Below are 57,671 nucleotides of genomic sequence, written 5' to 3' on the forward strand. Positions count from 1 at the left end.
TATGTAAAGAAAAAACCGTTTTTAATCTGATTTACAGAGTTTAAAAACGGTTTCTCTTATTTAAAATAAAACTATTTGTTTTTTTCTTCTTTTTTTGTTGTATCGAACATAATTGGTGTTGCCACAAATAATGATGAATAAGTACCTACAGCTACCCCAACAATTAAGGCAAACATAAATCCTTTAATAGAATCACCACCAAATAAGAAAATAGCTAACATTACTAATAAGGTTGTTAACGATGTATTTATGGTTCTTCCTAAAGTAGAACTTAAGGCTTTGTTTACAACTTCACTATATTTCCAGTTGGTATGTATGCCTGCAAATTCTCTAATTCTATCAAAAATAACCACGGTATCATTTAGTGAATAACCAACTACAGTAAGCAGAGCTGCAATAAATGATTGGCCAATTTCCATATCAAAAGGCATAAAACTGTACGTTATAGAGAATACACCTAATACAATTAAAACATCGTGGAAAACTGCTAATACAGCACCAATAGAGAAAGATACTTTTCTAAAACGTAATAAGATGTATAAGAATACAACTAATAAAGATCCGAAGACTGCATATAATGCTGATGTTTTAATATCATCTGCAATTGTTGGTTCTACTTTCATAGAGCTCATTACACCTGCACCTGCTTTCTCGAAACCTGGTTTAAAGTTTTCGTAAGATAAATCACCTAAATACGGTTTTAAAGCTGTGTATAATGCTGTTTGTACTTCTTCGTCTACTTCTTGACCTTCTTCATCAATTTTATAAACTGTTGTAATTTTTAATTGATTCGATTGTCCGTAAGTTTTTACTTCTGGAGCTGTACCAAAAGCATTTTTTAAAGTACCAGCAACTTCTGTAGCATTCATATCTTGGTCAAATCGTACTGTGTATGTACGACCTCCTTTAAAATCTACACCTTGTTTTAAACCAATAGAGAATATAGAAATTAAACCACCAACAATTATGGCCCCAGAAATGATGTAAGCAATTTTACGTTTCTTTAAGAATTCTACATTGATATTTTGGAACCATCCTTTAGATATTGATGTGTTGAAGGTTAAAATAGAACCTTTATTTACGGCGCCGTCAATTAAAATTCGCGTAATAAAAACAGCTGTAAAAAATGATGTTAAAATACCAATCATTAACGTTAAAGCAAAACCTTTAATTGGTCCTGTACCAAATACATATAAAATAATACCTGTTAAAAATGTTGTAATATTTGCATCTATAATTGCAGATAAGGCTCCCTGAAAACTAAAACCTTCTTCAACAGATTGTTTTAATCCTTTCTTTTTGAATAATCCTTCTTTAATTCTTTCAAATATAATTACGTTGGCATCTACAGACATACCAATAGTTAATATGATACCTGCTATACCTGGTAAAGTTAATACAGCTCCAAAAGATGCTAAGATTCCGAAAATGAATAAGATGTTTACAATTAAAGCGATATCTGAATATAAACCTGCTTTACCATAGTATAAAATCATCCAAAGTAAAACCAATACAATGGCTAAACCGAAAGAAATAAAACTGGCATCAATAGCTTCTTGTCCTAATGATGGTCCAACAACTTGCGCTTGAATTATTCTTGCTGCTGCTGGTAATTTACCTGCTTTTAATACAGTAGCAATATCTTCTGCTTCTGCAACTGTCATACTTCCACCAGAAATAGAAGTTCTACCACCAGTAATTGCTTGGTTTACAGAAGGTGCTGTATATACATAATTATCTAAAACTACAGCTACAAAATTGCCTACATTGTCAGCAGTCATTTTTGCCCATTGTTTTGTACCAGAACTATTCATAGTCATGCTTACTTCTGGCTTGTTTAATTGATCAAATACTTGAGCAGCATCTAAAATAACATCACCTTCAATAGTTGCTTGATCTTTTCTGTTTCCTTTTATGGCATATAAACCGATGTAAGGCTCTGCGTTTTCGTCTGCAGCATTCGTATCGAAAGGCTTATAGTCCCATAAGAATTTTGCGTATTTAATTTCAGATGATAATAAAGCTCTAACTTCTTTTTTAGCTAATAAATCATTAACCATTGCAGTATCTGACACTTTAGCAGAAGCCACTAATGAACTTAATTGTTGTTGGCTTTGTGCAATATTTGGACTTAAGTAGGTAAATAAATTTTTCTGAACCTTAGTAGAATCAGCTTCTTCGCCTAATAAATCGTCAATTTCATCTTTTTGAACAGTATCTTTTTCTTGTTCTATAGCAGAATCGTCTTTTAGCATTTCTGCTACTTTTGTGTTTGCAGCAAAGAAAAAGTTTTGCACTTCTGCATTGGTATGCACTTCCCAAAATTGTAATTCAGCTTTACTGGTAATTAACTTTGTAACACGATCTATATCTTTTGCACCTGGCAATTCAATTTGTATTCTACCAGAGTTTCCAATTCTTTGAATTTTTGGAGATGATACTCCAAACTTATCAATTCTACTTCTTAAAACTTCTAGAGTAGTAACAATAGAGCCGTTAATTTCTTCTTGTAATGTTTCTTTTACGGTTGCATTGGCTTCATCAAAAGTAATTTTTTCACTTAAAGCTTTTGTACCAAAAATAGAAGGATCGCTTAATTTTGTAGTGCCTGCAATTTTTTCGAATTCTTCGAAAAATAAATCTAAATAATTCGCATTACTTTCTTTTAATCTTACATCAGCAGCCGCTAAAGCATTATTAAACGCTTCGTTTTTAGAATCGTTAGATAAACTTTTTAGAACCTCCTTTACAGATACTTGTAAAATAGCATTTATACCCCCTTTTAAGTCAAGACCAAGATTCATTTCTTTGTCTTTTACATCATTATAGCTGTACTGAGCAATACCTAAATCTATAATGTCTTTATTGGCTACACTATCTAAATATTTTCTTTCGTAGCTAGCAACTTGCCTTGCATCATCGTTTTCTGTAGCTCTGTTTTTAGAATAAGCTTCAGCATCATCTTCTACTTTATTGGCTAAAAAAGTAAATGATAATTGGTATAAACTCACTAAACCGAAAAGAATAGCAAATACCTTAATAAGTCCTTTATTTTGCATTTTGTTTGTGTTTTGTTGTCAAATTTTATTAAAAAACGAGCAAATATATAGTTTCTAAGATAACTTGACAATTATTTTTTGTATTGATTTGTTTTAATTATGAGCGTGTTTCTCAGTAATTTAAGTTAGTTTAAAATATATGTAAACTATAACATTTTAGCTATTAAAGAAATATGGGCCTGCTCTAACTTCGGGTTCTTTGTTAGAAGTTCTATCTTTTGTAAAAGGATTACTTCTATAAGCTTTGTATGCTTGTTTAAAAAGTTGGTTTGCTTCTTGATTTTCTAAATTTCTAAAAGAAGCATAGTGTGTTGTAGAAGTTGATCTTTCTGAAATGTATTTAATTTCAAAAATGTATTTGTCGTTTAAATCGGTACTTTCTATTGTATTGGTTAACTCATAAATATCAATATTGTAAGTTGATTGCTGATGGTTTTTTTTACCGTGTTTTGAACTTTGGTTTGATGCAAATTGATTAACTAAATTAAGGGCTTGCTTAATATTATCAACAGGTACTGTAGCGTAGTAAGAAATTTTAAGTGTACCGTTTTCAATGTCTTTAATAACAATATGCGAAGCGCCAAAATCTACAAGTTTTTCTTTTACATTCTTTATGGTGTTTCTAATATCCTCGTTGTTATTTTTACCGTCTACAAATTCTAAAACAATTTCTTGATTAGGATGTACAACTTGCTCTTGGAATGCACCAAAACAAATACATAAAATTAAGAATAGCGTACTAAAGTACCATTTAGAGTTCATTGATAAAAAATATAAAAGACTGCTTATTTGCTTACTTTGTTAATTGTTATGAGCTTAATAATTTTTTATTTGAATAATCGAAAAATATCGTTACCATTTGCAAAAAGCAGTAGTGTAACTAACAGAACAAAACCAACTATTTGTGCGTATTCTAAAAATTTATCACCAGGTTTTTTACCTGTAATCATTTCCCAAAGTGTAAACACTACATGGCCACCATCTAAAGCAGGTATTGGTAATAAGTTCATAAATCCTAACATTATCGATAAAAATGCGGTAATTTCCCAAAAAGCTTGCCAGCTCCATGTTGATGGGAAAATTTTTCCTATAGAAATAAATCCACCTAAGCCTTTATAGGCTCCAGTTTTAGGGTTAAAAATCTTTTTTAATTGTTTAATGTAGTCTGTTAGTTTCTTTACAGATTTGTTCCATCCAGCAGGTATGGCTTCACTAAAAGTATATTCTATATCAGCTAAATTGTAATAACCAAGTTTTTCTAAGTCATCCATTTTAAAATTGTTGCCAAAAACACCTAGTTTACCTTTATCAGATATTTGAACAGCTACCTCTTTTAAGATTTCATCTCTTTTAACGGTAATAGAAATATCTTGACCCTTAAATTTTTTAAAAGCATCTTCAACTTCATCATAATATTTTGTATCTATACCATTTACATTAACAATAATATCTTTAGGTTTTAAATCTGCTTTTTTGTTTTGAGAATCTTTAGGGACTTCAGCAATCATAAAAGGTATTCTAGTAGATAATATAGGCCCTTCATCATTTTTACGTCTATCCATTAATTTAGAAATGAAATCTACAGGTAATTTCTTTTCAATAATTTCTCCATTTCTATCTATAGTTACATTTTCACCATTAATAAAGGCAAGAGTAATTCCTCTAAATTCCCTTACTTTTTCGCCATCAACAGCTAATATTTTATCACCATTTTTAAAACCGATACTCATTGCAAGTGAGTCTTGTACCCAAACACCATCTTTGGCATTAACACTATCATTAGGTAAAAATTGTTCGCCATAAGCATACATTAGCATAATGTATATAAAAATACCCAAAACAAAGTTTACAAACACACCACCCAGCATTATAATTAAACGTTGCCAAGCGGGTTTTGAGCGAAACTCCCAAGGTTGTGCAGGTTGTTTCATTTGCTCAGTATCCATACTTTCATCTATCATACCCGCTATTTTTACATAACCTCCTAAAGGAATCCAGCCAATACCATAAACTGTTTCACCAATCTTTTTCTTAACAAGAGAAAATTTATAATCGAAGAATAAGTAGAATTTTTCTACTTTAGTTTTAAACAATTTTGCAGGGATAAAATGCCCCAATTCGTGCAACACAATTAATAAAGATAAGCTTAAAATAAATTGAGATGCTTTAATTAGTATTTCCATTCAGTGTTAAATCAGATTTAAAAAACGCACAAATGTACGTTTTTATAAAGAGTTTAAAAAGAACTATTGAAACTTGATTTTTTATTTTAACAAAGATTTTATAGAAATCAACTTTTTTGCCATTTTTTTAAGCCCTAAATTTGCAAAAATATCTGTTATAATGGATTTAAAATTCTTTAAAAAAAGCAAAGCTACTGTACTTTTTCTAATTGTTTTTTCGGCAGTATCTCTGCCTGTTTTTTATCATTTGGTAAAGGTTGATAAAAAATTAAAGGTATATAATCCAGTAGATGTAAATCCAAGTTTGGTACACAAATCTATAAAACACATTACCAAAGACCATGCTATAGCCGATTTTGAATTAATAAACCAAAATGGAGAAATAATCACTCAAAATAATTACAAGAATAAAATTTATATAGCTGATTTTTTCTTTACACGTTGTACAAATATATGTGTGGCAATGGCATATAATATGAGTGAACTGCAAGAGTTTTATAAAGATGATGATGATATTATGTTTTTATCTCATTCTGTAACACCTGTTATTGATAGTGTTTCGGTTTTAAAAGAGTACGCCATTAAGAAAGGTGTTATTGATAAAAAATGGAATGTAACTACAGGCTCTAAAAAACATATTTATGATTTGGCTAGAAAAAGTTATATGGCCGTTATTGAAGAAGGTGATGGAGGTGAAGATGATTTTATACACACAGAACAGTTTATTTTGGTTGATAAACAAAAACGAATTAGAGGTTTTTATGATGGTACAGATAAAGAAGATATGGCAAAATTAAAAGACGATGTAGCTTTACTAAAAGAAGAATATAGTAAAAAATAACTTGTTTAGAATCATTCTAAATTCGTATCTTTGTTTCAAATTTAATTCCTGCTTTTTGCAGGAATCTTTTTATACATAAACAAATTGAGCACAATTGCATCTTTACTTAAAGGAGAAATAGGATATATTTCTGAAGAATCTTTAGATTTTATTCCACTAAAATTATTAGAAATGGGTTGTTTGCCTGGGGCAGAAGTAAAACTTGTACAAATTGCACCTTTAAAAGACCCACTATATATCTGTGTTAACGGAAGTCATTTAGCAATTAGAAAAGAAACAGCATCACTAATTCAAATTCTTAAAGCAAATATTAATGTCTAAAAACGATATAAAAATTGCTTTAATTGGAAACCCGAATACCGGAAAAACATCGTTGTTCAATCAACTCACTGGTTTAAATCAAAAAGTTGGGAACTACCCTGGAATTACTGTAGACAAAAAAGAAGGAACCAGTAAACTCTCTGCCAAACAAAATGGGGTTGTTACAGATTTGCCTGGTACCTATTCTATAAACCCCACTTCTTTAGATGAAAGTATTGTTTTAAAAACCCTACTAAATAAAGACATTAAAACCTCACCAGATGTAATTTTGGTTGTGGCTGATGTTGAAAATCTAAAGCGAAATCTTTTATTGTTTTCACAAATTAAAGATTTAGAAATTCCTACAGTTTTGGCAATCAATATGGTAGACCAAATGGATAAAAAAGGAATTACCATTGATTTAAATTTATTAAAAAAAGAATTAAATACCGAAGTTGTTTTAATTAGCGCCAGAAAAAACGAAGGAATAAAAGAGGTTAAACAGGCCATTATTCGTTGTCACGTTGCCGCAAAAGCGTCTCCTTTATGTGGCATCAATTCTAAAATAGATCCTCATTATTTTGATGCATTAAAAGCAATAAGTCCTAATTATTCTTTGTATGAATTATGGTTGATGGTAACACAGAATAATTTTCCAGATGCTATTTCATCCGAAGAAAAAGAAAAATTAATAGCTTTTCAAAAAGACGTTTCTAAGGTAAAAAAATATCAACATAAAGAAACCATATATCGCTACCAAGAAATTAATAAAATTTTAAAGAAAGCCTATGTCATAGATCAATCTAAAGCTTCTGGTTTGCGTGGTAAATTAGATCGTGTTTTTACCCATAAAATTTGGGGTTATGTGATGTTTAGTTTAATTTTATTACTGATTTTTCAGTCTATTTTTGAGTGGGCATCATTGCCAATGGATTTTATAGACGAAACTTTTGCCCAATTTGCAGATTTTGCAAAAAGTAATTTGCCCGTAGGTATTTTAACAGACTTAATAACAGAGGGAATTATTCCAGGAATTGGCGGAGTTGTAATCTTTATTCCGCAAATAGCCATCTTGTTTTTATTCATAGCTATTTTAGAAGAAACGGGGTATATGAGCCGAGTTGTATTTTTAATGGATAAAATTATGCGTCGTTTCGGAATGAATGGTAAAAGTATAATACCGTTAATTTCTGGTACAGCCTGTGCAATACCTGCAATCATGGCAACAAGAACCATTTCTAGCTGGAAAGAACGATTAATTACCATTTTGGTAACCCCGTTTACAACCTGTTCTGCACGTTTACCAGTTTATGCCATATTAATAGCTTTAATTATTCCTCAAAAAAAAATCTTTGGCTTTTTAAATTTACAAGGGTTGGTTTTATTGCTCTTGTATGCTTTAGGTTTTGTGTCAGCCATTTTAGCTGCGTACATATTACACAAAACTTTAAAGATTAAATCGAAATCTTTTTTTGTTATTGAAATGCCAGATTATAAAGTACCTTCTTTTAAAAATGTTTTTTTTGAAGTAGTTGAAAAAACAAAAGCTTTTGTTTTAGGCGCCGGAAAAATAATTTTAGCTTTATCTATAGTACTTTGGTTTTTAGCTTCTAATGGAGGCTCAGCATTTAAAAATGCAGAGAAATCTGTTGTTGAAAGTACAGCCAATATAAACCTAAATAAGGCAGAAATGCAACAAAAAATAGCCTCTGCAAAATTAGAAAACTCCTATATAGGAATGTTAGGTAAAACCATAGAACCAGCCATAAAACCTTTAGGTTACGACTGGAAAATAGGTATTGCCTTAATTACTTCTTTTGCTGCAAGAGAGGTGTTTGTAGGTACTTTAGCAACTATTTATAGTGTAGAAGCAAGTGATGATGATAGTAGCACCATAAAACAAAAAATGGCTTCTGAAATAAATCCGGATACAGGTAAAAAACGCTTTAATTTTCCTGTAGGTATGTCTTTAATGGTATTTTATGCTTTTGCAATGCAATGTATGGCAACTTTAGCAATTGTTAAACGAGAAACTAAAAGTTGGAAATGGCCTTTAATTCAGTTGTTTGGAATGGGGGTATTGGCATATCTATCTTCTTTAATAACCTATCAAATATTAAGTTAATGCAAAAAGTTATCGTATATCTTTTAGTGATTTTAGCCATTGTTTTTTTAGTAAAAACTTACCTTTTACCTACAAAAAACAAGAAGAATTGTAGTAGCGATTGCAATTGTCATTAAAAACTTAACAGAACATTAAGATTTTTGAATGTTAGGTTTTTTAATTTTGATGACTTACAAATTATACAATTCATTAAATATATAAATATGAAAAAAGCCATTTTATCAATCGCAATTTTTACCATTGCTTTAATTTCATCAACAGAAACTTTTGCACAAAAATTTCCAAAAATGGACGTTAGTCCTATGGATGCTGCTTCTTACCCCACCAATTGGAGAAATGCAGATAAATTGGTAAAAGTTATATATAGTAGACCACAATTAAAGGGCAGAAAGTTAGACAAACTAGCACCAAAAGGTAAGGTTTGGAGAACGGGTGCCAACGAAGCTGCAGAAATTACATTTTATAAAAATGTAACTTTTGGAGGTAAAAAAGTAAATGCTGGTACCTATACGTTGTTTTCAATTCCTACTGATGGAGATTGGACAATTATTTTAAGTAAGCAAAAAAACGTTTGGGGTTCTTACTTTTATGATGAAGCTGAAGATGTGGTAAGGGTTGATGGTAAAATATCGCAATTAGATGAACCTGTTGAAGCATTTTCAATTGCTTTTGAAGGAGAAGGAGACAATGCAACGATGTTTATGGCTTGGGCAAAAACAGTTATCTCAGTTCCTGTAAAAGGATAATGTATAAATACCTACATAAAATACTTAAAACTATTTAGTTTTTAAAAGTACTTATAGGCTTTTATTAATAAGTTTTTTTTAAATAACTCGAAAAGCACAATAAAATTTTAATTTTATTGTGCTTTTTTTATTGCATTTAGAAACCTCTAAATCTGAATTATTTAATAAGGTTAAGATTATGGAGTACAAAATTTTTCTATTTTAAAATAATACGGACTTACGTTAAGATGGGCCTTATTTAACAACCGCTGATTATTAGTGGATTGTAATTTTTATTCTTTAAAGTAAATGATATTTCGACTAAAATCAAGAAATTTAAATTTGAGATTTCTTAGCTCTACTATTTGCCTCGCAAGCCAGCTTAGGTACAGATTCACTTAAAAATAAAACTCTTTTTATAATTCATCTAATTCTGTTTTAATATTGTCATATAATCAAGCTAACATACATAATTAAAAAAAAAATGCATTCGGTTTATCTCTTTTATGAGTAAAAAAACAATTTAAATTCAATAAAAAACCTACTAGACCCTACTAGTTTGTTTTTTATGATTAAAAATCAAGAATCTTTAAATTATATATGTATATTTGGTACTCAAAAATTAACTAAAAAATAACAATAACAATTATGACAGCAGGTTTTGATATGTGGGACTATATAGTCTTTGTAGCTTACGCCATTCTAATTTTAGGGGTAGGTTTATGGGTTTCGCGTGATAAAGACGGACATCAAAAGAATGCAGAAGATTACTTTTTAGCAAGTAAATCTTTGCCTTGGTGGGCCATTGGTACATCTTTGATTGCAGCAAATATTTCTGCAGAACAATTTATAGGGATGTCTGGTTCTGGTTTTGCATTGGGCTTAGCAATTGCTTCTTATGAATGGATGGCAGCGTTAACCCTAATTATTGTAGGAAAATACTTCCTGCCAATTTTCATAGAAAAAGGATTGTATACCATTCCTGAATTTGTGGAGAAACGTTTTTCAACCAATTTAAAAACTATTTTAGCTATCTTTTGGTTGTTCTTATACGTTTTTATTAATTTAACTTCTGTATTGTTTTTAGGTGGTTTAGCCATTGAAACAATCATGGGTGTTGATATGATTTATGCCATTATTGGTTTAGCATTATTTGCAGCAGCATATTCACTTTATGGAGGATTATCTGCTGTGGCTTGGACAGATGTTATTCAGGTAGTGTTTTTAGTTTTAGGAGGGTTAATTACTACCTATTTAGCATTAAATACCGTTTCTGGAGGAGAAGGAGTTATGGCCGGGTTTTCTAAAGTTTGGGAGGCAGCACCAGATAAGTTTCATATGGTTTTAGAGGAGTTTAATTCTGATGGAAGTCCGAATTCTAATTATTTAGATTTACCTGGAGTTTGGGTTTTAGTAGGTGGTTTATGGGTTGCAAATATTTATTATTGGGGCTTTAATCAATATATTATTCAAAGAACATTAGCAGCAAAATCTTTAAAAGAATCTCAAAAAGGTATTTTATTGGCAGCATTTTTAAAGTTAGTAATTCCTTTAATTGTTGTTGTTCCTGGAATAGCAGCCTATGTGATGGTAAACGATCCAGAAATTATGGCAAGTTTAGGAGAAGTTGGTATGTTAAATACACCAACTGCAGAACAAGCAGACAAGGCATACCCATGGTTATTACAGTTTTTACCAACAGGTTTAAAAGGTGTGGCTTTTGCGGCATTAGCAGCAGCTATTGTATCATCTTTAGCATCGATGTTAAATTCTACATCAACCATTTTTACTATGGATATTTACAAACAATACATCAATAAAAATGCGGATGATAAGAAAACGGTTAACGTAGGAAGATTAACAGGAGCAGTAGCTTTAGTAATTGCAGTACTTGTTGCGCCATTATTGAATGGAATGGATCAAGTTTTTCAATACATTCAAGAATATACAGGTTTAGTTAGTCCAGGTATTTTAGCGGTATTCTTATTAGGTTTATTTTGGAAAAAAACAACCAACAACGCTGCAATTTGGGGTGCAGTATTGTCTGTGCCAATTGCCTTAGCGTTAAAGTTTTTACCAATTCCTGCTTTAGCACCATGGATGCATCAAATGGGTTTAGCAACAGTGCTATCTATTGTTGTAATAATGGTTTTAAGCTATATGGAGACTAAAGGAAAAGATGATCCTAAAGGAATTGAAATAACAAAAGATTTGTTTAAAACAACACCTTTATTTAATATTGGTTCTTTTGTGGTTTGCCTTTTATTAGCAGTATTGTATTCGATTTTTTGGTAGTATCAATTACCCTTGTTCTTTTAATTAACGTGAGTTCGACGTAAGAAAGTTTATTGTTATACAATAAAAAAAGCAGAAATTCATTATGTTTAAGTGTCTAACATTTAAATGTTTAATTGAATTTCTGCTTATGATTTTTAATCTAAAAACAGTTTAAAAAAGCTCATCTTGTTTTGAATAATATTTGAAAACAGAAAAAAATTGCGCACATAATACAGACATAAAAGACATCATTAATTTCAAGAAAATCATCAGAAAAGCATACGTCAATGATTGGATAAGCAAAGATATTTTTTATAAGATGGAAGGAACTTTAAAGACAGTGGAAAGAGAATTTTTGGATGTGAAGAAATCCAAAGATAAAATCAAATTCGAAATAGGTTTCGACAACCAATTGTTTGCTTTTGCAGGATTATATGCAAACAATACCTATACTATTGTAACAACAGAGGCTAAAGGAGTAATGCGCGACATTCACGACACCAAACTAAGAATGCCTTTTAGTTTAAAGTCAGCATCCGATTTTAAAGGTTGGTTAAATAATAAAGAAGTAGCACCCCAATATAATTTCACAACAACCCAATTAGATTTTACACAACCAACCTTATTCTAAGAAACCCTAATAAAAGAGTAAGTAGTTCTTATAAACTCCCCACAACACAAAATCCAGTATATTTTAAAAACGCGTTTATTATTTTCAGCAGTATTTTTAAATGAAGCCTCTGTCTTATATGTTATTTTCCTTGTCAACAATAATTTAACCTTTTATTATCTTAAGGTACATTTATTCTTATATAATAATTAAACTTAGTTCAAAAATTTTAACTTTACACTAAATCAATAGAAATGTTTATGTTTGTTTTTTGTTTTCTTTAAAATGAATTTAAACTCGAAATCCATAGCAGTTTTACCTTTTGTCAATATGAGCAATGATAGTGACAACGTCTATTTCTGTGATGGTATTACTGAAGAAATTATAAATGCATTAACAAAGGTTAATGGTTTAAAAGTAATTGCAAGAACCTCATCTTTCGCCTTTAAAGGAAAAGATATTGATATTAGAGAAATTGGTAAACAATTAAGTGTCAATACAATTCTTGAAGGTAGTATAAAAAAGTCTCAAGATAATATTAGAATAACAGCGCAGTTAATCGACGTCAAAGATGGCATACATTATTGGTCAAAAAAATACGACAGAAAACTAGTAAATATCTTCGATTTAGAAGATGAGATTAGCTTAGCCATTGCAGACGAAGTTCGAAATAATTTTGGGCACTTCGAAGTACAGGACCATTTAATAAAACAGCCAACTGATAATATTGATGCTTATCAATTATTTCTAAAAGGACGCTCCTTTCAATTAAAATGGACACCTGAGAGCATCAATCAAGCTATTTCATTTTATAATCAAGCCATTGCCCTAGATAAACAATATGCCAAAGCCTACTATGCCAATCTACAATGTTATGGCTTACTAGCAATGTGGGGTTATATGCCTTATCAAGAAGCTATGGAATTAGCAACCAGCAACCTTTTAATAGCAAAAGAAATAGATACCTCATTACCTGAGTATCCTTTATCTTTTGTAGGTAAATTTTTCTGGGAAGAATGGGATTTCAAAAACGCTTACACACACATTAATAAGGTTTTAGAAATAAATCCAAACCATATAGATGGATTAGAAGCTATGGCAGAGTTGTGTATTGCTCTTGGTTTTTTCAATAAAGCCAAAGTCTTTGCCAACAAGTTGTTAGAAGTAGATCCGCTCTCAGCAAACAATCACTATACTTTAGGACACATTTACTATTATCAACGTAAATTTCGTAAAGCTCTAGAAAGCATTGACTACGCCCTAACACTTAATCCTCATTTAGAATTAGCGCATCACCTAAAATGTTTCTGTCTAATATGGCTTAATGAGGCTGAGCAGTTTAAAGCATTTATTCAGAATACATCATTACAAGAAGAAAAAAACATGCTGTTTAATCTTGTTAATAAAAAGGATACAGTAATAACAAATGAAGCCACCTCAAAATGGTGTAAAGGAGGTAATGAAGCTACAATGCTAGTGCCATATGACGTGTTTATTCTTAGCAACTCGAATCATAAAGAACTTGGATTTTCGAGATTAAAAGAAATGGTTAGTCAAAGACGTGGACAAATTATTAACTACAGACAAGAACCTTTTTTACACCCTTTACATAGCATAAATGGGTTCTCAGAATTACACCAGTCTAACTTGTTTATTGACGATATTGAAGTTCCTCAAAAAGAGGAAGAAAAACTAACTTCAAACATTTTAGATAGTCACCAGATACAAATTCTAAAAAAAGAATTGCTTAACTACTTTGATGAGGAAGAACCTTATTTAAACCCACAGCTGAGTTTAAAATTTGTTGCTGATGTTTTAGGTTTAAACACCAATAAAATGTCGTATTTAATTAACCAGGCGTTCGATACAAATTTTAATGACTTTATTAATCAATATCGTCTCAACCATTTTAAAACTATAGCTTTAGACCCTAAAAACTCACATTTAACCATTCTCGGTTTAGCTTATGATAGCGGTTTTAATTCCAAAAGTGTGTTTAATACGTACTTTAAAAAAACAGAAGGCATTACCCCAAGTAAATGGGTGAAATCTAATAGTAACTAGTAGTTTAATAGCAGTTTATTTCCTTCATTCAATTTTATGCTGAATTACATTTCAGTAGGATTGTTGTATCAATAATTTTGAAGTTTCAAAAAAAAATATCGAAAAATTCTCATTTTTTTTAGGCCAAAAGAACTAACGTAAAACACTTCATTTTTAAACAAAAATCACAACCATTTTTTGGATAAGTGCAGATGAATCGTGTCAAAAAATGAAATAATAAAGAGGATAATTCCGAACGTTCTAATTTATAATTTAAGACGATTCGAGACCTCTTATGCCGCAAATTTGCACTATCAAAATCATTATAAATCAATTAAAAATGAACAATTATGAAATCATTAAATCAAACACTTAAAAAAAACAAACCGATTATTGTTAAAAGAGCAGGAAACCATTTTATGATAGCCATTTTACTATCTATAACAACCTTATTATCATCATGTTCAAAAGATGACGACAATAACGAACCAATAGACAACTACACAACCATTGAAAATTTATTGAATGAAGTTGATTTTCAAGGGTATGCCATTGTAACTAAAAATGGTAATGATTTAGTGCGTCAGGGTTTTGGATTAGCAAATGAAAGTACTGCATTACCACAAGATGATGAACTTGGCTATCGTATTGGTTCAGTAACTAAAACCTTAACAGCTGCTGCTATTGTACAACTAAAACGCGATGGTTTAATCAGTAATTTTAATCAAACTTTAGATGAATTCGACACAGAGTTTCCAAACGGAAATCAAATTACCATTGCACAGTTATTATCACATCAATCAGGTATTCCAGATTATCAATTTGTAGTGGAAGACGCCTACGAACAAGGCGAAACCTTGGATGAAGAAGATATTTATGAAGTTATTACTGAAATGATTTCTGAAAATGGTCTTAATTTTACACCAGGTTCTGGAAAACAGTATAGCAATTCAAACTTTCTTATCGCAGCTTTATTAATTCAAGAAGTATCTCAAATGTCTTATCACGAATATATTCAGCAAAAAGTATTGACACCTTTGCAAATGATTGATACTTATAAAGGCACTAATGTTATTGATATAAATACACATGCTGAGGGTTATAAAAATGATAACGCAAACAGTACGTACCCAATGGCTATTGCATTTGGCGTTGGAGATTTCAGTAGCACGCCAAAAGATATGGAAATTTGGACAAATGCAGTAAAAACAAACTGGTTTACGGCTACCGAAAAAGGCGAAATATTTGCAGACGATGTACCAAGTGGCTTTGTAGATTTTGGCCTGGGTTGGTTTACCACACAAGAAAGCAATACCACAATGTTTTGGCATGGAGGTGATATTAATGGCTTTTGGAGTATGATTGGGTTTATACCAGAATACGATGCAACAATTGTACTGTTAAGTAATCAACAAGATGATTCTGGCGAACAACGAAATACCATTATAGAACAACTTTTAACCAACGAATTTAATTAAGAATTACCCAAAAAAAATAAACAATCAAGATATGAGAAATATAATATTAGTAGTCACATTCCTTATGCTAACTACAACAAATGTTTTTAGTCAAGAAACATCAAAACAAGCATTTGAAATTAAAGTTATTACAAGTGTAGAATCGATAATCCCAAGTGGCTTAGGTAGATCAAGATTAATTTCATCAAATAATAAAAGAGATTATAAACAATTTACCTCAAACCAATCAGAAGAAAACAATTCCAGAAATAAATCTAAAAGAAAAAATATTAGAATAAAAAACTTTGAAGAAACTAAATTATTGAACTTTTATAATTTGGGTGGTATACGTTTTCAAAATATAGCTGCCAATGATGCTTTGATTTCCTCAAAATTAACAGCTATGCTTTCTGAAGGTTGGGATTTGATGTTTGTTACAAGTGCAGTAGAAAGCGATGCAGGAAAAAATGATGACAATGGTATTTTTATTACACGTTTTATTTTTAAAAGGAAGTTGAACCAATTAAATAACCAATAATTTTTTTAATAATGAAACATACCAATGTATTATTAGCAGGTGCTACCGGTTATTTAGGGAGGTATTTGTTAAAAGCATTAATCGATAAAGAAAATCAGATTATTGCAATTGTTCGTAACCCTAATAAGCTGCAAAATAGTAACGAAAATTATTTAGAAATAAAGCAAGCTGAAATAACAAAACCTGATACCCTAAGTGATATTTGCAAAGGTATAGATACAGTAATATCTACGGTAGGTATAACAAGGCAAAAAGAAGGTTTAACCTATATGGATGTAGATTATCAAGCCAATATAAATTTGTTGGAAGAAGCTAAAAAGGCTGGTGTAAAACACTTTGTATATGTGTCTGCTATTAACGGAGATAAATACAGAAATTTAAAAATTTTTGAAGCTAAGGAAAAATTTGTAGATGCTTTAAAGTCTTCTGGGTTAAACTATACCGTTGTTAGACCTAATGGTTTTTTCTCAGATATGAAAGATTTTTTACAAATGGCTAAATCTGGTCGTGTCTATTTGTTTGGATCTGGTCATCAAAAATTCAACCCCATTCACGGAGAAGATTTAGCGAAAGCTATTGTAAATTCTTTAGACGATAACAACAAAGAATTAACCATTGGAGGCCCAGATATTTTAAGTTTGAATGATATTAGTAAACTAGCTCTAAGCGCTTTAAATAAACCTATTAAAATTATTCATTTACCAGATAGTTTAAGAAAATTAACACTTTGGAGTTTAAGAACTTTTGCAAGTGTTAAAACCTATGGCCCAATTGAGTTTTTCCTCACCTTAATGGCAGAAGACAATATTGCACCAACATCTGGTAAACATCATCTAAAGGATTTTTTTATAGATGAAACAAAAAAAGGTTTGGAATTATAATACAGGACGATGTGCCTTGTCTTCTGGCATTTCTTTGTACCATCAAATGAGATAATAATCACAAAACAAATATTAAAAACAAATAATTAAAAACAAATTAAAATGAAAAAACTATTAATCATTACCTTAACCTTATGTGCATTGAATGTTTTTGCACAACGTAATCATGAACTATCAAAGAATAATGATACAGATTTTAAATATAGAGCGAGCTTTCCAGCAATTATCTTGGGTAATATTGGCAAAGGAGGTGAAAGAACTAACACGCAACACATTGAATTTCATATTAAGCGTGATTTAGATTCAAAAAACATCATTGGTGTAAAATTTGCCACTTGGCGTTTATTTCAACCAATGGGCATTCAATGGTGGGATGGACTTTTAGATAAAATAGATTCTAAAACTGAATTTTATCCAGGTTATTTGCATGAAACGGGTGTTGGTATATCTTATCAGCGTATGCTTTGGAAAGGCTTATTTGCTTCTGTAGAAGTATTACCACTTTATAAAACGTACAAAGATTTAGACAACAAGAAAATCGCCAATGGTTTTAAACTCTACAACTCATACCATGTAGGTTATCACATTGCTTTTGGTAAAAAGAAACAATTTTTTATTGAGCCACAGGTTCATTGTAATGTATGGCATTTTGACACAAAAACACCGCAAGCATTTAAACAACTAGATAATAAATGGAAAAATCATTTCCTTTTTGAGCCAAACCTGTATATCGGCTTTAAATTTTAAGGAAGATCTACAACCTTTAATCATCAACGTATAAAACAATTAAAAAAAACGAATATATGAAAACAATTGAAACACAAATCCGATTAAAAATGACATTTTTGGTTTTAATACTCATGTCATCACTAACGTTTGCACAAAACAATTCAACTATTGAAGAAACTTCAAAACGAGAAGGTTTTATCTTTGAATTTAGTCTAGGTGGAGGAGTTATTAGTGTTGAAGATAGTGAAGGCATTCAAACCTTTGATACAGCGCAGGGAGCTATAAGTTTCCCTGAATTAAAATTTGGTTATATCTTAAATAATAAGTTGACATTGACTTTATCTATGCCAGGAAATATATACGAATTTCAGGAGTATGACAGACATTTCGGAGGTTTTATTCCCTCAGTACAATATTGGGTAAAAGACCGTTGGTGGATTCACGGTGGTATAGGTTTAGCTATAGATTCACCCGCACTTTACGACATTAAAGATAATGTTAATGACGATTGGAATTTTGGATGTGCAGTTATGGCAAGTACAGGATATGATTTTTACAAAAAGAAAAACTTTGCATTGAATGTACAGTCCAAATTGGTGATGGGAAGAGCATTTTTAGAAGGAGATGCACATAGAGATGCAGTAACTTTTAACATAGGTTTAGGGTTTAGTTGGTTTTAAAAATAAAACTAATTTTACAGTAATTTTTAATGGTATAATAATGAACTAATTATGAAACAAAGTACAATACTAACACTATTAATTTTTATGTCTATAGGTGCTTTTGGTCAGCAAGAAATCAAGAAGGACATTGCGCTATTATTAAATGCCGAACTACAAAACGAGAACATAAAAAGTGGTATTCTGCATGTGTATTCTGAAACTCGAGGAATCGATATACAATTGGTTGAAAACAAAGAAGATGCTATTTCTATACAGAGTCCATTTTACACAGCCAGTGTTACCAAAATGCTTACAGCTACAGCAATTGGTATTTTAAAGGATCAAAATAAATTAAATTTAGATGATAAAATCGCTAAATATTTGCCAGATTCATTGATGAATAATCTTATTGTTGTGGATGGAAAAGACTATTCAAAAGATGTAACCATTGCACATTTGTTGCAACATACCTCTGGTTTGCCTGATTATTTTACGGACCAAACTAACGATGAAAGTCCAAACATTATCAATCAAATATTGACAAACCCTAACAAAACATGGACAGCTGAAGAAATGATTCAGTTTTCAAAAGACAAGATGACACCACATTTTATTCCTGGTGATGGTTATCATTATACAGATACAGAATATGTGCTGTTAGCATTGATTATTGAAAATCTGAGTGGATTATCATTAGACGTGTTCTTTCAGCAATATATTTTTCAACCTTTAAAGATGAATAGTTCCTACATCAACTTAAAATCTACAGCAATAGATAATAATCTTCCTATCGTTAAATTCTATGCAAGTCAATATGAATTATCATCTCTCAAAAGCCTAAGTGCAGATTGGGGTGGAGGTGGACTGGTGTCTACCACCCAAGATTTGATACGCTTTTTAAAAGCGTTTAATGAAGGTTTAATTGTAAAAAAAGAAACCCGTTTGGCAATGCAACATTGGGTTTATGAAACAGTGGGTATGGAATACGGTTTTGGAATACGAAAGGTGGCTTTTAAAGACCTGATGAATATAGATACGGACTTACAACTTATTGGACACTCAGGTAGTACTGCTTCTTTTTTGTGGTATTGTCCTCAATTAGATACTTATATTTCTGGATCTTTAAATCAACTAGAGGCTTCTAAGAGTGCAATGATTTTGGTTTATGATGTACTCAAAAGAATCGAAAATAAATAGAGCGATGAACACATTTATAAAAGTTATAATTATTTATTTTATTGCACTATTATTATCAATTAACGGTTTGTTTGCACAGACATCAAACAAAATGAATTGGAAAGATGATCTTAAAATCTATAAATCGTCTTTGTAGCAAAAACATATAGACCTTTATCATACAGTACCTAAAGAAGAGTTTTTCAATGAATGGAATAAAATGTATAACAACGTTGATTCATTAACTTGGTCCAGCTTTGGAATATGGTTCCAAAAAAAATATAAAATAAAGACGAGTTGTTCTATATTTTGGAAGGGTCATTAGTTATGGAATTAGAGCATAAAGAACCTTTTATCATGCAATAAGGAGATGTGTTTGTGGTACCCAAAAAGAGTTAATCATAATGTATCATCAAAAAATGAATGTGTCATACTATTAATCGAAAGCAAAATAATTTTGCATATAGATAACATACAAACTGCAATCCCAAATTCAATCATAGACCAAAAAAAATGAAAAAAGTAAACCGAAATCAAATTAAAACTGCAGTTGTTATAGTTGCTTTATTTATAATAGGCACGCTTCTAAACATACCCTTTAGCAGAGAATTAAAAAGAATAAAAATTAAGGCTGGTGATACCAGTGTTAATCTATTAGATTCAATTTCTGAAGAAATAATACAAACAAGTATTTATGGCTTAATTGTAGGTGCAATTTTGGTGTTTGTTGGTTTGTTTCTTTCAAAAAAAGCAGAATTGGGTGCACCTCTTATAGAAAGTATATTTTCTAAGGAAAAAATAAAAGAGTTTTCTTTAAGCCAAAAAAATAGTTTATTATCCATCGTATTTAGTGTAATCTTAGCAGTTGTAATTCTTATTCTTCATAAGCTAGTAAGAGATTTATATCCAGTTACAAGCATTATAGATAGACCCTCTAAAATATATTATGTAATCGTATCTTTTTCAGCAGGAATCACAGAAGAAATAATGTTTCGATTAGGGTTAATGTCTCTAATAATAACCGTAATTCAACTATTTAAAAAGAAGGTGAAACCCTCTAACAGTGTAGTTTGGGTAAGTATAATTATTACGGCAATATTCTTTGGTTTAATTCACCTACCATTATCACAAAACTTTTCAAAGCTAAGTACAGTTACCGTAAGTGCAACAATGATTGGAAATTTAATTACAGGATCTTTCTTTGGATATGTGTATTGGAAACGTGGTTTACTTGTAGCAATTACGTCACATATTATATGGGATTTAGTTTTTCATGTTGTAGGTTCACCGTATTTGTAAAAACTTATTTCGTTTAAAAAATATGGAAATTTAACAAATCAATAAGGCATCAATAAAAAAACAGTAAAAACTAAAAAATATAACAGTTTATGAACGGACCAAACAAAAACATAAAATTCCCACTTGAAAATTACGACAGACTTTGTTTTTTGAAAAACATAATTAAAAGTCCAAATATTATTGTTGGAGACTATACCTACTATGATGATTTTGAAAATGTAGAAAACTTTGAGAAAAATGTGAAGTATCATTTTGACTTTACTGGCGATAAATTAATCATTGGAAAATTCTGTATGATTGCTTCTGATGTAAAATTCATAATGAATGGTGCAAATCATTTAACTGATGCAATGTCAACGTATCCCTTTGCGGTTTTTGGAAATGGCTGGGAACATGCAATGGAAGGAAAAACGTATCCACAAAAAGGAAACATAACTATTGGTAATGATGTATGGATTGGCTATAACGCAACAATTATGGCTGGTGTAACTATTGGGGATGGAGCCATTATCGCCACAAACGCAACCGTAATTAAAGATGTTGCCCCTTATTCTATTGTTGGTGGTAATCCTGCAAAGGAAATCAGAAAACGATTTTCAGAAGGTGTCATTACTAAATTATTAGAGCTAAAATGGTGGAATTGGGATATTGAAAAAATCACAAAGAATGTACAGCATTTAACGCATAATAAAATTGAGAAATTCATAGAATAATTGAATTGGTTCTGTTTTGCAAATACGAACTTTTAACAGCCTTATTTGTATCAACTTTGTAGTAAAATATTTTAATTATGAGAGCAATAGAATGTCTAAAGTATGGCGATGCAGAAAACTTGGTACTTAGTACTGTTAAAAAACCAGCACCAAAAGCAAATGAAGTACTTATAAAAATATGTGCTACCTCAGTTACTACAAGTGATGTTCTTATTCGAAGGATGAATGAACCTATGATTCCCAAATTTATACTCCAACTTATCTTTGGTTTTGGTCGGCCAAGAAATCCTGTATTGGGAATGGTATCAGTTGGCATTGTGGAGCGTAAAGGTAAAGAGGTGACATTGTTTGAAACTGGTGATGAGGTTTTTGGGTATGGTTCAATGTCGCCTACCAAACGTCGTTTTGGTGCTTATGCAGAATATATTTGTTTACCCGAAGATTGGAATCTTGCACTAAAACCTGTAAATCTTAGTTTTGAGGAAGCTGCAGCAATTCCTTATGGTGGTTTATTGGCTTCTCATCTATTAAAAAAGACGCATATAAAAAAGGGTGACAACGTTTTAATCTATGGTGCATCTGGCAGTATAGGTACAATGGCGATACAATTGGCGAAACATAGGGGTGCGCATGTTACAAGTGTTTGTAGTGCTAGAAACTTCGATTTAGTAAAATCTTTAGGAAGTGATAAGATGATTGATTACACTTTAGAAAATGCTGAAACACAATTAGAAGCATATAAATATGTGATTGATGCTGTAGGCAATTCGAAATCATCGACACTTAAAGAAAAGAGCAAAAATGCATTGACTTCGAATGGTAAATACATATCCATAGATCATGGGGTTCCATTAACACCAAAAGAAGCTTTTTTGAATTTAAAAAGCTTAGCAGAACAAGAGAAAATTATTCCTGTTATTGATAGTATCTATCCTTTAGAAAAAATAGCTGAAGCGCATAAGTACGTTGAAATGGGACATAAAAGAGGAAATGTGATTATTACTGTTTAGTTGATTTATAGACATAGACTATTTCAATTTATAAATTAGTTGTAAAAAAAACAATTATGTTTTTGTGAATTGTCGAAAATTGAAAAGAGAGACTTTGGATTCTTTTAATGACAAAAAAAAATCTTAATAGCTACTGTTCTTAGATATTTGGAAAATTTAATTGTTGAAAAATAAACTACTTGTAAAAAAGTATGTCGAATCATAAAAATTAAAATAAGATACCCTATAAAGACCTATTTGCATCATAATTTATAGATCTGCGTCATAATTTTCAATACATCAGCAAACTTTATACATAAGGCTACATAAGGGTTGTAGGCTAACTCCGTTCTTGTTGCACCTTTGTAGAAATAAAAACAAGGTAATTAAATATTAGAAATTTAAACAATCAAAAAACGAACAATTATGAAATTAATTAAAAGTAAAAAAGGAATTAGACTTGCTATGGGCATAGTTTCAGGAGTAGTATTAGGCCTATTGACATCAAACATTGCTTTGTGGCTTTCCATTGGAATTGCCATTGGTGCAGCCTTAGAATACTCAAAAAATTCTTGATGTATTAACCAAGAATACAAAATAAATCATCAATCAAAAAAGAATAATTATAAATCAATTAAAATGAAAACAATTAAAAAACAAATTTTATTAAAAATGGCTTATATAGCTTTTGCATTAGTATCTAGTATAACAGTTGCGCAAAACACAAATACAAAAACAACAAACCAAAGAGAAGGATTCATGTTTGAATTTACTGTAGGTGGAGGCCTCATCAGTATAGAGGATAGTGCAGGTATCCAAACCTTCAATGAATCTCAAGGAACATTTGTTTTTCCAGATCTAAAGTTGGGTTATATGTTAAATGAAAAATTGGCTATTACTGTCTCAATGCCAGGAAATATTTACAAATTTCAGGATAATGATAGAAATTTTGGAGGACTTATTCCATCTGTGCAATATTGGGTAAAAGAGAAATGGTGGATTCATGGAGGAGTTGGTTTAGCCATAGATTCGCCAGCCCTATATGATATTAAAGATGATGTAAATGACGATTGGAATTTTGGTACAGCTGTAATGGTAAGTTCTGGTTACGAAATGTATAAAAAGAAAAACTTTGTACTTAATGTGCAGTCTAAATTAGTTTTAGGTCATGCTTCTTTAGATGGAGATGCACAAAGAGATGCCTTAATCTTTAATGTAGGGTTAGGATTTAGCTGGTTTTAAGTTTATTGTAGAGGATAAATATTAATTATAAACATATTCAATTACATGAAAAACATAATTTTAATTATTTGTATTCTAATGGGCGGGATAACTTCAGGTACTTACGCACAAAAAACAGAAGCTATAAACACGAATTGGGGTATAGGGTTTCATATCAAACAAAATCAACGTGACTTCGGGTTAGGTATAAATTTGACAAGTCCATATTTTGCTAAAAAGCAAGTCGCCCTGCGTGTAAGAGCAAACTTATTGTTCAACGAACATTTGAAAAACACCAATACTACTACTTGGACTCCATATTCGAGCATGTCAATAGGGGTTCTTGGAGTTGGAGGTAAGATTGGTGAATTCATTCGGCTGTATGGTGAAGGAGGAACAACATTGTTACTTCCCTCTAGTAAGTTTTCTTCAGAAAGTACAGTTTTCGGAGGTTATGGATTATTCGGATTTGAATTTTTTATGGATAAATCTTCGAATTACTTTATTGAAATAGGAGGTGTTGGTTCAGGTGCAACAGCTGATAAAGTCGTTGGAAACCCAATTTATGCTAATGGTTTAATGATAAATGTAGGGTATAGATATGTCTTCAAATAGCTACACAAAAGAAATACGCTCAACATTGTAATCATTTGTTAGTATGGCTCATAGGTATAATGTTGGTTTTAAAAATTTATCTATGGCCATATATTCTATTGTTAACAAACATATAAAGCAAACTATGAAAAATTTGACATTTGTAATTTTATATATTCTTCTTTCAGGACTTCAAACCACATTTGGACAGAATGAAAAAGATATTATAGTAGGAAGTAAGTTCGTTTTTAAATCTAATATTTTAGATGAAGAAAGAACCTGTTTAATAAGTCTTCCTGATTCATACAATAATTCATCTGAAGTTGATAAAAAATATCCAGTTATCATATTATTGGATGGATATACTCATTTTAAAACAGTATCTGGAATAGTACATTTTATGAGTTCTAATAGGAATCGAAACAATTTAATGCCTGAAAGTATTATTATAGCCATAGAAAATGTAGACCGTGAACGAGATTTTACAGTTACAAAAATTAAGACCAAACGACCGAATACTATGGGAGGTGGAAGGATTTTTTTAAATTTCATTGAGAAAGAACTAGTCCCTTATATTGATAAAAAGTATAAGACAGAACCGTTTAGAACTCTAATTGGGCACTCTTTAGGAGGACTACTTACACTAAATTCCTATATGGATGAAAATAGCGTATTCAATGCTTACATTTCTATAGACCCAAGTATTTGGTGGAATGAGGAGATGATGAAAAACAAAGTTGATTCTACTTCCTCAATAGCATTAGATAAAAAATTGTATATCGCTACTGCTAATCAAGGAGAGGCGAATTACGAAAGGAATAAACAAAGACACGACGCTCTCTATACTTTAATAACAAAGAAATCGGATAAACCTCTAAATATCGAAATAGAATATTTTGAAAAAGAAAACCATCGCTCTGTACCATTAGTAGCTTTATACGAAGGGTTAAAATATATTAATCAAGAGGAATGATTTCGAAGCTAGTAATATCAACAAATACGTTTGGTAACACCTTATAAAATTAATTGCTGGTTTTAGCCTATTTACGAAAGCCTTCGCGAACTTTCTTGGTCGGTAATTAGTTGCTTAAAACACGCAATAAACCATATTCAAACATGTTGTGTGCCATTAGGGCAAAACTGTAACAATTTCTCTTTTACAGAGTCAGAATTAGTATAAAATAAAAAAATAAATCATCTATGATTGCAAATACAGAACAGAAAAATTTAATTAAGACCGCTAGAATAACTGGCTTATGGTATTTAATGATGGCTATTACAGGAATTCTAGGGTTTATGGTCTTTCATTCTCAAATATTTGTGTCTGGTAATCCTGAACAAACGCTAACAAATTTAGTGGAATTAGAATCTACAGCAAGAATTCGATTGCTATTAGAATTTGGTATCGTAATTTCTCAGGCACTTACCGCAGTTTGGTTTTTCAAATTATTTAAAGATAATTATGAATGGGAAGCTTGGACGTTAGGTATATGGGGAATGGTAAATGCTTTAGCTATTATGATAAGTGCAATTTCAATTGCCTCTGCTATAAGTGTTGCCAATTCTGATATAGGTGCTATGGAAGACAAGGTTTTATTAATTCAGGTTTTTCAACAAATAATTTCTAATGCCTGGGGTATTGGTGGTCTTTTCTTTGGGCTTTGGCTGTTTCCTATGGGATACATAGTTATCAAATCTAAAAGGTTACCTGTCTGGTTAGGAAGAATAATTATTTTAGGTGGTATAGGCTATCTAATTTCTACAGTTATACACTACGCAGGAATTGATTTTAGCTTCAATAGTTATCTTACTTTACCTGCTACTATTGGTGAATTTTGGATGATTGGTTATTTATTAATTTTTGGAATTAGACAAAACAGTCAAGTAAAATCTAATTAAAACAGCCTTCTTATAACACTTACACTAAAGAAAACCTTATGAAAGAAAAATTATTTCGTCACTATTATGTATTGATGAGATTCCTTAGGTGAGCCTTACTTGAAATACATACAAAAGGATAAGGCCATACAGTATTATACAAAGGTGGTTGAATTAGGGGGTCAAAGTTCGGAGAAGGCGTTAAACAAATAATTAAATGAAGGTAAAAAATACATTTTATATGGTAAATATAAGTGATCAAGTTAAAAAATCACAATCCAATTATACAACAAGAAGACATCATAGATTAAAAACGAAACATCAGTTTATGTTACTATTGATAATCCTATTGTTTAGTTGTAAAAATAAACCTAACGTAACCACTAGCAATATTAATAAAATTAAAGAAGGTCAAATAAAACATCAACCTTTAATAGATTCTTTAATGAAAGTATCTTACAAGCGAGGGGTTTTTAATGGTAATATTCTTGTTGCTAAGTCTAATAAAATAATATACCAAAATGAATTGGGTTTTACAGATGCTTCAAAAGAAAAACATTTAAATAGAAACTCAATATTTAACATTGGATCTATAGGGAAAGAGTTCAATGCAGTTGCTATTATGATCTTGAAAGAAAGAGGATTACTTCATCTTGAAGATAAGCTATCAAAGTTTGATTTACAGCTACCAAATTGGTCCAACAAAGTAACAATAAAACATCTATTACAATATTCTAGTGGGTTACCAAAAGTAAAATGGAATAGTGTGAAAAATGATAAAGATATATATACTGATATAAAGAATATCGACAATTTAATATTTGAGCCAGGGTCTGATTATCTCTATAGTAACAATAATGTTTTTCTACAAAGAAGAATTGTGGAGAAGATATCTGGGATGTCTTTCAATGATTTTATCCAAGAAAACATTCTAATTCCTAGTAAAATGTCAGATGCTATTATAGATGCAACTTCCAAAAACACTCAGCTAGTAACTTCATTTAATAATGATTTAATGAATGATAGCTCTAGTGATATTGAATTTTCAGGTTGGGTGTTTCCCAGTATAAATGACTTGTTCAATTGGGTTAACAGCTTACATTCAGGTAAGATAATTTCAAAGGAATCCCTAATACAATTATTCGATTCCTTTTCAAAAAGCAGTGAGTCTGCTTTAGGGAAAGGTGTTTTTAAGAATAATGAGTTAATGATATACCAACATCAAGGTTCTTCCTTTAATTACGAGTCTTTAATACATTATAACCTAAAAGAAGATGTAATGGTCATATTAATGACTAATAATAAAAATTTAAAACTTAGGTATATTGCAGAGGCCATAGAAAACATTACAAAAGGAAACTCTTTTAAAATTCCCAAAAAATCAGTTTATCTCTCAATAAGACAAAAATGCTATAATAATGTAGATGATGGTATTGAATATTATAAACAATTAAAGAAAAATTATCCTGACACTTATAATTTTTCTGATGAGAGTGAATTAAATAGATTAGGATATAAACTAATTGAGAAAAACCAAATTGAAGATGCAGTTAAGATATTTGCTTTACTCGTTTCTGAGTTTCCTAATTCAGCAAATGTATTTGATAGTTTGGCAGAAGGTTATTTTTTAAATAACCAATTAGACCTATCTAAAATAAACTATCAAAAATCTTTAAACCTCAATCCCAAAAACAAGAATGCCGAAAGCATGATAATCAAAATTGAAAAAGAAATGAAAAAAGGTAGTTAAACTCTTTTCCTATTATTTTTCAAAAAAAAGCGAATGAAGTCTTAATTACCAATTGTATTCTCTAATGTTTTTGATATCATGTTAAATGTAAAAAATCAAGTTAAAAAATTACAAACCTATTTATAGAAATCTTGTTTCTATTTACACGAGTACATGTATGAACTCATTAGATCATCAATCAAAACAGAAAAAATATATGTTTTACAAATCAAAAGAAGGAAAAGAAAAAATCTTAGCGCTTTACAATCAGAAGCTAGATGAACTGAATATCGAATATTCAGAAAAATTGATAGAAACTACTTTCGGAGTTACAAATATCATTATTACTGGCAATACTAAAAATCCGCCTTTACTGCTGATTCATGGTACAGGAGGTTGTGCTCCATTAATTTTAGAATCATTTCCGAATTTATCTTCAAAATATTGTGTCTATACAGTTGATGTATTAGCACAACCGAATAAAAGTGCAGAAAATCGATTGGATATGAAGTCTCTAGATTATGGAAAATGGATTACAGAACTTTTAGAAACTTTAAGGCTTACAGAAGTTACTTTAGTTGGGTTTTCTTTTGGGGGTTTTATTTCTTTAAAGACATTGGAGTTCAAAGAAACCTATATTAAAAAAGCATATTTAATTGCACCAGTTTACATTGTAAATGGTAACCCTTTTAAAGGGTTGTTCAAAATGTTTATTCCTTTGAAGAAGTTTATAAAAACAAACAATGACAACTATCTAAAAAAAGTAATAAACGTTCTTTTTAGTGAGGCCGATGATTTTGCCCTCCAATTTATGGGGACAACTTTTCAAAACTGTAATATGGATTTTTCTCCTTTACCAATCATCTCTAAACAATCAGCAAAAAATATAACAACACCATTGACGATTATAGCAGCTGAAAAAGACATTATGTTTCCGGGTAGAAAAATGATAAAAAGAGCCAAACGAATTTTCTCATCACTTAATGAAATAGTTTTACTAGAAGGTTCAAAACATGTTCCAAGCAACAAAAATTTTAAACTAATTGAAGACTTGGTGTTAAAGCAATAAACTTATTAGATAAAAAATGAAAACAAAGATATTTTATATAGCAATTGCAATGATGGCAATTGGTTCTTGCTCTAAACAAAATGATGATTTAGACCCTATGTTAGAATTTGTAACCATAACAGATGTAAATTTTGAAGAATTGTTAATTTCAGAAGGTATAGATTCTGATGGAATTATAAACCAGCAAATGTTAAAAAGTGATGCTGAAAAAGTGACAAAATTATTTCTAAATGGAGCAAATATAAATACATTAGATGGTATTGAAGCATTTGTTAATTTAAAGAGACTTGAAGCAGATGCAAATAATTTAAAAACATTAGATGTAAGTAACAACATTTTATTAGATACAATTAGTTTAACTTCTAATAGATTAACAAAAGTTGAAGGCTTAGAAAAAGCCAAAAATTTAACATGGTTAAGTTTATCTTGGAACTATTTTACAGAATTTACATTGGATAATGATAATGTGAAAAATTTTCTCATCGATCATAACGATTTAACATCTTTAGAAATAGCAAATGCTCCAAAATTAGAAAGTGCAGTTCTAAACTTAAATCAAATAGCAGACTTAGATTTTAGTGATAGTCCATTACTTAAAGTGTTGGTTTTTTCTGCTAACAAAGTACAAACCATAAACTTAGACAATAACGTAAACTTAGAGTATATCTATGGTTCAAGTAATTTATTGACACAATTTGATATCAGTAATTTACCAAATCTTATTGATGTTAGAGTAGATAGAAACCCAACATTAACTTGTATTAAAATTGCAAATGGGCAAGAGATTCCAAATTTAAAATTGTCAACATATCAAACAGCAAATGTAGATTGCAATTAAAGTAGGACAAGAAAAATAAACCGACTACACAATTTTTATATTATTAATTGGCCCACTAGATTTCAATATTCGTTTATACATCAAGTTCTTAAAATATACACGTTAATCACTTCATATTTACGTTCATGTATTTATTTTTCCTATTTTAAGGCAAATTACGTTGCTTTGTAATCTATTATGAGTTTGCATCTAAATAAAAATTTATCAAAAATACACTTATACTGGAAATGCCAATTCATAGGTTGGAGTCTAGTATCAATTTATTGGGCGTACACAGTTTATACAAGAGATAATTATGGTTTTTTTTACACATTGTTAAATTATGTATTAGATATCGCCATTGGAGTATTTCTCACGCATATGTATAGAGTCTATGCTTTGAGAGCTGAATGGAGTAAATTACCAATAAAACAATTAATAGTAAGAGTAATTCCTAGCATACTTTTACTAGCAATTTTATATGTACTCATAAACAATTTAAAATGGATTGTTTTCAGAACCTTTTTTGTGATAAAGAATGTTGATTTTTTAGAGTCAATTATGTATTGGGATCCGATTTTACTCACGGGACTTCGTTTAATGTCAATTTGGGTATTAGCCTATCACTTGTATCATTATTATCAAAAAGAAGTGGTTACTGCTAAAGAAAATGCGCAATTATCTTTAATCGCTAAACAAGCACAATTAGATAACTTATCAGCGCAATTGAATCCTCATTTTTTGTTTAATTCATTAAACTCAATAAAATCTTTAGTCATTGAAAACCCAGATACAGCTAGAAGATCTATTGATTTGTTGTCAGATTTATTACGTTCATCCCTATATGAAAAAGATAAAGGTTTAATTACCATTAAGGAGGAGTTGTCTTTAGTGAAAGATTATATCGAATTAGAGAAAATGCGTTTTGAAGAACGATTGCATTTAGAAATTTCTGTAGATAAAATAGTACACAATTTTAAAATACCTACTTTAAGTATTCAGTTATTGGTCGAAAACGCAATTAAACATGGAATTGATTTAATCGTTAAAGGAGGAACTATAAGCCTTGTTATAAAAAAGAAACACGATTCCATTGAAATCATAGTTAAAAACCCAGGAAGTATTGATGATACAAAAAGGGCAGGTTTGGGCTTAAAAAATTTGCAAAAGAGATTAACAATTCAATATAAAAACAAAGCTACTTTTAGTTTAACTCAAACAAATAAAGAAGAAGTTGAAGCAAAAATAACAATACCTTTTATAGCTGATGAAAATATTTAAAACCATAATTATTGATGATGAACGTTTGGCTAGAGAAGAAGTAAAACGTGCACTACACAAACATAAAGAATTTGAAATTATTGGGGAAGCAAGTCATGCAGATGAAGCCATAGAATTAATTGAAGACTTACAACCAGATATTTTGTTCTTAGATATTCATATGCCAGGTAAATCTGGGTTTGACTTGTTAGAGGAATTAACAAACGTACCAGATGTTGTTTTTACTACAGCTTATGACCAATATGCTGTAAAAGCTTTTGAGATGAATGCGTTAGATTATTTAGTGAAACCTTTAAGAGACGAACGTTTTTCTAAAACTATAGAAAAAGTAAAAGTAGAATTGTCTAAAAGAGTACAATTAGAGTCTACAATTTTACCCATGCATCAAAAAATCTTTATCAAAGATGGCGAAAAATGTCATTTCATCCCCTTAACAGAGGTCCATTTTATTGAGTCTTTAGAAAACTATGCACGTTTGTATTTTGGTTCAGATAAAGCTATGATTAAACGCTCATTAAATTTATTAGCAGAGAAATTAGATCCTAAAGTCTTTTTTAGGGTGAATAGAAGTCAAATGATTAACATACATTACATTAAAGAGATTCATCCCTACTTTAATAATAAACTCCAAATTATATTAACTACTGGAGAAAAAGTAGAAGTATCTAGCAGGCAATCTGTTAAGTTTAAAAACTGGAATAGTTTATAAAAAATATCATTTATTTTAACGTTCATTTACATTTATTTACGCTCCTGTACTTTCTCTTTAATATTGGTTACAAACATCTTTACTTTGTATTGTAATTAATTAAAAAACACATCATGAATTACCTTAGAAAAAAACAAATCATACTTAAATTTTTATACTTAATCGTATTTATTGGATTATTTGCTTGTGATAAAGAGTCAGCAGTTGAAGCAAAACAACCAACCTTAAAAGACTACACAGTTGGAGAAAAATGGGTTTGGAAATATAAGGGAGTGACAGACAAAGGAGAGGTACGTTCAGATGGTAAAGATGTAAGAAAAACAGTTAATATGCCTTATGGTTTAGGTATGACAGTTGGAAATGATACAATTCCAGTTTCAGATATGGTAAAGCCTGATGAAAGTGAAACTCCAAGATACAAATGGCCTTTAAAAGTTGGTAAAAAGTGGAAATACGAGAAGAACTGGACAAGTCAAGATGGAACAACAGGAAAACAAAGTCAAGAAGTAGAAGTTTTATCTTACAAAGAAGAAAAAGTAGGAGCAGGAACATTTATGGCATATACCATTGAGTATAAAGGAACAATATCCAATTCCAGAGGATATAGTGCAAGAACAGATGAAGTATGGTTATATGCACCAGAAGTGAAAAACTTTATCAAGTTAACACAAACTCAAGATGATTTTGTGTATAATGAAGAGTTAATTGAATATACAAACACGAATAAGAAACAATAAGATTTGTTCTCATTTTTAAACAAAATATAATGAAAAAATCAGTTCTAATATTATTTCTTATAGCAAATAGTATTACTTCATTTGGTCAAGAAATATCATTTAATAAAATTGCTTTATCAGATTCAGTTGCTATTGCGGAACAAATGAAGCAAATAGCAGAATTTTGTGATACAGAAAACCTGTCTGAATTAGATGTATTTAAGTTTCAATTAATAAGAGGTAATTATAAAGAGGCATTAATTACCATCAAAAACAGAATTCAAAAAACACCTGCAGATCAAAGACAGTATTTAGATGTATATAGGCATTATGTAGAAGCAAAGCTAAAGCTGTCTAAAAACTTTAAAGAAGAGTTTAAAAAATCTTATAGAAATTATGTAAAAAAATCTGATGACATTCAAGTGATTAATTTAGATAAGGCCTTAATCATTAGAGATCCTACTGATTATTATGTGAGCAATTTTAAAAATACGTATAACAATATTAAATCAGAAAAAATATCACATGAAACAGCTAAAGATTTAGTAAAAAAATATTTTTTAAGTACCGTATTTTCATCAACGAGAGCAATTTATTTTGAAGAAATAAAACAAGATCATAAACGTAGATATGCCATAAATGATCGTATTGTAATTCCTTTGAAAGATGGTGCAGAGGTATCAATGGTGGTTGTAAAACGAAAAGGAAAATCGTCAAGTAAAAAATCGGCAATATTAGTTTCATCCATATATGCAGGAACCAATGAGGTGAGTGCTATGTTATCAGCATCTAAAGGTTATGTAGGTGTGATTGCCAATACAAGAGGAAAAAGATTGAGTAAGAGCGAAATAAAACCTTTGGAATATGAACATACAGATGTGTATGAAGTGATTAATTGGATTAGTAAACAATCGTGGTCTAATCAAAAAGTAGCCATGTTTGGTGGGAGTTATAATGGCTTTACACAATGGGCTTCTATGAAACATAAAGTGCATCCTGCTTTAAAAACAATAGTTCCTATGGTGGCTATTGCTCCAGGATTCGATTACCCAATGGAAAATAATGTGTTGCACAATTATTCGTATTCTTGGAATTTTTATGTAACCAATAACAAATTTTTAGATGTTGAAGCTTCTAATGATTTTAATCGTTGGAATTCCTTAAAAAACACCTGGTACAAAACAGGAGTCGCATTTAACAAATTAGATAGTTTAGATGGTCAAGCAAACAAATTATGGAATACGTATATGCAACACCCAAGTTATGATGATTTTTGGAAAAAAATGATTCCGTACAAACAAGAATTTGCTAAAATTGACATCCCTATTTTAACCATTACTGGGTATTATGATGACTCACAAAGAGGAGCCATCTATTATTTTAATGAACATCACAAATACGTTAAAAATCCAAATCATTATTTGTTAGTTGGTCCTTATGATCATTGGACTGCCCAAACTAAGCCAGAAGAAAGTCTAAGAAATTACAAACTAGACAAAGTTGCTTTACTGAATATTGAAGAAGGTCTTCTTTATCAATGGTTTGATTATGTTTTAAACGGAAAAGCAAAGCCCAGAATTTTAAAAGATAAAGTAAACTTTCAAGTAATGGGCACCAATACTTGGATGCATAAACCTAGTTTAAGTGCCATGTCAAATGACACTTTGCAGTTTCATTTAAGTTCTGATAAAACCAATGATTTTTATGCTTTAAAACCAAAAGTAAATAATTCAAAGATTTCTATGTCTGTTGATTTTAAAGACAGAAAAACGATGAATAATACAGACTATTATCCTTGGCCTCTAAAACGTGATCAAATCAATGTAAATGATGGGTTGATTTTTAAATCTGAAACTTTAAAAGAAGATGTTATCATCAATGGTTCATTTTTAGGGAATCTTGAATTTTCCATAAATAAAAAAGATGTGGATTATTCTGTAATTCTTTATCAATTAACACCAGAAGGCAACTACTTTCATTTAAGCTATTATATTGGTAGAGCGAGTTATGCTAAAAATAGAGAACAAAGAAATTTACTGGTTCCTAATCAAAAGAATCAAGTATCATTCAGTAATTCGAAACTCATCAGTAAAAAATTAGAGAAAGGAAGTCGCATTGTAGTTGTGGTTAATGTCAATAAAAACAACAATGCACAAATAAATTATGGTACTGGAAAGGATGTGAATATTGAAAGTATGAAAGATGCTGAAATTCCTTTGAACATCACTTTTACAGGAAATAGTTCTATTTCTTTACCTATTTGGAATTCCAAGACTAAATAACGAATTATTCCTGGAATTAAAACAGAAGATATAATTTAAAAAAAGGTTTAGGTGTAACATTTTTTAATTCTTGACTACTAATATAGTAAACAACTTAAGTTATGACTGATTTAAATTTGATAGATAAATACCTGCTACTAGCATTAGATGATGAAAAAGGAAAATTTAATTCAGGGCCTTTTGCATTAACCTATGGACTTTCTGGAGCAATATTTTTAGAACTTTCATTAAGAGAGTGTATCTCTATAGTTGACAAAAAAGTAGTTGTAAATAACGCTAAAAGAATTGATGATGCTTTTTTAAATACCTATTTAGATATTTTAAAAAATACAAATAAAGAACGCTCTCTAAAATATTGGATTCAAAAATTTGGAAACAAAGAGAGAGAAATTAGAAAAGATGCTCTGGATAAGTTAATAACTAAAGGGATATTATCAAAAAGAGAACAGAAATTTTTATGGGTATTTAACAATGATAAATTCCCAACCGTAAATGCAAAACCAGAAAATACTTTACGAAAAAGATTATATGAAATTGTAGAGCTTCATAAAAAACCTATTCTAGAGGAACTAATGCTAGTAAGTCTAATTAATACTTGCAATATGGATAGAATTGTTTATGGAAAAGAACGTTACAAGAAGTGCAAAAAGAATATTAAAGCTATTATTTCTGATACTGAAAACAATATGTTAAGTACTACTATTAAAGAAATTCATACACAAATTACAGCGATGATTGTTGTTATGATGTCAGCATCAATAGCAGCAACCACAGCTGCTAGCAGTTAATGTTTAAATGATATGTAAGCTAAAAGAATTTTAATTCAAAATCTTATGAAGATTGGCTTTATATAGTTTACCAATGGGAATGATATGATCTTGAATATGTATTCTATTTCCATCAATCTTATTGATATATTGTGTAGCAACAGCAAAAGATTTATGTACTTGTATAAAATCATTTGTTGGTAATGATTCTAAAATATCAGATATTTTATCTCTAATTGTAATGGTTTCAGTTTTTGTTATGATTTTTGTATAATTCCCAGAAGCTTCTACATACAAAATTGCATAAAGTTCTATTTGAATATGAGATTTATTCTGACGAAGAAAAATACGTTTTGTAGGAGTTTCACTTGCTTCAGGAATTGATTTTTTTACTTTGGTATTCGAAGCAACAACTTTGTTTACGGCTTTTAAAAACCGCTCAAAACGAAATGGTTTTAATAAATAATCGACAATATTTAATTCGTAACCATCGATGGCAAACTCACTATAAGCAGTAGTTACAATAACTTTTGGAGGATTTGTCAACGTCTTTAAAAAATCAAATCCTTTTAGTTTAGGCATATTTAAATCTAAAAAGATTAAGTCAACTTGATGCGTGTTTAGATACTCCAAAGCTTCTAAAGCGTTATAACAATTTTTCTGTAATTGCATATGAGGAAGCATTTCACAATATTCCATAATAATTTTATGGGCTATATGTTCATCATCTATAATTAAATATTTCATCATTTCAACTTTAAAGATAGTGTAACTTTATAAATAGTATTGTTTACATCCAAAGAAAGTGAATGTTTCTTTGGATAGACCAAGGCTAACCTTCGTTTCAAGTTTTTTAAACCAATGCCTTTATGATTTGATGTTTGTTGTATTTCAAAATTATTTTCAATTACAAATTGAACTTCATTATTACTTTCTGAAAAATCAATATGAATGAATGCATCTTTTTCTAAATTCTCTAAACCGTGCTTAAATGCGTTTTCTAATAGAATGATAAAAAGCAAAGGCATCACTTTAGCATCAGGGTTTTCGATATTATGATTGAATTGTACATCCGACTTTTTGTGATAGCGAATTTCTTGAAGCTCTATATAATTTTGTAAATAATCCAATTCGTTTTTAAGGGTTACCCAATCTTTTTCGCCTTCATAAATACTATAGCGCATCATATCCGAAAGCTTAAGCACCATTTCTCTCTCTTTGGAATTCTTCTCCATCATTCCATATAAATTGTTCAATGTATTGAAGAAAAAATGTGGGTTTACCTGACTTTTTAAATGCAGTAATTCTGTTTTTTCTTTTTCGTTTCTTAACTTAAATATTGATTTAATTTGTTTAAAAATCCAATAAGCAATCGTAATAAATACGATAATAAAGTAGAATGCAATAAATTCTGCAAATCCTTCTAATTTTCCAAAAGTGTCATTAAATACAATAATAATGACACCTATAATTACAAGCATTATTTTAAATAATCGCTTCATAATTTTCTTTCTATTTTCTGATATTTTCATCTTCATCTGCCAATATTACTTAAATAAACTTTGGCCAACAAATTAGTTGATAAACAATAGTTAAGTAGTGATAAATAGCTGTTTAATAGTGATAAAGTTCGTTTATATCCTTTAAAAGTGTTTGTGTCACAGCTAGTTTGGAGTGTATCCCAGATTCTTTTTCTTCCTAATAATAGTGGATAGGTTTGCATATCTAATCAATTAAAAAACAAATACTATGGAACTCGTTATTGACAATTTATCAAAAACATATGCTAATGGAGTTAAAGCACTTCAAAATATTTCTTTAGATATTCCTACTGGAATGTTTGGTTTATTAGGGCCAAATGGGGCAGGAAAATCTACATTAATGAGAACCATTGCAACTTTACAAGAAGCAGATCAAGGTTCCATAAAATTAGGTGATATAAATGTATTACAACAAAAAAATGAGTTAAGACAAGTCTTAGGGTATTTGCCTCAGCAATTTGGCTTGTATCCAAAAATATCTACTGAAGTATTACTAAATCATTTTGCAGTATTAAAAGGTGTCATCAATAAAAAGGAACGTCAAGAATTGGTAAAAGCACTTTTGCATAAAACCAATTTGTATGATGTCAGAAAACAAAATTTAAAAGGGTTTTCTGGCGGAATGAAACAACGTTTTGGAATTGCTCAAGCGTTACTGAATAATCCAAAACTACTAATTGTTGATGAACCAACTGCAGGATTAGATCCTGTAGAACGAAACCGCTTTTACAATCTATTGAGCGAATTAGGTGAAAATACGGTAGTTATTTTATCTACACATATTGTTGACGATGTCAAAGAACTTTGTACAAATATGGCAATCATCAATAAAGGGCAAGTTTGTTTAAAAGGAAAGCCTCTAGAGATTTTAGAAAGTTTAAAGGGTAAAGTATATCAAAAAACAATTGAAAAATCAGAATTAAACGTATACAAAGAAAACTTTCAGGTGATCAGTGAACGGTTATTTCTAGGAAAACCCACCATTCATATAGTAAGTGATACGAATCCTGGAGAGGGTTTTACAGCCATTAATGCAGAATTAGAGGATGTATATTTCTCAGAAATTTTCAATGTTACGAACGCTAAATCTATTTAATTATGTGGTATGAAATTTTTAAGTTCGAAATCCGATATCGAATTAAACGACCAGACACCTATGTGTTCTTCTTATTTATATTTCTGTTTTCAATTATTGGTGTAGATTTTGTTTTTCAAGGTTCAGAAATGGGACTTTTGAAAAGAAATTCACCTATAGTGATAGCCAAAACCATGGGAGCTATTACTGGTTTATGTATGATTTTGGCTTCAATGATTATGGGAGTTTCTGTGTTGCGCGATTTTGAGTACGAGATAGAGTCATTACTATTTTCTACACCTATCAAAAAAAGAGATTATTTAATTGGTCGATTTTTAGGAGCATTTACTGTTTTGCTGTTTGTATTTACAGGAATTATTTTGGGTATGATGTTGGGTGAATTTATGCCCTGGATTAGTCCAGATGAGCAACTGGCTTTTAATGCATTTGTTTATATAAAGACCTTTCTAATGGTAACGTTACCAACCTTGTTTTTTGGTGCAGCATTGTTTTTTGTAACAGGAGCTTTAACTAGAAATTTAGTAGTGGTTTATACTCAGGGTGTTATTTTGTTTGTGGTGTTTTTGTTAACCAAAGCAATTACTAATGATTTCTGGCAAGCTATTTTTGATCCATTTTCATTAACAACAACAAGTTATATTACAAAATCTTGGTCGGTCTTAGAAAAAAGCACTCAAGGACTTCCATTTATTGGTGCATTGTTATATAACAAATTATTTTGGGTTGTTTTAGGAGTAATCGCATTAATCTATGGGTATAAAAAATTCAATTTTAATCTGGTTAAAGAAAAGAAATCAAAGAGAAAGCATGTTCAAAAATTAGTAGCTAAAAGTGCCAATAAAAATACTGATATAGAAATCCCTAAAGCTAAAAAACAATATGGTTTACCATCTAAATGGACACAATTAAAAGAGTTTTCGTGGTTTTATTTTATAAGTATTTGCAAGCAACCATCATTTTGGGGAATTGTTATTTGCGGAATGATAATCATCTTAGTCAATTCTGTAAATCTTGGAACAGTATATGGTGTTGATAGTTATCCTGCAACCTATTTTATAGTTGAGGAACTTCAAGAAACGTCTTATTTTTTCTTTATCATCATCCTTGTATTTTACTCAGGAGAATTGGTTTGGAAAGAAAGAGGTGTAAAGCTCAATTTAATTTATGATGCTACACCTATGTCAAGTTTTGTAAGGTTAGCTGGTAAATTTATTGGATTAAATTTAATATATGTAGTGTTAATGCTTGCTTTAATTAGTTCAGGGATAGTATTCCAAACGCTAAGTGGCTATTATAATTACGAATTCCAAGTCTATTTTAATGGATTCTTTTTAGAAATTCTACCCCTATTATCCATTTTTACTTGTTTGGCATTTTTCATACAATCTTTGGTGAATAATAAGTTTGTAGGGATCATTTTGGTGATTGTATTTAGTATTGTCAATGTAGCTATTGCTGTATTGGGGTTTGATCATGATTTACACTTTTTTGGAGGAAGTTCTTTAGGCGCTTATTCAGATATGAATGGTTATGGGCATTTTTTACAACCCTATTTAATCATCAAATTGTATTGGTTTCTTTTCGGAATTCTATTTTTAATTATAGGGTCTTTGATTTCTGTTAGAGGAAATGAAACAAATTTAATAAAACGAATAAAAATTGCTAAGTATAAGTTTAGCAGACCGCTTATAAAATTTACTGACATCATTTTTTTTGCTTTTATCATAATTGGAGGGTTTATATTTTACAATACGAATATTTTAAATGAATATTGGAGCAATTCTGAAGCTACTGAATTCAGAGTAGCTTATGAAAAAGAATTGAAACAATTTGAATACATAGCGCAACCAAAAATAGTTGACGTAAACCTACAATTAGAGCTGTATCCTTCCAAACGAGATTACACAGTAGAAGGATATTATATGTTAAAAAACACATCAATTGAAAACATAAAAGCCATCCATATTCAAAAACTTTTGGAAGAGAATGTTACTATAGACAGTATCTCTTTCGAAGGTGGTTTTACGAGGAATAATCAATACAAAAAGTTTGATTATTCAATTTTCAACCTAAAGAGCGCTTTACAACCTGGTGATTCTGTAAAAATGTATTTTAAGCAAAGTTTTACAACCAAAGGCTTTGAGCAAGGAAATTCTAATAGCAATATTGTTTACAATGGTACATTTTTCAATAACGAACAGTTTCCAACATTGGGTTACAATAAAAAATATGAACTTCAAGATGAAGATGAACGAAGAGAGCATAATTTATCAAAGAGATCTAGAAAAGCGAACATAGATGACCCTAAAGAATTAGTGAATGCGAGATCTGGTGGTGATTCTGATGGGATTCATTTTGAAATGATTATTGGTACATCCAAAGATCAAACAGCCTTGGTTCCTGGAGATTTATTGAGAAAATGGACAGCTAATAATCGTAATTATTTTCATTATAAGACAAATGCACCAATTATTAATTTTTACGCCATAGTTTCTGCAGATTATGAAATTAAAAAAGACAAATGGATGACAAGCAATAAGGAGATCACTGAACCTGTTGACCTTGAAATTTATTATCAAAAAGGACATGAGTATAACATCGATAGAATGATGAGATCTATGAAAGCGTCATTAGATTATTACAGTAACAACTTTAGTCGGTATCAATACCAACAACTACGTATTATGGAGTTTCCACGTTATGCAACTTTTGCACAATCGTTTCCTGGAACGATTCCATTTTCAGAATCTATTGGATTTGTGCTAGATATAGATGACGAAAAAGACGTAGATATGGCTTTTTATGTGACTGCACATGAAGTAGCACACCAATGGTTTGCAATGCAAGTTGAAGCTGCGAATGTGCAAGGACAATTGATGATTTTAGAAACCTTATCTCAATATGCAGCAATGATGGTTTTAAAGCAACATTATTCCGAAGAAAAAGTGCAACAGTTTTTAGCGCTTCAAATGGATAAATATAAAGAAGGTATACAAAAAGAAAGTAAAGAAGAACCCGCTCTTGCTCTCGTAGAAAATCAAGATTATGTCTATTATGCAAAAGGAGCAATCAATATGTATGAACTTCAAAAAAGGATAGGAGAAAAGAATGTGAATTTAGCATTAAAACGATTTCTTGAAGATTGGAACACAACAAACGGAAAACTTAAAATGCAGACTGATAGATATGCTACAAGTCAAGACTTACTTGGATATTTCACAGAGGTTACACCAGCTTCACTTCAGTATGTAGTTACTGATTTATTTGAAAAAGTTATACCTATTAAAAAGCTGTAATCAACGAAATTTTTTCAATAAAACTGATATAACACGATTTCAATCCAATAAGTTATATCAGTTCTTGTTCTTTTAAAGATTTTTTTAAACGGTTATGATTTTCCCAAAAGCTCTCTTTTATTTTTTGAAAAACTTCATCATATCTAGGATGGGTAGAAAGAGATTTAACTAATGGGTCTTCTTCAAGAAACAATAAAATCCAATATTGGAAACCATCTTGTAAACTAAATTTATTGTAAGCTTCTATAGCTTTATCTGGTTTTTTTTCATAAAGATAAAGCATAGCTAAACTTGCCTCTCTGTAAATTGACTCATCTTTTTCTAAGTAGTCTTTATATTTATTATAGTATTTTTCAGCTTTGTCAGAAAATCCTGATTTTTTATAGGTGTAGGCAATTTTTATGTTCTCTGCAGGATACAGATCAATTTTATTAGAAGAAAGTATATGAATATATTTCTCGTAATAAACCAATGCATTTTCGTAATTCTCTTGAAAATAATACGTTTTGGCTAATTCTTGAGTGATATCAGCACGAGTAGTATCTTTTCGCCATTCAATAAACATTTTTTTTCTCAAGGAATTTAAATCTTTGTCATTAGCATAATCTACAAAGTTTTTTAAGTAAGTAGAATATTGATTTTTAGGATTATATTTCAAAGATTCTTCAATATATTTTGAAGCTTCTTTAGCAAAACCATTTTGCACTAATGCATTACTCAAGTTTAGATAGATAAAGCTTTTAGATATGCTATCGTTAGCTTCTACATTCAATTTTATTCCTTTTAATGCATACGTAAGATACTTGTTTGTATCTGGAACAACTCTAGCATAGATATCAGATAAAATTAGTACCACAGAAGAAGCATTTGGGTTGTAATCTAGTGCTTTTTCTAGGTAAGGTATTGCTAATCTAAATTCGTTTGCGTTTATATAATATAGCGCCTTTGCAATCAGAGACAATTCAGAGGTAGAGTCATACAACAAGGAATTGTCTGCATATTCATTTAATTTGTCTAAATATTTCTTTTCAATTTTATTGACGTCTAAATAATAGTAACAAATTGCAATCTGAGCATGGGCATTAGCGAATTTTGAATCTTCTTCTATCGCTTTTTCAAAATTCAGTATGGCCTTATTTAGTCCTGCTTCACTTCGCTCATTTTGATTTTCTAATCCTTTTAAATAATAATCATAAGCCAATATATTTTCTGTTGGATTTTTATTTATTTGTTGCAATTCTGCTGGAGTTACTTTTGCTTTTATAGCTTCTGCAATTTTTTTGGCAACCGTATTTTGCAGTGAAAATACATCAACAACCTTATTATTATATTGTTGTGCCCAAATTGGCATGTCATTAGAAGCATCAATTAATTGAATATTTAGTAAAACTTGATCTCCAATGCGTTGTCCACTTCCTTCCAACAAAAATCCAACATTCAATTCTTCAGCAATTTCATTTACAGTTTTATCCGTTTTTCTATATTTTTCTACGGATGTTCTACTAATTACTCTTAAATCTTCAATTTTTTGTAAGTTGTTAAGCGTAGATTCCATTAGGCCACTTACGAAATATAAGTTTGTAGAATCACTACTCATATTTTTAAAAGGCAAAACAGCTATAGACTTTTTAAAATTGTTAGAACTAACTTCTGAATTGCGACTACTATTTTGAATAAATAGGTAAGAAACAACAGCAATAATTAAAAAAGTAGCCAAAGCAACTTGTAAACTATATTTTTTTAAAAAGCTTGTTTTATCCTCTTCAACAAAAACTTCTTCTTTAATATATTCTGGTTCAATTTGTGGTTCAATTTTAGGGTCTTCAATAACTTCTTTTCTGGATTCTCCAGGAGAAAATCCATAATGTTCTCTAAAACATTTTGTGAAATAAGAATTATTACTAAAGCCAACTTGATAAGAAATTTCAGAAACAGTGAGTTCTGTTTCTTTGAGCAATTCCATCCCTTTTTGAAGACGTATTTGACGGATAAATTGACTTGCACTTAGTTCTGTCTGCTTTTTTATTTTTCTAAGCAAATTTGAACGACTCATATTCATGAGATCTGCCAACTCTGAAACTCCAAATTGTTCATTAGAGATATTCTCTAAAATAAACGCTTCAGCTTGTTCAATAAATTTTCCTTTGTAAGAGCTATTAGACATGTTGTTTGTGCTATATCAAATGTATCAATTTTTATTTAAACCAAAACTGTATAAATTTTAAAGTTTTTTAATGAATATATGTTGTTTGCATCATAATTTATAGATCTGCGTCATAATTTTTAACCTGTCATCAAACTTTATACTCAAGGCTACATAAGGGTTATCAGCAAGGTTTGTTCTTGTTGCATCTTTGTATCAACAAAAATAAAGTTATTAATCATTACAAATTTAAATTATGAAAACACTTCAAATTATTTTAATCAGAATAACGCTACAAATAGTATTCTTAACACTATTATTAACTTCTTGTACACAATCTGATAAAAAAACAAACTCAGCAAGCAATACTGAAACAACAAAAAGTGTAAGCAAACCAAGTATAGATATTCATGCTGCTGTACTTACAGGAAATCTAGAAGCAGTAAAACAACATATTGAAGCAGGAACTGATATTAATCAAAAAGAAGCAATGTCTGGTTCTACACCTTTAATGTCTGCAGCTACATTTAATAAAACTGAAATCGCAAAAGCTTTGATTAATGCTGACGCAGATTTAACAATAAAAAATAATGATGGAGGTACAGCTTTACATACTGCTGCATTTTTTGGACGTATTGAAATTGTACAATTATTAATTGATGCAAAAGCAGATAAAACTGTTCGAAATAATTTTGGAGCTACACCTAGAGAAATAGTTATGACTGATTTCGCTCAAATGAAACCTATTTACGAAATGCTTATTCAGCAATTAAAACCAATGGGTTTTACATTAGATCTTGATGAATTGCAAAAAGCAAGACCTGTTGTTGCCATGATGTTACAATAAACACAACATAAGATGACAACAGAAAGAAGCTATAATATTGATTGCCTAAGAGTAATAGCCATAAGTTTATTATTAATTTATTACATAGCCATTATTTTTTCAACCTTGGGCATTATTTATAGGCTTTATAAAAAGTGAAGAAGCTTTAGAAGGTCTTTGGAAACCAATGACGATGTTAAATGTTTGGAGAATTCCGCTGTTATTTTTTGTATCAGGAATGGGACTATATTTTGCAATGAAGAAAAGAAATTGGAAGCAATTGTTACTAGAAAGAGGTAAAAGAATTCTGTTGCCTTTTGTTTGCGATTACGCCTTTGCATATGTATATTTTTCAGAATCATTATAATATGTTTTTAAGCTATTTTGCAGACAGAATACAGTAAATGGAACTCATATAATTAAGATAATCAAAAATAGAATTTCATGAAGAAAAAACAAACAAAACTAATGATTAGAGTTACATTACTAGTAGGAACTATCGTCTCGATGTTTTTTGTTCCATGGATTTTGGTTAAAGCATGGATACTTCCCTTACCAGATTCTGTTCAAGGTCAATTAAAAGAAGCTTTAGATTATAATTTTGAGGGTATGATTGTTTACATTGATAAAGCAGGTCAAGCTCCTCAAAGTTTTGCTTCAGGTTGGCATAATCGAGAGTTCAATATACCAGCCAAACCAAATGCTTTATTTAAAATAGCCAGCATAAGCAAACTATATGATGCAGTTGCTGTTACTAAATTGGTAAGTCAGGGACGTCTTTCTTTGGATAAAACTTTAGCAGAATATTTACCAGAACTGACAGGAGAAATCGAAAATGCAGATAAAATTACGTTAAGATTGATGATTCAGCATAAAAGTGGTATTCCCAATTTTACAGATACTCCAAAATTTTGGGAAAATCCAATAAGAACTTACGAAGAAAATCTTGCTTTAATAAAAGGTAAACCTGCCAATTTTGAACCAGGTGAAGATTATGAATATTGTAATACAAATTATTTATTGACCAATAAAATAATGGATAATGAATTAGGTTATGACAATTTTCAATTTATTAAGGAAGAAATTTTAAATCCTTTAGGTTTAAAAAACACGTTTAGTTCGCTTAAAGAAGTAAATATCGATAGCGTAATGAGTGGCTATCATATTGGATACGCTCATGATATAAAAACCAACGATTATGGAATGCATGCCACAGCAGAAGATGTAGGTGTTTTTGTTAGAGCATTAAATGATGGTTATTTATTTAATGATGGAGAACAAGAAATATATTCCTCTATTTACCAATATGAACATTCTGGATGGGTTCCTGGTTACCAAAGTTTTGCAAAATACTATAAAAATATTGATGCTGTAATTATTGCATTTTATAACACAACCGATCCTAAATTATATAACTGGAATTTATCAGAAATTATCAATAAAAGAATTTTTAAAATAGTAAAAAAGCAAAAATAGCATGAAAACACAAATTCAAGAAAGATCCATAGAAAGAAATACAACTTGGAATACGATCTTTATATTCTTGACCATTGTAACAGTTTTAAGTTCTGTATTCTATTATGCTATTGTTAATTTATATCCTTCAAGAATATATATTGGAGGTTTAATGTGGTCTCCAGCTCTAGCAACAATAATTACTTTAAAAATAAAAGGTCGTAAGATTTCATCTTTACATTGGAATTTGGGCAAATGGAAATATATTAGATGGTCTTATTTCATTCCAGCTTTATATAGCATCATCACCTATATATTAATATGGATTTTTGGTTTAGGAAAGCTGGTTAATAAAGAAATAATTATTGACTGGGCTAAAGAAATTGGTTTGACAGGAATAGGAACATTAAGAGCAACATCTTCGGTAATTATTGCTATTCTATTACTTGGAACTGTTGAAGTAATCAGAGCGTCAGCAACTACACTAGGGGAAGAAATTGGATGGAGAGGTTTCTTTATTTATGAACTGAAAAAAGTACTTTCTTTTACAGGTGTTTCCATTTTTAGTGGAGCAATTTGGGCTACTTGGCATTGGCCATTGCTAGTTTACTATAGTAACAATGTCTTATTAGAATTTACAACCTTCACTATCGTAATTGTTTCTATGTCATTTATCATGACATACTACACTTTCAAATCTAAAAGCTTATGGCCTGCTGTAATTTTTCATGCTGTGAGCAATGTATATATTCAGAAAATACTACCTCCGTTAACAACAGAAATTGAAGTAACCAAACATTGGCTTGGTGAAAACGGAATTATGTTTGCAATTGTTACCTGTGTTTTTGGAATTTACTTTTGGAAAAAAGGATTGCAGGAACATTTATAAACCAACTTACTTATTAGATTTTATGGCTTGGTAATTTTAATTTTCCAATGTATCAATCTGTAAAAAAATATCATCATATTTTTTACAGGTAAATGCTGTTCACCTTATCAAATTATGAAACGTAAAGCTTTTGCTGATGATGAAGTTAAGTAAGCTATGGATGCAAAAGTTATATCATTAGAGATAAATATTGATGAACCTAAAAATGAAGAAATCGTTAAACAATATAACATTAAAGTTACACCAACAACAATTTTTATGAACCCTAAAAGAAAAGTAATTGATTATGCTGTTGGAAAAGTTTAGAAGATGAAATTCCTTGAAATGCTTGAAAAACAGAATGGTTTTAAGTAAATGTGTTATACTTCTATTGCGTAAAAGTAGGAGCAAAGAGGAGGTGATTTTGTTATTTTTTTTTAAAATCATCGTTTAAAAATCTTCTTGTCTCATAACAGTATAAAATTGAAATTTAATACAAAATTCAGCATTGCTTAAATATTAATTTTTTGAAATTTATACAATTTATTAGACAATGCTATACTTTAAAAACAAGTTTTGATTCCTTTTCATTCGTCTTTCCTTGATCAATACTTTAAAAAATTAAAGATTTAAGAAATAACTTTTAATTTGTTTTTTTATTCTCTTTTTTTTGCCTTTGGTAAGTTCAAAAGGAAGTGTAGCTATTAAGAATAATATTCTAAAAAAATCTCTTATTTTTTTAAATAAAGACATTTTATAAATTTATTTTTTCTTAAACTTTAAGGTAAACGCTAAAAAGTATTATTTTATAAAATATGCAAAGTCCTACAAAAGATAATTTTTTTTAGTCTTGCAGTTTTTAGAATTTTAATATCATTAACCAGTTTAAATTAAACGTTTTCTCTTGTAAAATTAAAAATAAACTAAACTAATAGTTTTGGATGTTTTTTTCCTTTTTAGTTAACTTTATATAGTTTAGTATTATTTTTCTTTCATCCAAAAAGGTGTAACTAGAAACCATATAATTGTACCTATTAACATTGAAATTTTTACTTTAGTTGCATCAAATATACCTAAAAACAAAAATAGACTAGCTAACAGTATTAAAACACCTATTGATAAAGCACTTATTAATTTTAGTATTTTCATAATCTAAACTTTTTGAAGTTTCATAATAATCACATATAATAAACTGGAAGCGATCCAACAAGGTATTACTGCATAAGCAGGAAATAAATCTTTCACAAAAATAAAGTACAAACCTAAGGTTACTGGAAGTAACCAAGCTAGTAAAACAGCTATATTAAAGCCAGACTTTTTTTCATCTGCATAATCTTGAGTAAAACTCATTTTTTTAGCTAGATAATGGTTCACAAAAATTACTCCTCCCATTGGTCCTAAAATGGTGCCATATAAACCTACAAAATCTAGTAGTTTACCAGAAAGTGAAGGAAAAATACCAGCAGCTGTAGCCACTATACCAGCTAAAATTACACCTGAGTAAGCTTTAGCATTTGAGGGGAATAAACTTTGAAAAGCAAGACCCGCTCTATAGATTGTCGGATTCGCAGTCGTCCAGCCAGCCACAACAACGCAAATAATACCTGTCCAACCTACGGCACTCCAAGCTAAAGCACCTGGATTTGCAGAAATATCACCTGTTAACTTAATTTGAGCTGCTAACATAAATGAAGCACAAATCCAAGCCATATAATGGCCTAAAAACATTCCTACAGAAGGTCCCCATCCTGCTCGACTATCTTTTGCAAAGCGCATAATTGATAAATCAGCCATTCCAAAATGCATTGCAGCATTACATAACCAAGAAAAGATTACAATTTTCCAAAAACCAAAGTCTAATTTTCCACTGGTAGTTTGTACCACACTAACACCTTTATCCCATTCCATTAATAAACTTTCCCAAGAGTTCACTTCCATCTGGGTTAAAGCAGATAAACCACAAGCAGCAAAAACAACAATCATCCAAGGTGCAGCAATATTGGCAAACTTAGAAACCGTATTGTAACCAGCAGCAGCAACAATTGTCATTACCATACCTACGATAACAACAATCGTTGAGAAAGCAGGAGAACTTAAACCAAAAATATTTTTAGGAACTGAAAAATTAATGTCAAAAGGGATACCTACAGCGCTAGCAGAAACAGTTATCATTGCTCCAGCTAAAAAACAAAAAAGTACTCCGTTTACAACATTATACACTTTTACTAAATGTTTACCTGCAATTTTTTCTAATTGATAATATAAAGTTAGTTTACTTGATACAGCTATAGGAGCTACCAAGTATCTCCATGTAAGTATTGCAAGTATATTACCAATAAATAATCCTAGTAATAGGTCTTTTAAACTAGCTCCTGCTGCCAAAAATAAAGGACCAATCATAAATTCAGTTCCAGCAGCATGCTCTCCTGCATACATCCCAATAAAACTTTTCCAGTTTTTTAATTTTGATTTAGGAACAGGAGTTCTTTCAAACTCTCCACCAGAATTATCATTAATAATTAATTCTTCTATTTGATTTTCAGCCATAATTGTATGCTTATTTATATTTGAGATTTATAAATATTAGTATTTATGAAATTTACAAAAGACTAATATAATTAGGTTAATTTTTCGAATGTATAATGTCGGTAGTTATTTTGTATCCTGCACTATACCGATTTAAAAATGTAGCCCATCAAAAAATGTTAATGCTTCACAATTTTTACAACAACAAAGGCAGTTATTAAAAATACTGCCTTTGTTGTAAATTATAACCTATTTAATTTTTGGTTAATAGTATTTTGCATAAATTACTTTTGTATGTAAATATTCTTCCATACCATGCTTACCGTCTGCACCACCTACACCAGATTTTTTCCATCCTGCATGAAAACCTTGTATAGCTTCAAAATGCTCTCTATTTACATAGGTTTCACCAAAGTGTAGCCCATTAGTGGCTTTCATAATATTGTTAAAATTTTCTGAGAAAATAGAAGATGTTAGTCCAAATTCTGTATCGTTAGACATTGCAATTGCTTCGTCTAGAGTATTGAATTTCATTACAGGTAAAACAGGACCGAAAACTTCTTCTTGTATAATCTGACTATCTTGTTTACAGTTGGTTAAAATGGTTGGTTCGTAGAAATATCCGCGATTAAATTGTTCAGGACGTTTACCACCAACTAAAACTTCAGCGCCTTCTTTTTTAGCGAATTCAACCATTTCAGTAATTTTATCTAACTGAGATTGAGACACCAAACTACTCATATCTGCATTTATACCAGTTAATGCGTTTTCTATGGTAACTTTACTCATTTTTTTGGTAAGCTTGTCTACAAATTCATCGTAAATACTATCTTCTACATACACTCTTTCTGCACAGTTACACACCTGCCCGCTAAAAATAACTTTTGAAGCCACTACAGAGTTAATTGCCAAATCTAAATTAGCATCTGCACAAACAATTGCTGGTGCTTTACCACCTAACTCTAAAGATACTTTAGTAATGTTTTCTGCTGCTGCACTAATTACTTTTTGGCCAGCGCCAACACTACCTGTTAAACTAATAATACCTGTAATTGGACTTTTAGATAACGCATTACCAACGGTTCTACCAGCACCACAAACAAAATTTAATACTCCTCTTGGTAAATCAATTTTTTGAATGAAGTCTGCAAACTCCATAATAGTATTTGGCGCCTCAGAACTTGGTTTAATCACACAAGTATTTCCTGTAATTAAAGATGCTGCAACTTTACGTGCCATTACAAAAAACGGGAAGTTCCACGGACAAATACCTACTGCAACCCCAATAGGAACTTTATGTAAATAAATATGTTCTTTTTCTCTATCGCTTTGTATAATTTCTCCTTCAATTCTTCTTGCCCAACCAGCATTATAATCAAAATAATCTGCGGTAACATCTATTTCTACTTGTGCCAAACCAATTACTTTGGCTTGCTCTTTAGACAATGTTTCTGCTAGAAAAACTCTGTTTTCTCTAATTACATCTGCCATTTTATGTAAAAATGCAGCTCTTTGTATTGCTGGTAAAGCTTCCCAAGCTGGTTGAGCTGCTTGAGCAGCTTCTAGAGCATTATTAGCATCTTCTACAGTACCTGTAGATATTGTACTAATTACCTCTTCTGTACAAGGATTTAAAATTTCAATAACAGATGTTGCTTTAGAGTCTATGAACGATCCGTTGATGTATTGTTTATAATGTTTCATTTGTTTTGTTGATGATGTATTATATAGAATCCACTACTGTGGCTCTTTTTTTAATAGATAAAATATTTATGGTTGTAAAACGGTTTATTTAACTAATTAAGTGGTTTGGGAAGTCAGATGTTTTCTCACAGCAAAGTTGTTCCATAACCTGTTGCAGTTCTGTTTTTAGTAACGAAATGGTGTGATCTCCGCCTTTATTACCTAATGCAGCTACTCCATACATAAATGAACGTCCCATAAATGTAAATTTTGCACCACTAGCCATGGCTCTTGCTACATCTGGCCCAGAACGAATACCACTATCCATCATCACTTCAATCTGATCTCCATATTTTTCTGCTATTGTAGCTAAGGGTTTTATGGTAGATTGTCCAGCATCTAATTGACGGCCTCCATGGTTTGATACAATAATTCCGTCTAAACCCAATTTAATGGCTTGTTCTGCATCATATTCTGAGGCTACGCCTTTTAGCACCAATTTACCTTTCCACATATCTCTAATTGGTTTAATTTTATCTTCATTTAATCTGCCAGAAAATGTTTGGTCCATAAATTTACCCAATTGTTTTAAATCTAAATTTTTAGGCATGTAAGGTATTAAATTCGCAAAATTAGGAATACCATGCTTTAGCGTTTGTAAGCTCCAATGAGGTCTTCCAAAAGCTTGTAAAATATTAGTAATATTCATTTTTGGTGGCATAGCCAAACCATTTCTAATATCTCTTGGTCTAAATCCAAAACTAGGTACATCACACAAAATTACCAAAACTGGGCATTCTGCTGCTGCTGCTCTGTTGATAATATCATCTCTTAGTTTATCTTCTGTGGGATGATATAATTGAAACCACGCTTTACCTTCTGTTAATTCTGCGGCTCTTTCTATACTAGTGGTTGTAACTGTACTTAGTATGAAAGGGATATTATGTTGAAATGCTGCTTTGGCTAAAATTTCTGGAGAATTTGGCCACATTAATCCTTGTAAACCTACAGGAGCTATTCCAAAAGGCGCATCGTATTCTAAACCAAATAAATTGGTTTTTGTTGATGACCCATAATGTTTGCGCAAATAATTAGGCTTTAGTTGAACATCTCTTAACTCTGATGTGTTTCTTATTAAATTTACATCTTCATTGCAGCCTCCATCTAAATATTCAAATGCAAACTTTGGTATTTTTTGTTGTGCTCGTTTTCGTAAGTCATCAACTGAAGGATATCTAGTATCAAAAGATATAGCCATATGTATTTATGTTATGATAAGAATTTCTTTCTTAAATCGTCTACTTGTTCATCATTAATTGGCACCATTTCTCCAAGAGAATGTCCTAAAACTATAGATTTTGCGCTAAATTCCGCTACTTCTAAATAATCAAAAGTTTGCAGTAATTTATCACCAGTAATAATTACAGAGTCGTTTTCTATGATTAATGCGGTTGGGCAGTTTTCTACAATTTCGGAGTTGTTATTTTCTCTAAAGTGATGACCGTATTTTACGAAGTTAATGTCTTGTAAAAAGATCCAACTTTCTGGAATGGTTCTAACATTTAAATACTCTCCTGTAACACCAAATGCCATTAAATAAGGAGATTGAGTCATAATTATAGAATTTACTTCTGGATTTTTATTGTAAATTTCTTGGTGAATCCAAGCAGCTCTACTTGGTGTTTTACCAGCTTCTCTATGACCATCTTTGATTTGTACAATATCGTCTAATTGAATATCCCAGCGATTTTTATTTGTTGGTGTAATTAAGAAATCATTTTCATTCCAACGCATAGAAACTGTTCCGTAGGAACTTATCATTAAACCTTGTTCGCAAGAACGTTTAATAATATTACAAATTTCTAATCTTTTTTCTGTTTCATCTGGAGGATAAACCGTGCTTTCCATTTCAGGTAATACACCTCTGGCTTGGGCTTCAAACTGATCGATTTGGTGGTCTGTTAAATAGTTTGGTTTTCCTATTTGAGAACCGTATAATATTGTACTTGCACAAAATTCTAAGGCTTCAAATCTTTCATAGGCGTCTGTTAAATCACTACCACCTAAAACGGTTCCATGATTTTCCATAATTATTGCTTTGAATCCTTTTTTAAATTCGTCTGCAATTACTTCTCCCAAATCTTCACTTCCAGGTAGTCTGTACTTTGCGTAACCTATTGGGCCACAAATGTGTTTGGCTTGTGATATGATATTGGTGTTTGGTATTTGACGAACAATACTAAATGAAACTAGAGCAGGTGGGTGTGCATGAATTACAGATTTTATATCTGGCCTTGCTTCATAGATTGCTTTATGAAACGGAAATTCTGATGAAGGTTTATGTTTTCCTATTACAGTACCGTCTTTTTTTACGCAAATAATATCTGACGCTCTTAACGAACCTTTATCAATTGCAGATGGAGTAACCCAAATATCTCCATTATCATCAATGATGGAAATGTTACCTCCAGAAGTGGTGGTCATACCTCTTTTGTAAATTCTACTTATAACTTCTGTAATTTGATCTCTGGGGTGTATTAATTTAATGTTTTTTGACATTTTTTCTAATGTTTAAAATAGATTTATTTAAAATCTGAATCTCCTACTTTCAATTTTATTTATAACCACTTATTACAAATGGAACATGTTTTTTTAATGCGTAATTTTTTTTCAGAAACTTAGAGTTTAATTTTGTATCTGAAATGGCTATAGCAGCGCCTAATGCAGAACCTAAAGATGCTTTTGTTGTTCTTAACTTCATACCTTTTAGATAGTATGATAACAATTTTATATACACTTCATTATCGGTAAAACCGCCATCAACATATAAACGGTCTATAGCTCTCATATCTGCAATTCTTCTTATACTTTTTACTTGTAATTGTACCAGTTCTATCATTAAATGATGGTAAGCATGAGAAAAATCGTTATACATGTAACTTGTTTTTTCTGGCATATCATCAGTTGAAAAAGATTCCCACTTAAAAGATGGTTTAAAGTGTTGTATGATTTCGCAATACACATCATAATTAAAATGTATTGTTTTATGATACTCTTTATCAACATTAAATTTATCTGACAGTTTATTTACTTGAATTTTATATTCATTTCCTAAAAACAATCTTGAAGATTTTACTGGTTTTCCATTAATACGCATGTAATTAATACAACCTGATGTTACATCATCTTTTGTTAGAGGTGTATCTACAAAAGGGTTAAGTGCAATACTCCAAGTACCTGTTGATACTAATACAAATGGTTTATTTACACTTCTAACATAAGGCAACAATGCTGAAGAACTATCATGTATGCCAACACCTATTTTAATTCGTTTGCCATTATAATTAATGTTTAAGCTAGTTTCTGTAGATACTAGTGGAGGTAAAATGTTATGAATTTCTTCTTTATAAACCCAATCTTGATAATCTTTAGTTTCGTAATTCCATAAAGCAGTATGGCAACCAATACTTGTATATTCGCTTAAAGCTACTCCAGAAAAAATATAGCTTAGGTATTGAGGCAAGTGCAAAGAATATTTAATTTTTTGAAATACTTCTGGTTTTTTATACTTTAACCAATATAACTGGATTCCTGAATTTAACATTCCAGATTTAGATGAACCACTGGTTCTTGTTAATTCTAATTCGGGTCCGTATTTTTTATAAAAATCATCAACTATATCTTTATCAATTTCTTTTGTATAATTGTAAAGAGGTGTTAATATATTGCCATGCTCATCTAGGTGAACAAAACTGGCACCATAGGTTGAAAAATTGATTGCTTTTACTGAAAATTTATCTGACTTTAGTATTTTATGAAAAACATCTTTTAACCAATTTTGGAGTGCATGAATATTTTCTGTTGGATGACCATCTTCGTCTTCTATTTCTTTAAATGACGTGTACTCTTTGTACACTTCTTTAAAGTCTTTATCAAACAGAAAAAACTTTTTGTTGGTTTTTCCGATATCAAAAACAGCTGTTACTTTTTGTTTCATAGCTTTTTTTTAAAGTCCTGTAGCTACAGTATTCTTTCCTCTTTCTTTAATTAATTGTTCTCTAATACCTAAAGATCTATAAGCATTAATAGGACTAATTACTCCACCAGTATTTAATCTTGCTTTTTCTAACAATGGTCTTACATCTGTTCTGTAAGCTCCTTGTAAAATTTCTTGACATTTTACAACATCGTTTTCTAATTGAGCAGTTTTTAATGCTTTTTGGTCGATTAATAGCGCTTTAGCATAAGCTTCTTGAATTGCCTCTAAAGACTGAATTAAATCTTCTAATGGATCTTTTACGTTATGACTTGCATCAATCATCCAAGCTAAATCTGGGTTTTGAGGGTTGTTTTCCATACCATACACCAATTCATTAAAGATTAAAAATAAAGCGTAAGGTTTAATACTACCTACAGTTAAATCGTCATCACCATATTTGCTATCGTTAAAGTGAAAACCACCTAATTTTCCTTTTAATTGTAAAATAGATACAATTTGCTCTATATTAGAATTAGGTAAATGATGGCCTAAATCTACTAAAGTATAAGCTTTATCTCCACAACCATTGGCTAACATTAGAGAAGCACCCCAATCTTGAATAACAGTACTATAGAAATTTGGCTCATAAGGTTTGTATTCTACTAACATTTTCCAATCGTCTGGTAAACCTTTGTAAATATCAATTAAACTATCTTGCGTGTTTTGAAAAGCAGTTTGAAAATTATTTTGACCAGGAAAACAAGATCCGTCTGCTAACCAAACTGTTAATGCTTTAGATCCTAATTTGTCACCAATTTTAATGACATCTAAATTATGCTGAATAGCTTGTTCTCTAACTGCTTTGCTTACGTTACTTAAAGAACCGTATTTATATGTTTCTGCAGCATCTTTTTGATCTTGAAAAGTATTCGAATTTACAGCATCAAATTTAATATGTAAAGCATCTGCTTTTTGTTTGATGGCATCGTAATCAGAAGGAATATCCCAAGGAATATGTAAAGATACTGCACCCGCAGTTTGTGTTAAACTATGTAAAACACCAACATCTTCTATTTTTTGTTCTAAGTTTGATGGTTCTCCATAAAATCCAAAACGCCCAAAACGCGTACCACCTGCACCTAAAGCCCAACTTGGTATAGCTACTTGAAAATCTGCCAGTTTTGACACGATACTGCCAACATCTTTTCCTTGATTGGTTAATTTATTCGATAAAAAATCGAAATTTTCGTTGTGATCTTTTACACCTTTTTGGTTGTAATCAGAGATTTCTGCTTGATTAATTTTCATTCTTATATAACGTTATTAATTAAGTAAGACTTCTATAAAATTTATGAAAGTTATATAGAAGTCTTAATCTTAATTCAAATTTAATATTGTTTAATTATCTAACAAATGCGTTGGCCATACCTCCATCAACATTAATAATATTTCCTGTTGATTTATCTAATATACCTACTAACGAGAAAACACCTTTTGCAATGTCGTCTGGTGTTATGATTTCGTTTAGCAGGTTTCTCTTAGCATAAAAAGCTGGTAATTCTTCTACGGTAATTCCGTTTGCTTTTGCTCTACCTTCTGCCCAAGCACCTTCCCAAATTTTACTTCCTACAATAACGCCATCTGGGTTTACTGTATTTACTCTTACTTTATCTTTTGCTAATTCAGCCGCTAATAAACGAACCATGTGCTGTTGCGCTGCTTTTGCTGTTCCGTAAGCTACATTATTTGGTCCAGCAACCAATCCATTTTTACTTGCAATTGCAATATAATCTCCTCCTAAACCTTGCTTACGAACTATAAGAGCAAATTGTTTTGCTAAATCAAACTGACCTTTTACTAAAATATTTTGTAAAATGTTCCAATCTTTATCTGTTGTCTCTGTTAATGGTTTAGAAATTGCCAAGCCTGCACTGTGTACAATCATATCTACACCACCAAACTCTATAATTGCTTTTTTATAGGCACTTGCAATAGAATCTGTAATAGTAACATCACAAACAGCGTATGAAGATACATCTCTTGCATAAGTTTTATTTGCTTCAATTAAAGCTTCTTCATTAATATCTGTAAGTACAACATTTGCACCTTCTGCAGCTAACTTATCTGCAATTGCTTTACCAATTCCGCCACCAGCTCCAGTTACTAAAGCTACTTTTCTAGATAATGGTTTTTCTTTTGGCATACGTTGTAATTTAGCCTCTTCTAGCAACCAATATTCAATATCAAAAGCTTCTTGCCTTGGCAAAGAAGTATATTCTGTAATAGCTTCTGCACCACGCATTACATTAATTGCATTGATGTAGAACTCACTTGCAACTCTTGTTGTTTGCTTATTTTTGGCAAAACTAAACATACCAACTCCTGGATAGATAATAATAACAGGGTTTGCATCTCTAATTGCAGGGCTATTTTCTTTTTTACAGGTATTATAGTAATCTACATATTCTTGACGATACGCTTCAAATGCGGGTTCTAATTTTGACAAAATAGCTTCAGAATCAGATAAATCTTCATTTTTATCTAAACTTAAAACTAAAGGTTGAATTTTAGTTCTTAAGAAATGATCT

General features: G+C 30.5%; 49 protein-coding genes (1 of these 49 only partly in view). 35 read left to right on the forward strand and 14 right to left on the reverse strand.

Annotation, left to right across the window (positions count from 1 at the left end):
• Positions 1-71: 71 nt before the first annotated feature.
• The 3 genes from secDF to rseP form a co-directional block, all read right to left on the reverse strand.
• Entirely contained in the window at positions 72-3,059 is a 2,988-nt protein-coding gene (gene secDF, locus ACW9UN_RS00255) for a protein translocase subunit SecDF (RefSeq protein WP_459482985.1), read from the reverse strand.
• Between the two features lie 156 nt (positions 3,060-3,215).
• Positions 3,216-3,821 carry a hypothetical protein gene (locus ACW9UN_RS00260; protein ID WP_459482986.1) on the reverse strand — a complete coding sequence of 202 codons (606 nt, stop codon included), beginning with the start codon at positions 3,819-3,821 and terminating at the stop codon, positions 3,216-3,218.
• A gap of 65 nt (positions 3,822-3,886) precedes the next feature.
• Positions 3,887-5,242, reverse strand: a complete 1,356-nt coding sequence (gene rseP, locus ACW9UN_RS00265) for an RIP metalloprotease RseP (protein ID WP_459482987.1) — start codon at positions 5,240-5,242, stop codon at positions 3,887-3,889.
• A 160-nt stretch (positions 5,243-5,402) separates the two neighbouring features.
• On the opposite strand from rseP, the gene ACW9UN_RS00270 reads away from it, so the two are divergent.
• The 29 genes from ACW9UN_RS00270 to ACW9UN_RS00410 all read left to right on the forward strand — a co-directional run bounded on the left by ACW9UN_RS00270 (position 5,403) and on the right by ACW9UN_RS00410 (position 35,691).
• A complete protein-coding gene (locus ACW9UN_RS00270) occupies positions 5,403-6,083 on the forward strand; it encodes an SCO family protein (protein ID WP_459482988.1) in 681 nt (226 codons plus the stop codon).
• 84 nt (positions 6,084-6,167) lie between these two features.
• The gene (locus ACW9UN_RS00275; protein WP_459482989.1) at positions 6,168-6,404 is read left to right on the forward strand and encodes a FeoA family protein; all 237 of its coding nucleotides are present in this window, start codon (positions 6,168-6,170) and stop codon (positions 6,402-6,404) included.
• Positions 6,397-8,508, forward strand: a complete 2,112-nt coding sequence (gene feoB / locus ACW9UN_RS00280; RefSeq protein ID WP_459482990.1) for a ferrous iron transport protein B — start codon at positions 6,397-6,399, stop codon at positions 8,506-8,508. The genes ACW9UN_RS00275 and feoB overlap by 8 nt, the downstream gene beginning before the upstream one ends.
• Before the next feature lie 203 nt (positions 8,509-8,711).
• Positions 8,712-9,254, forward strand: coding sequence for a DUF2911 domain-containing protein (locus ACW9UN_RS00285; protein WP_459482991.1), 543 nt, complete (start codon positions 8,712-8,714; stop codon positions 9,252-9,254).
• A 627-nt stretch (positions 9,255-9,881) separates the two neighbouring features.
• Entirely contained in the window at positions 9,882-11,528 is a 1,647-nt protein-coding gene (locus ACW9UN_RS00290; protein ID WP_459482992.1) for a sodium/sugar symporter, read from the forward strand.
• A gap of 184 nt (positions 11,529-11,712) precedes the next feature.
• Positions 11,713-12,141 carry an SOS response-associated peptidase family protein gene (locus ACW9UN_RS00295; RefSeq protein ID WP_459482993.1) on the forward strand — a complete coding sequence of 143 codons (429 nt, stop codon included), beginning with the start codon at positions 11,713-11,715 and terminating at the stop codon, positions 12,139-12,141.
• 264 nt (positions 12,142-12,405) lie between these two features.
• Positions 12,406-14,184 carry a helix-turn-helix domain-containing protein gene (locus ACW9UN_RS00300; RefSeq protein WP_459482994.1) on the forward strand — a complete coding sequence of 593 codons (1,779 nt, stop codon included), beginning with the start codon at positions 12,406-12,408 and terminating at the stop codon, positions 14,182-14,184.
• A 329-nt stretch (positions 14,185-14,513) separates the two neighbouring features.
• On the forward strand, positions 14,514-15,641 hold the full coding sequence (locus ACW9UN_RS00305) for a serine hydrolase domain-containing protein (RefSeq protein WP_459482995.1): 1,128 nt from the start codon (positions 14,514-14,516) through the stop codon (positions 15,639-15,641).
• A 64-nt stretch (positions 15,642-15,705) separates the two neighbouring features.
• A complete protein-coding gene (locus ACW9UN_RS00310) occupies positions 15,706-16,158 on the forward strand; it encodes a hypothetical protein (RefSeq protein WP_459483149.1) in 453 nt (150 codons plus the stop codon).
• A gap of 11 nt (positions 16,159-16,169) precedes the next feature.
• Positions 16,170-17,039 (forward strand): SDR family oxidoreductase, encoded by an 870-nt coding sequence (locus tag ACW9UN_RS00315; protein ID WP_459482996.1) that lies wholly within the window; start codon positions 16,170-16,172, stop codon positions 17,037-17,039.
• A gap of 102 nt (positions 17,040-17,141) precedes the next feature.
• The gene (locus ACW9UN_RS00320; protein ID WP_459482997.1) at positions 17,142-17,786 is read left to right on the forward strand and encodes a hypothetical protein; all 645 of its coding nucleotides are present in this window, start codon (positions 17,142-17,144) and stop codon (positions 17,784-17,786) included.
• A 56-nt stretch (positions 17,787-17,842) separates the two neighbouring features.
• Positions 17,843-18,448, forward strand: a complete 606-nt coding sequence (locus ACW9UN_RS00325) for a hypothetical protein (protein WP_459482998.1) — start codon at positions 17,843-17,845, stop codon at positions 18,446-18,448.
• Positions 18,449-18,499: 51 nt separating this feature from the next.
• Positions 18,500-19,627, forward strand: coding sequence for a serine hydrolase domain-containing protein (locus ACW9UN_RS00330; RefSeq protein WP_459482999.1), 1,128 nt, complete (start codon positions 18,500-18,502; stop codon positions 19,625-19,627).
• Between the two features lie 492 nt (positions 19,628-20,119).
• Entirely contained in the window at positions 20,120-20,905 is a 786-nt protein-coding gene (locus tag ACW9UN_RS00335) for a CPBP family intramembrane glutamic endopeptidase (protein ID WP_459483000.1), read from the forward strand.
• An 89-nt stretch (positions 20,906-20,994) separates the two neighbouring features.
• Positions 20,995-21,618, forward strand: a complete 624-nt coding sequence (locus tag ACW9UN_RS00340; protein WP_459483001.1) for a CatB-related O-acetyltransferase — start codon at positions 20,995-20,997, stop codon at positions 21,616-21,618.
• 119 nt (positions 21,619-21,737) lie between these two features.
• Positions 21,738-22,628 carry an NAD(P)-dependent alcohol dehydrogenase gene (locus tag ACW9UN_RS00345; RefSeq protein ID WP_459483002.1) on the forward strand — a complete coding sequence of 297 codons (891 nt, stop codon included), beginning with the start codon at positions 21,738-21,740 and terminating at the stop codon, positions 22,626-22,628.
• Between the two features lie 405 nt (positions 22,629-23,033).
• The gene (locus ACW9UN_RS00350; RefSeq protein WP_459483003.1) at positions 23,034-23,183 is read left to right on the forward strand and encodes a glycine zipper domain-containing protein; all 150 of its coding nucleotides are present in this window, start codon (positions 23,034-23,036) and stop codon (positions 23,181-23,183) included.
• 63 nt (positions 23,184-23,246) lie between these two features.
• Entirely contained in the window at positions 23,247-23,849 is a 603-nt protein-coding gene (locus tag ACW9UN_RS00355) for a hypothetical protein (protein WP_459483004.1), read from the forward strand.
• Positions 23,850-23,927: 78 nt separating this feature from the next.
• On the forward strand, positions 23,928-24,443 hold the full coding sequence (locus ACW9UN_RS00360; protein ID WP_459483005.1) for a hypothetical protein: 516 nt from the start codon (positions 23,928-23,930) through the stop codon (positions 24,441-24,443).
• 82 nt (positions 24,444-24,525) lie between these two features.
• Positions 24,526-25,395: an alpha/beta hydrolase gene (locus ACW9UN_RS00365; RefSeq protein WP_459483006.1), complete on the forward strand. Its 870-nt coding sequence runs from the start codon at positions 24,526-24,528 to the stop codon at positions 25,393-25,395.
• A gap of 227 nt (positions 25,396-25,622) precedes the next feature.
• Positions 25,623-26,321: a DUF4386 domain-containing protein gene (locus ACW9UN_RS00370; protein ID WP_459483007.1), complete on the forward strand. Its 699-nt coding sequence runs from the start codon at positions 25,623-25,625 to the stop codon at positions 26,319-26,321.
• Positions 26,322-26,517: 196 nt separating this feature from the next.
• On the forward strand, positions 26,518-28,050 hold the full coding sequence (locus tag ACW9UN_RS00375) for a serine hydrolase (protein ID WP_459483008.1): 1,533 nt from the start codon (positions 26,518-26,520) through the stop codon (positions 28,048-28,050).
• A gap of 157 nt (positions 28,051-28,207) precedes the next feature.
• Positions 28,208-29,098 carry an alpha/beta fold hydrolase gene (locus tag ACW9UN_RS00380; protein WP_459483009.1) on the forward strand — a complete coding sequence of 297 codons (891 nt, stop codon included), beginning with the start codon at positions 28,208-28,210 and terminating at the stop codon, positions 29,096-29,098.
• 16 nt (positions 29,099-29,114) lie between these two features.
• Positions 29,115-29,936, forward strand: coding sequence for a leucine-rich repeat domain-containing protein (locus tag ACW9UN_RS00385; protein WP_459483010.1), 822 nt, complete (start codon positions 29,115-29,117; stop codon positions 29,934-29,936).
• A 177-nt stretch (positions 29,937-30,113) separates the two neighbouring features.
• Positions 30,114-31,196, forward strand: a complete 1,083-nt coding sequence (locus ACW9UN_RS00390) for a sensor histidine kinase (protein WP_459483011.1) — start codon at positions 30,114-30,116, stop codon at positions 31,194-31,196.
• Complete coding sequence (locus ACW9UN_RS00395) at positions 31,183-31,905, forward strand: LytR/AlgR family response regulator transcription factor (RefSeq protein WP_459483012.1); 723 nt, start codon at positions 31,183-31,185, stop codon at positions 31,903-31,905. Before ACW9UN_RS00390 ends, ACW9UN_RS00395 begins: the two co-directional genes overlap by 14 nt.
• A 113-nt stretch (positions 31,906-32,018) precedes the next feature.
• Positions 32,019-32,642: a hypothetical protein gene (locus ACW9UN_RS00400; protein ID WP_459483013.1), complete on the forward strand. Its 624-nt coding sequence runs from the start codon at positions 32,019-32,021 to the stop codon at positions 32,640-32,642.
• Between the two features lie 29 nt (positions 32,643-32,671).
• Positions 32,672-34,903 carry a CocE/NonD family hydrolase gene (locus ACW9UN_RS00405; protein WP_459483014.1) on the forward strand — a complete coding sequence of 744 codons (2,232 nt, stop codon included), beginning with the start codon at positions 32,672-32,674 and terminating at the stop codon, positions 34,901-34,903.
• Positions 34,904-35,004: 101 nt separating this feature from the next.
• Complete coding sequence (locus tag ACW9UN_RS00410) at positions 35,005-35,691, forward strand: GOLPH3/VPS74 family protein (protein ID WP_459483015.1); 687 nt, start codon at positions 35,005-35,007, stop codon at positions 35,689-35,691.
• Positions 35,692-35,721: 30 nt separating this feature from the next.
• Here the strand turns inward: ACW9UN_RS00410 and ACW9UN_RS00415 are convergent, their stop codons facing one another.
• Entirely contained in the window at positions 35,722-36,417 is a 696-nt protein-coding gene (locus ACW9UN_RS00415) for a LytR/AlgR family response regulator transcription factor (protein WP_459483016.1), read from the reverse strand.
• Entirely contained in the window at positions 36,417-37,151 is a 735-nt protein-coding gene (locus ACW9UN_RS00420; protein ID WP_459483017.1) for a sensor histidine kinase, read from the reverse strand. The genes ACW9UN_RS00415 and ACW9UN_RS00420 overlap by 1 nt, the downstream gene beginning before the upstream one ends.
• Before the next feature lie 268 nt (positions 37,152-37,419).
• Between ACW9UN_RS00420 and ACW9UN_RS00425 the strand changes: the two genes are divergently transcribed.
• Positions 37,420-38,307 carry an ABC transporter ATP-binding protein gene (locus ACW9UN_RS00425; protein WP_459483018.1) on the forward strand — a complete coding sequence of 296 codons (888 nt, stop codon included), beginning with the start codon at positions 37,420-37,422 and terminating at the stop codon, positions 38,305-38,307.
• 2 nt (positions 38,308-38,309) lie between these two features.
• Entirely contained in the window at positions 38,310-41,603 is a 3,294-nt protein-coding gene (locus tag ACW9UN_RS00430) for an ABC transporter permease/M1 family aminopeptidase (protein WP_459483019.1), read from the forward strand.
• 52 nt (positions 41,604-41,655) lie between these two features.
• On the opposite strand, the gene ACW9UN_RS00435 is transcribed toward ACW9UN_RS00430, so the two are convergent.
• Positions 41,656-43,767 carry a helix-turn-helix domain-containing protein gene (locus ACW9UN_RS00435; protein ID WP_459483020.1) on the reverse strand — a complete coding sequence of 704 codons (2,112 nt, stop codon included), beginning with the start codon at positions 43,765-43,767 and terminating at the stop codon, positions 41,656-41,658.
• Positions 43,768-44,002: 235 nt separating this feature from the next.
• Between ACW9UN_RS00435 and ACW9UN_RS00440 the strand changes: the two genes are divergently transcribed.
• The 4 genes from ACW9UN_RS00440 (at position 44,003) to ACW9UN_RS00455 (ending at position 47,222) form a co-directional block, all read left to right on the forward strand.
• Entirely contained in the window at positions 44,003-44,593 is a 591-nt protein-coding gene (locus tag ACW9UN_RS00440) for an ankyrin repeat domain-containing protein (RefSeq protein ID WP_459483021.1), read from the forward strand.
• A gap of 423 nt (positions 44,594-45,016) precedes the next feature.
• Positions 45,017-46,048 (forward strand): serine hydrolase domain-containing protein, encoded by a 1,032-nt coding sequence (locus ACW9UN_RS00445; RefSeq protein ID WP_459483022.1) that lies wholly within the window; start codon positions 45,017-45,019, stop codon positions 46,046-46,048.
• 1 nt (position 46,049) lies between these two features.
• Positions 46,050-46,916: a CPBP family intramembrane glutamic endopeptidase gene (locus tag ACW9UN_RS00450; protein ID WP_459483023.1), complete on the forward strand. Its 867-nt coding sequence runs from the start codon at positions 46,050-46,052 to the stop codon at positions 46,914-46,916.
• 156 nt (positions 46,917-47,072) lie between these two features.
• A complete protein-coding gene (locus ACW9UN_RS00455) occupies positions 47,073-47,222 on the forward strand; it encodes a thioredoxin domain-containing protein (protein WP_459483024.1) in 150 nt (49 codons plus the stop codon).
• A gap of 654 nt (positions 47,223-47,876) precedes the next feature.
• Here the strand turns inward: ACW9UN_RS00455 and ACW9UN_RS00460 are convergent.
• The 8 genes from ACW9UN_RS00460 to ACW9UN_RS00495 all read right to left on the reverse strand — a co-directional run.
• Positions 47,877-48,044: a hypothetical protein gene (locus ACW9UN_RS00460; RefSeq protein WP_459483025.1), complete on the reverse strand. Its 168-nt coding sequence runs from the start codon at positions 48,042-48,044 to the stop codon at positions 47,877-47,879.
• A gap of 3 nt (positions 48,045-48,047) precedes the next feature.
• Positions 48,048-49,442, reverse strand: coding sequence for a purine-cytosine permease family protein (locus tag ACW9UN_RS00465; RefSeq protein WP_459483026.1), 1,395 nt, complete (start codon positions 49,440-49,442; stop codon positions 48,048-48,050).
• A 243-nt stretch (positions 49,443-49,685) separates the two neighbouring features.
• Positions 49,686-51,125 carry an aldehyde dehydrogenase gene (gene aldA / locus ACW9UN_RS00470; protein WP_459483027.1) on the reverse strand — a complete coding sequence of 480 codons (1,440 nt, stop codon included), beginning with the start codon at positions 51,123-51,125 and terminating at the stop codon, positions 49,686-49,688.
• A gap of 88 nt (positions 51,126-51,213) precedes the next feature.
• Positions 51,214-52,362 carry an alpha-hydroxy acid oxidase gene (locus ACW9UN_RS00475; protein ID WP_459483028.1) on the reverse strand — a complete coding sequence of 383 codons (1,149 nt, stop codon included), beginning with the start codon at positions 52,360-52,362 and terminating at the stop codon, positions 51,214-51,216.
• An 11-nt stretch (positions 52,363-52,373) separates the two neighbouring features.
• Positions 52,374-53,663: a class II aldolase/adducin family protein gene (locus tag ACW9UN_RS00480; RefSeq protein WP_459483029.1), complete on the reverse strand. Its 1,290-nt coding sequence runs from the start codon at positions 53,661-53,663 to the stop codon at positions 52,374-52,376.
• A gap of 55 nt (positions 53,664-53,718) precedes the next feature.
• Positions 53,719-55,101 carry an FGGY-family carbohydrate kinase gene (locus ACW9UN_RS00485; protein WP_459483030.1) on the reverse strand — a complete coding sequence of 461 codons (1,383 nt, stop codon included), beginning with the start codon at positions 55,099-55,101 and terminating at the stop codon, positions 53,719-53,721.
• 9 nt (positions 55,102-55,110) lie between these two features.
• Entirely contained in the window at positions 55,111-56,391 is a 1,281-nt protein-coding gene (locus ACW9UN_RS00490; RefSeq protein WP_459483031.1) for a sugar isomerase, read from the reverse strand.
• Between the two features lie 94 nt (positions 56,392-56,485).
• Positions 56,486-57,671, reverse strand: partial view of a bifunctional aldolase/short-chain dehydrogenase gene (locus tag ACW9UN_RS00495; RefSeq protein ID WP_459483032.1) — the 3' portion only. 920 nt of this gene lie beyond the right edge of the window; only the last 1,186 of its 2,106 coding nucleotides appear in the window; its start codon lies beyond the right edge, outside the window; its stop codon occupies positions 56,486-56,488.

This window comes from Polaribacter litoreus (genome assembly GCF_054584775.1).

What these genes read in the sequence shown, in the direction of transcription:
- secDF (WP_459482985.1), bottom strand. Translation starts at nt 3,059, where the DNA reads ATGCAAAATAAAGGACTTATTAAGGTATTTGCTATTCTTTTCGGTTTA.
- ACW9UN_RS00260 (WP_459482986.1), bottom strand. Translation starts at nt 3,821, where the DNA reads ATGAACTCTAAATGGTACTTTAGTACGCTATTCTTAATTTTATGTATT.
- rseP (WP_459482987.1), bottom strand. Translation starts at nt 5,242, where the DNA reads ATGGAAATACTAATTAAAGCATCTCAATTTATTTTAAGCTTATCTTTA.
- ACW9UN_RS00270 (WP_459482988.1), top strand. Translation starts at nt 5,403, where the DNA reads ATGGATTTAAAATTCTTTAAAAAAAGCAAAGCTACTGTACTTTTTCTA.
- feoB (WP_459482990.1), top strand. Translation starts at nt 6,397, where the DNA reads ATGTCTAAAAACGATATAAAAATTGCTTTAATTGGAAACCCGAATACC.
- ACW9UN_RS00285 (WP_459482991.1), top strand. Translation starts at nt 8,712, where the DNA reads ATGAAAAAAGCCATTTTATCAATCGCAATTTTTACCATTGCTTTAATT.
- ACW9UN_RS00290 (WP_459482992.1), top strand. Translation starts at nt 9,882, where the DNA reads ATGACAGCAGGTTTTGATATGTGGGACTATATAGTCTTTGTAGCTTAC.
- ACW9UN_RS00300 (WP_459482994.1), top strand. Translation starts at nt 12,406, where the DNA reads ATGAATTTAAACTCGAAATCCATAGCAGTTTTACCTTTTGTCAATATG.
- ACW9UN_RS00305 (WP_459482995.1), top strand. Translation starts at nt 14,514, where the DNA reads ATGAAATCATTAAATCAAACACTTAAAAAAAACAAACCGATTATTGTT.
- ACW9UN_RS00310 (WP_459483149.1), top strand. Translation starts at nt 15,706, where the DNA reads ATGCTAACTACAACAAATGTTTTTAGTCAAGAAACATCAAAACAAGCA.
- ACW9UN_RS00315 (WP_459482996.1), top strand. Translation starts at nt 16,170, where the DNA reads ATGAAACATACCAATGTATTATTAGCAGGTGCTACCGGTTATTTAGGG.
- ACW9UN_RS00320 (WP_459482997.1), top strand. Translation starts at nt 17,142, where the DNA reads ATGAAAAAACTATTAATCATTACCTTAACCTTATGTGCATTGAATGTT.
- ACW9UN_RS00325 (WP_459482998.1), top strand. Translation starts at nt 17,843, where the DNA reads ATGAAAACAATTGAAACACAAATCCGATTAAAAATGACATTTTTGGTT.
- ACW9UN_RS00330 (WP_459482999.1), top strand. Translation starts at nt 18,500, where the DNA reads ATGAAACAAAGTACAATACTAACACTATTAATTTTTATGTCTATAGGT.
- ACW9UN_RS00335 (WP_459483000.1), top strand. Translation starts at nt 20,120, where the DNA reads ATGAAAAAAGTAAACCGAAATCAAATTAAAACTGCAGTTGTTATAGTT.
- ACW9UN_RS00340 (WP_459483001.1), top strand. Translation starts at nt 20,995, where the DNA reads ATGAACGGACCAAACAAAAACATAAAATTCCCACTTGAAAATTACGAC.
- ACW9UN_RS00350 (WP_459483003.1), top strand. Translation starts at nt 23,034, where the DNA reads ATGAAATTAATTAAAAGTAAAAAAGGAATTAGACTTGCTATGGGCATA.
- ACW9UN_RS00355 (WP_459483004.1), top strand. Translation starts at nt 23,247, where the DNA reads ATGAAAACAATTAAAAAACAAATTTTATTAAAAATGGCTTATATAGCT.
- ACW9UN_RS00360 (WP_459483005.1), top strand. Translation starts at nt 23,928, where the DNA reads ATGGGCGGGATAACTTCAGGTACTTACGCACAAAAAACAGAAGCTATA.
- ACW9UN_RS00365 (WP_459483006.1), top strand. Translation starts at nt 24,526, where the DNA reads ATGGCCATATATTCTATTGTTAACAAACATATAAAGCAAACTATGAAA.
- ACW9UN_RS00370 (WP_459483007.1), top strand. Translation starts at nt 25,623, where the DNA reads ATGATTGCAAATACAGAACAGAAAAATTTAATTAAGACCGCTAGAATA.
- ACW9UN_RS00375 (WP_459483008.1), top strand. Translation starts at nt 26,518, where the DNA reads ATGAAGGTAAAAAATACATTTTATATGGTAAATATAAGTGATCAAGTT.
- ACW9UN_RS00380 (WP_459483009.1), top strand. Translation starts at nt 28,208, where the DNA reads ATGAACTCATTAGATCATCAATCAAAACAGAAAAAATATATGTTTTAC.
- ACW9UN_RS00385 (WP_459483010.1), top strand. Translation starts at nt 29,115, where the DNA reads ATGAAAACAAAGATATTTTATATAGCAATTGCAATGATGGCAATTGGT.
- ACW9UN_RS00390 (WP_459483011.1), top strand. Translation starts at nt 30,114, where the DNA reads ATGAGTTTGCATCTAAATAAAAATTTATCAAAAATACACTTATACTGG.
- ACW9UN_RS00395 (WP_459483012.1), top strand. Translation starts at nt 31,183, where the DNA reads ATGAAAATATTTAAAACCATAATTATTGATGATGAACGTTTGGCTAGA.
- ACW9UN_RS00400 (WP_459483013.1), top strand. Translation starts at nt 32,019, where the DNA reads ATGAATTACCTTAGAAAAAAACAAATCATACTTAAATTTTTATACTTA.
- ACW9UN_RS00405 (WP_459483014.1), top strand. Translation starts at nt 32,672, where the DNA reads ATGAAAAAATCAGTTCTAATATTATTTCTTATAGCAAATAGTATTACT.
- ACW9UN_RS00410 (WP_459483015.1), top strand. Translation starts at nt 35,005, where the DNA reads ATGACTGATTTAAATTTGATAGATAAATACCTGCTACTAGCATTAGAT.
- ACW9UN_RS00415 (WP_459483016.1), bottom strand. Translation starts at nt 36,417, where the DNA reads ATGAAATATTTAATTATAGATGATGAACATATAGCCCATAAAATTATT.
- ACW9UN_RS00420 (WP_459483017.1), bottom strand. Translation starts at nt 37,151, where the DNA reads ATGCTTGTAATTATAGGTGTCATTATTATTGTATTTAATGACACTTTT.
- ACW9UN_RS00425 (WP_459483018.1), top strand. Translation starts at nt 37,420, where the DNA reads ATGGAACTCGTTATTGACAATTTATCAAAAACATATGCTAATGGAGTT.
- ACW9UN_RS00430 (WP_459483019.1), top strand. Translation starts at nt 38,310, where the DNA reads ATGTGGTATGAAATTTTTAAGTTCGAAATCCGATATCGAATTAAACGA.
- ACW9UN_RS00435 (WP_459483020.1), bottom strand. Translation starts at nt 43,767, where the DNA reads ATGTCTAATAGCTCTTACAAAGGAAAATTTATTGAACAAGCTGAAGCG.
- ACW9UN_RS00440 (WP_459483021.1), top strand. Translation starts at nt 44,003, where the DNA reads ATGAAAACACTTCAAATTATTTTAATCAGAATAACGCTACAAATAGTA.
- ACW9UN_RS00445 (WP_459483022.1), top strand. Translation starts at nt 45,017, where the DNA reads ATGAAGAAAAAACAAACAAAACTAATGATTAGAGTTACATTACTAGTA.
- ACW9UN_RS00450 (WP_459483023.1), top strand. Translation starts at nt 46,050, where the DNA reads ATGAAAACACAAATTCAAGAAAGATCCATAGAAAGAAATACAACTTGG.
- ACW9UN_RS00455 (WP_459483024.1), top strand. Translation starts at nt 47,073, where the DNA reads ATGGATGCAAAAGTTATATCATTAGAGATAAATATTGATGAACCTAAA.
- ACW9UN_RS00460 (WP_459483025.1), bottom strand. Translation starts at nt 48,044, where the DNA reads ATGAAAATACTAAAATTAATAAGTGCTTTATCAATAGGTGTTTTAATA.
- ACW9UN_RS00465 (WP_459483026.1), bottom strand. Translation starts at nt 49,442, where the DNA reads ATGGCTGAAAATCAAATAGAAGAATTAATTATTAATGATAATTCTGGT.
- aldA (WP_459483027.1), bottom strand. Translation starts at nt 51,125, where the DNA reads ATGAAACATTATAAACAATACATCAACGGATCGTTCATAGACTCTAAA.
- ACW9UN_RS00475 (WP_459483028.1), bottom strand. Translation starts at nt 52,362, where the DNA reads ATGGCTATATCTTTTGATACTAGATATCCTTCAGTTGATGACTTACGA.
- ACW9UN_RS00480 (WP_459483029.1), bottom strand. Translation starts at nt 53,663, where the DNA reads ATGTCAAAAAACATTAAATTAATACACCCCAGAGATCAAATTACAGAA.
- ACW9UN_RS00485 (WP_459483030.1), bottom strand. Translation starts at nt 55,101, where the DNA reads ATGAAACAAAAAGTAACAGCTGTTTTTGATATCGGAAAAACCAACAAA.
- ACW9UN_RS00490 (WP_459483031.1), bottom strand. Translation starts at nt 56,391, where the DNA reads ATGAAAATTAATCAAGCAGAAATCTCTGATTACAACCAAAAAGGTGTA.